Raw genomic sequence first — 57,671 nt, 5'->3', positions numbered from 1 at the left:
GTGTACCGCCGCGCATACCGGCTGATGCGCCTGCGTCTGGACGAAGCGTGGGTCGCGCGCGCGGCGGACCTGCCGTACAAGACGCCGTACGACGCGCTGATCATGGCCTCGATCATCGAAAAGGAAACCGGCAGGAAGTCCGACCGCCCGATGGTGGCGGCCGTGTTCGCGAACCGGCTGCGCGTGGGCATGCCGCTGCAAACCGATCCGACCGTGATTTACGGCATGGGCGAAAACTACGCCGGCCGCATCAGGAAGAAAGACCTGCAGACTGACACTCCCTACAATACCTACACCCGGATGGGTTTGCCGCCTACGCCCATCTCGTTGCCCGGTGTCGCGTCGCTGCAAGCGGCGATGAACCCGGCGCAAACCACCGCGCTGTACTTCGTGTCGCGCGGCGACGGCAGCAGCATCTTTTCTGACACCCTCGGCGATCACAACAAGGCCGTGGACAAATACATTCGAGGGCAATGATGGCGCGGGGCAAATTCATCACATTCGAGGGCATCGACGGGGCCGGCAAGACCACCCATCTCGGCTGGTTCCGCGAGCGCCTCGAAACGAAGGTCGCGAGCACCGGCCGTTCGGTCGTCATGACGCGCGAGCCGGGCGGCACGCCCCTCGGCGAGCAGATCCGCGAGATCGTGCTGCATCAGAAAATGGACCTCGAAACCGAGGCCTTGCTGATGTTCGCGCTGCGCCGCCAGCATCTGGCCGAGGTCATCGAGCCGGCGCTCGCGCGCGGCGACTGGGTGCTGTCGGACCGTTTCACCGACGCGACTTTCGCCTATCAGGGCGGCGGGCGCGGACTGCCGCGCGACAAGCTGGAAACGCTGGAACGCTGGGTGCAGGGCGGGTTTCAGCCGGACCTGACGGTGCTGTTCGACCTCGCGCCCGAAGTCGCCAGCGAACGGCGCAGCGCGGTGCGCGACCCGGACCGCTTCGAGAGCGAGTCGGTGGCGTTTTTCAACCGCACGCGCGCCGAGTATTTGCGCCGCGCGGAAGAAGCGCCGTACCGGTTCGCTATCATCGATTCGTCGCAAAGCATCACGCGAATTCAGAAGCAACTCGAAGAATTGATTACAAGCCTTTGATTTTTAAAAAATATAAGCCGCCATTATAGCGAGCTACGAAGTTCTTGTGACCTCTCGTGAAACGCCGTCAACTGATTGAATTCAAAGAGAAACGATGATTTATCCGTGGCAAGCCGATGACTGGAACCGCCTGCAGCAGTTGCGCGGCCACTGGCCGCATGCGTTGCTGCTTCATGGGCAGGCCGGCATCGGCAAACTGCGCTTTGCGCAGCATCTCGCGCAGGGCTTGCTATGTGAGGCGCAGCAGGCCAACGGCGAGCCGTGCGGCGCGTGCGTCGCCTGCAACTGGTTCGCGCAAGGCAATCATCCCGACTACCGGATCGTCGTGCCCGAGGCGCTGGCCGCTGAAGCCGGCGCCGGCAACGCCGCCGAGGAAAAAGCCGACAAGGCCGACGCCGACGAGGGCAAGAAGACTCGCGCGCCCAGCAAGGAAATCAAGATCGAGCAGGTTCGCGGTCTGCTGGACTTCGTCGGCGTCGGCTCGCATCGCGGCGGCGCGCGCGTGGTCGTGCTGTATCCGGCCGAGGCGCTGAATATCGCGGCGGCCAACGCGCTCCTGAAAACGCTCGAGGAGCCGCCCGCGGGCGTCGTGTTCCTGATGGTGTCGGCGCGCGTCGACCGGCTGCTTCCCACCATCATCAGCCGTTGCCGCCAATGGCCGATGAGCCTGCCGGCGCAGCAAGCGGCAACGCAGTGGCTGACCGCGCAAGGCATCGCCGAGGCACCCGCGCTGCTGGCGGAAGCCGGCGGCGCGCCGCTCACGGCGCTGGCGCTCGCGAGCGACGAAAACCGCGCGCTGCGCGACTGGACCCTGAAGCAATTGGCCGCCGGTTCGGAGTGCGACGCCTTCGCCTGCGGCGAGGCGTTGCAGAAGCTGCCGGTGCCGCTGGTGCTCGGCTGGCTGCAACGCTGGATGTACGATTTGCTGGCGCAGCGCACCGCCGGCGCGCCGCGTTATTTTCCGCAAGCCTCGGCGGCGCTGACGCGCTGCGCATCGCAGGCCGACGCTGGAGCGTTCGCGCGCTTCATGCGCACGGTGACGCGCCAGCGCGCCGTCGAGAACCATCCGTTGAATGCGCGGCTGGTGTTCGAGGAATTGTTCCTCGGTTATCGCGAGTTGTTCGCTTAGGTTGCTGACTTAGGTTGGTTACTTAGGTTGGTTACTTAGGTTGGTTACTTAGGTTGGTTACTTAGGTTGGTTACTTAGGTTGCTCACTTAGGTTGGTCACTGCGGCGCTCTTTGGCCGGCAGCTCGCACGGCGTTTCCACGCTGTTTCCAATTCGATCTCACTCAAAACACCATGAGCCTTGTCTACCGCGATGCGACGCTCGACGATCTGCCCGCGATCGTTGCCATTTACAACTCGACCGTGCCGTCGCGGCAAGTCACCGCCGACCTCGAACCGGTCAGCGTGGCAAGCCGGCATGCGTGGTTCCACGCGCACGGTCCGCAAAAGCGTCCGCTGTGGGTCGTCGACGATCCGCGGCAGCCGGGCCGCGTGATCGGGTGGCTGAGCTTTTCGGACTTTTATGGCCGTCCGGCATACCAGCGCACGGCCGAGGTCAGCATCTATCTCGACGAGCGCGCGCGCGGCAAGGGCCTCGGCAAGCAACTGCTGGCGGCCTCGCTCGCGGTGGCGCCGGCGCTCGGCATCGATACGGTGCTGGGTTTTATCTTCGGCCACAATGAAGCGAGCCTGCGCCTGTTTCGCGGCTTCGGTTTCGACACCTGGGGCTCGCTGCCGCGCGTCGCGGTGCTCGACGGCGTGGAGCGCGATCTGGTGATTCTCGGCAAGCGCCTCGACACCGGATTTGCCACCTGATTTGCCGCCTGATTCGCCACCCGATTCGCGCCGGCGCATTTTTGATCATTAGCTAGCAGGACATCATCCTCATGTTTGTCGACTCGCACTGCCATATCAACTTCGAAGGACTCGCCGACCGCCTGCCGCAGGTGCTCGAGAACATGCGCAGCCATTCGGTCACGCACGCGCTGTGCGTGTCGGTCGATCTGGAAACGCTGCCGTCCGTGCTGGACATCGCCAGCCGGTATGAGAACGTCTACGCGTCGGTCGGCGTGCATCCCGATCACGAGGACATGCGCGAGCCGAGCCTCGCCGAACTGGTCGAGCTGGCCGACCATCCGAAGGTGGTGGCGATCGGCGAGACCGGCCTCGACTACTACCGTCTGGAAGGCCGCACCATCGCCGACATGGAATGGCAGCGCGAGCGTTTTCGCACGCATATCCGCGCGGCGCATGCCACGCAAAAGCCGCTGATCATCCACACGCGTTCGTCGGCGGAAGACACGCTGCGCATCATGGCCGAGGAGCGCGCGGGCGAGCCGGGCGGCGTGATGCATTGCTTCACCGAACCGTGGGCGGTCGCGGAGCAGGCGCTGGCGCAGAATTTTTATATCTCGCTGTCGGGCATCGTCACGTTCAAGAGCGCGACCGACGTGCAGGACGTCGCGCGCCGCGTGCCGCTCGAGCGCTTGCTGATCGAAACCGATTCGCCGTACCTCGCGCCGGTGCCGTATCGCGGCAAGCCGAATGAACCTGCGTACGTCAGTCATGTCGGACGCTTCATCGCGCAACAGCGCGAGATGCCGGATACCGCGCTTGCCGTCGCGACCACGCAGAATTTCTTCCGGCTCTTCAAGATCCCGGCATCCGCCGGGGTTTGAGTCTAAAAATCATAAATATCAAGTGGATAGGGAAGTTTCCTAAAGCAAAATATGAGAACTAATCCGATGTCGAACGCAGCGTTTCCCCTGATTCCAGTCACGCGAACCGCTCCCGCCTTGGCGCGGCGCGATGTGGCCCGCATGGCGCTCGCGGCCACGCTGGCCTGCGCGGCGCTCACAGCGCTCTTTGCCGCGCCGGTTCAGGCCGCGCCGATCGACTCGCTGATCAAGTCGGTCAAATTCGACGACGTCGACGGCGTGAACAAGCTGCTCGCCAAGGGCATGGACCCGAACAGCGTCGACAACCAGGGCTATCCGCTGCTGGTGTTGGCCGCGCGCGAGAAGTCGGACAAGGTGGGCGCCGCCTTGCTCGCGAATCCTAAAACCGATGTCGAGATCCAGGACAAGGCCGGCGAAAACGCAATGATGATGGCCGCGCTGAACGGCGACATCGAGTTCGTCAAACAGTTGATCGCGAAGGATGCCGAAGTCAACAAGAAGGGCTGGGCGCCGCTGCACTACGCAGCCGCGAACGGCCACGACGACGTCGTCAAGCTGCTGCTCGACCACTCGGCCTACGTGGACGCTGGTTCGCCCAACGGCACGACGCCGCTGATGATGGCCGCGCGCGGCGGTCATGTGTCGACGGTGAAACTGCTGCTCGACAATGGCGCGGACCTCACGGTGAAGAACCAGATCGGCCTGAGCGCGCTCGATTTCGCGAAGACCTATAAAGAGCCGGACGTCGTCGAGGGACTGACGGCGCGCCTGCAGCAAATGCAACAGAAGTGAAGGACGCGGCGAGGCGGTGTCCGCGCCGCCGCGCTCCGGCGCGCCGGATTGCATGCCAGCAAGCCGCGAACACCGCGCACGTAAAAGCGCCTGAGCTAGCCGCTGTTGCCTGCTGCCGCTTCGCAAAACAGTGCAGAATGACGACTTTGGCGCGCCGCGTGGCGCGCCCTCGGGACGCGGCAGCAGACCGCGTGATAAACGACTGGAAAGGAACACCATGCTGCGGGCTTTGATTTTCGCCAGCGCGCTTGCCGCACCGCTATCGGCATTCGCGTTTACGGGAGGCGACCTCAACAAGCTGTGCACCAAGACGGACGTGGCGTCGCGTAGCGCGTGCGCCGCTTATATCGAAGGCGCCGCCGACGGCATCTTCAATACCATCGACGCGATCGGCGGCACCACTGGGCCGCGCGTCGGCCAGTACTTCTGCCTGCCGCAAGACGCGCGCTCGGCCCAATTGACCGACGCGGTGCGCAAGTACATCGCGGAAAATCCGATCGTCGCGGGCTACAACGCCAGCACGGCGATTTCGTTGGGACTCGGCAAGGCGTTTCCTTGCAAGAGCGGAAGCTGATCCGAACGACGGCTGACGCCTCCCACGCCGGGGTTAACGGGCCGCCAGGCGCGGCCCGGGCAATCGAAACATAGACGGCGCGCCGCGTTTATTTCAGGCGTGTCAGTATCATCAGCGGGACGGGGCTTTCGGGCTCGCGCCCGCGTCGCGGGCGCCTTGCCGCCTCTTTCGCCGTGCGCAGGGTGCCGCACGCGCCGCGTTCTCGCGTCGCGGTCCGGCGATTCCGTGGTCCGATATTCCAAGTCAGGAGGAACATGCGCTACCTGCCTACTCTCGACGAACTCAGCCGTATCGCCGAAGCGCCGCTGCATACGTGGCTCGGCGCGTTGATCGTCTCGGGCGTCGCGGTGCTGCTGGGCATCGGCATTCATCGGGTCGGCGCGCGCATCGTGACGCGCATCGCGCGGCCTTATCCGCTCACCAGCGTGGTGCTGCGCTACATCGACAAGCCGTCGCTGTTCGTCCTCGTGATCCTCGCGCTGGAGGCGGTGTGGTGGGAAGCGCCCGATACGCTGCGCTTCATCGCACCGTTGCGCGACGCCGCCGCGATGGCGCTGATCGGCGCGCTCACGTGGCTGTCCGTGCGCTCGGCGGCGGCCATCGGCGAGGCGATCATTCAGGCGCATCCGCTCGACACCGCCGACAATCTGCACGCGCGCCGCATCCATACGCAGGCGAGGGTGCTGGCGCGCACGGTGATGCTGGTGATCGTGATCGTCGGGGTGGGCGGCGCGCTGATGACGTTTCCGAATGTCCGGCAGATCGGCGCGAGCCTGCTGGCGTCGGCGGGCGTGGCCGGTCTGGTTGCCGGTATTGCCGCCCGGCCGGTGCTCGGCAATCTGATCGCCGGTTTGCAGATCGCCTTGTCGCAGCCGATTCGTCTGGACGACGTCGTCGTGATCGAGGGCGAGTGGGGGCGCATCGAGGAAATCACCGGTACGTATGTGTCGGTGCGTCTGTGGGATCAGCGGCGGTTGATCGTGCCGCTGCAATGGTTCATCGAAAATCCGTTTTCGAACTGGACGCGCAGCAGTTCGCAGATCATCGGCACCGTGTTTCTTTACGTCGATTACCGGATGCCGCTCGCGCCGCTGCGCGAGGAACTCGCGCGCATCGTCGAGAGCGCGCCCGAGTGGGACCGCCGCGTGCAGGTGCTGCAAGTCACCGACGGCACGGAGCGCTCGATGCAATTGCGCGCGCTCGTCAGCTCGCTCGATTCCGGCCTGAACTGGGACCTGCGCTGCCGGGTTCGCGAGGGGCTCCTCGACTTCATTCAGAAGCACTATCCGCAGTACCTGCCGCGCGCGCGTGCCGAAGTGTCGGCGGAGCTCGAAAACGGCAAGGGCGAGCCGCTCGACTGGGTGCCGCGCGGTGCGCGCACGCCGGCCGGCAGCACCGCCGCGCACACCGAAGCCGATCCGGTCGCAAGTCGTGGCAGCCGTCCGGCGGTGCCCGAGCCGTCGCGCAAGGTGAAGGAGAACGCCTAGCGCGGCCGGGCGGCGCGTGCGTGAAACTGCGTGCAACCGATCGGGCACCACGTGGTCGAACCGCCCACTGATTGACGAACCTGACGCGGCATGGCGCGCCACGCTTCACTCGCTTCGCTTCCTGCCGTCGAAGCGAGGCCGCGCTCAAAGCCGTGCGAACCAAGGAGGGCAACGAACATGGGCCGACTGATCGTCGTGTCGAATCGCGTCGCAACGCCGACGGAAACCAAGGGGTCGGCGGGCGGCCTCGCGGTCGGCGTATTCGGCGCGCTAAAGGACGCGGGAGGCGTGTGGTTCGGCTGGAGCGGCGACGTGGTCAGCGAAACCGTCGCCAACGCCGGTCCCACGCTCGAACAGGACGGCGCGGTGACGTTCGCGACCGTCGGCCTCACGCGCAAGGACTACGACCAGTACTACCGCGGCTTTTCGAACGCGACGTTGTGGCCGGTGTTCCACTACCGCAACGACCTCGCGCGCTACGAGCGCGAGGAATACGCGGGCTACCGGCGCGTCAACGCATGGCTCGCGCACAAGCTGATCAAGCTGCTCGAACCGGACGACATCATCTGGGTTCACGACTATCATCTGATCCCGTTCGCCGAAGCGCTGCGTTCCGAAGGCATCACGAACCGCATCGGTTTCTTCCTGCATATTCCGTTTCCCGCGCCGCAGATCCTGCTCAACATTCCGCCGCACGAAGAACTGGTGAAGTCGCTGTCGTGCTACGACCTGCTCGGCTTTCAGACCGCGACCGATGAACTCGCCTTTCACGATTACGTGACGCGTCATGCGCGCGGCACGGTCAGCGCGGACGGCCTCGTCGAAGCATTCGGCCGCAAGCTGCGCACGGGCGTCTACCGGATCGGCGTGTTTCCCGACGAAATCGCCGAACAGGCCAAGCGCTACGAAAGCCGCCAGCACGTGCTCGATCTGAAGCAGAGTCTGGAGGGCCGCAAGCTGATCATGAGCGTGGACCGGCTCGATTATTCGAAGGGACTGGTCGAGCGGTTCCGCGCGTTCGAGCATCTGCTGGAACGCTCGCCCGAGTGGCGCGGCAACGTCACGCTGGTGCAGATCGCGCCGCCCACGCGCTCGGACGTCGCCACCTATCAGAAGATCCGCCAGGACCTGGAGTACGAGGCAGGGCGCATCAACGGGCGCTATTCGGGCCTCGACTACACGCCGATCCGCTATCTGAACCAGCAGTACGACCGCTGGAAACTGATGTCGCTGTTTCGCGAGTCGCAGATCGGCTTCGTCACGCCCTTGCATGACGGCATGAACCTCGTCGCCAAGGAGTATGTGGCCGCGCAGAATCCCGACGACCCCGGCGTCCTGGTGCTGTCGATTTTCGCGGGCGCGGCGGCCGAGTTGAGCGGCGCGCTGCTCGTCAATCCGCACGATGCGATCGGCATGTGCGAAGCCTTGCAGCGCGCGCTGCAAATGCCGCTCGACGCGCGTCAGCGGCGTCACGAGATCAACATGGCGGCGCTGCGCAAGAACGATCTCGGCGTGTGGCGCGATACGTTCCTGCGCGATTTACGCAGTGTGCCGGTGCAGACGCCGGGCAAGGGCGGCGGGCATGGATGATGACGCATGGATACGGGGTGCGTGTCGCGGGCGCGTCGCGGCTCGCGTTTGACCGAAGGCGGCGCGCATGCTGACGACCCTGGCCATCGCCGGTTACCGGTCGCTGCGCGAATTGATCGTGCCGCTCGGCCGGCTGAACGTGATCACGGGCGCGAATGGCAGCGGCAAGTCGAGCGTATATCGCTCGCTGCGTCTGCTCGCCGAGACCGCGCGCGGCGGAGTGATCACGTCGCTCGCGCGTGAGGGCGGTTTGCAGTCCACCTTGTGGGCTGGGCCCGAGCGTTTTTCGCGTGCGGTGCTGGATGGGGAATTTGCGGTTGAAGGCACGCGCCGCAAAGAGCCGGTGAGTCTGCGGCTCGGCTTTTCCGGCGACAGTTTCGGTTATGCGATCGACCTGGGGCTGCCGCAGCCCGGAAACAGCCGCTTCCAGCTCGACCCGATCATCAAACGCGAATGCATCTGGAGCGGTCCGGTGCTGCGCCCGGCCGCAATGCTGGTCGATCGGCGCGGCCCCGCGATCCACACGCGCGACGGTCGCGACTGGCAAGCCGTTCCGCAACCCGTCGCCAGCTTCGACAGCATGATGACGGAGTTCTCCGACCCGCGCACCGCGCCGGAGATGATCACGGTTCGCGAACAGATCCGCTCGTGGCGCTTCTACGACCACTTCCGCACCGACGCCGAAGCCGCCGCGCGCCTGCCGCAAATCGGCACGCATACGCCGGTGCTTTCCAACGACGGCGCCGACCTCGCCGCCGCGTTGCAAACCATCCGTGAAATCGGCGACCCGGTCGCGCTCGATGCGGCAATCGACGACGCCTTTCCCGGCTCGCGCCTCGACATCGCGACGCAGGACGGCCGCTTCGAAGTGACGATGCAGCAACACGGCCTGCTGCGACCGTTAAAGGGCGCGGAGCTATCGGACGGCACCTTGCGCTATCTGCTGCTGGTGGCCGCGTTATTGACGCCGCGTCCGCCGGCGCTGCTGGTGTTGAACGAACCGGAGACGAGCTTGCATCCGGATCTGCTGCCGGCGCTCGCGCGCCTGATCGCGCGCGCTTCAACGCATTCGCAGGTGCTGGTGGTGTCGCACGCGGCGCGGCTGATCGCGGCGCTCGAGCGCGAGAACGACAGCCGCTCGATCGTGCTGGAGAAGCACTTCGGCGCGACGCGTATCGCGGACGCGGACGATCGCGATTTACCGGCGTGGAAATGGCCGGCTCGCTAGAGAGCGTCGCCGTTCGGTGCCTGGGCGGATGTAAGCTGAATGTAACAGCACCGAGGAAATGCAAGACGAGCGGCTTTTTGTTGCGCCTTGATGAATAATGCTTCGATGCCGGTGATGCACGCGCTCGCGCGGCGGGCGATCGCACTGGTCGGCATTGATCGGCATTGATCGGGAAGCACCTGGCGCCGGCATCCCGGCGCCGCTGACGCGCACCGCCGCACGCGCAAGCCGTCAGTTCACGGAGACACAATATGAAGATTGCGCAGATCGCCCCCTTGACCGAATCGGTGCCGCCCAAGTTATATGGCGGCACGGAGCGCGTCGTGTCGTACATCACCGAGGCGCTAGTCGATCTCGGCCATGACGTGACGCTGTTCGCGAGCGGCGACTCCGTCACGAACGCAAAACTCGAAGCGGTCTGGCCTCGCGCCTTGCGTCTGGACCCCGGCATCCGCGACCGCGTGGCGCCCCATATGTTGCTGATGGAACTGGTGCGCCGCCAGGCCGAGAACTTCGACGTTCTGCACTTTCACCTCGACTACTACTCGTTTTCGGTGTTCAAGCGCCAGGAGACGCCCTTCGTCACGACGATGCATGGCCGCCTCGACTTGCCCGAGCAGCAGCCGGTGTTCGACACGTTCAACACCGCGCCGGTGATTTCGATTTCGAATGCGCAGCGTCATCCGCTGCCGCAGGCCAGGTGGCTCACGACCGTCTATCACGGTTTGCCCGAGCAGCTCTACACACCACAACCCGTCGAGCAGAAGTACCTCGCGTTTCTCGGCCGCATCTCGCCGGAAAAACGTGTCGACACGGCGATTCGCATTGCCGGCCGCTGCGGCATGCCGATTCGCATCGCCGCGAAAGTGGATGCCGCCGATCGCGAGTACTTCGAACGCGATATCCGGCCGTTGCTGGACTTGCCCTATGTCGAGTTCATCGGCGAGATCGCGGATCACCAGAAGGCCGAGTTCCTTTCCGGCGCGCATGCGCTGCTGTTCCCGATCGACTGGCCGGAGCCGTTCGGCCTCGTCATGATCGAGGCGATGGCGTGCGGCACGCCGGTGATCGCGTTCAATCGCGGCTCGGTGCCCGAAGTGCTGGAAGACGGCGTGACCGGCTTTATCGTCGAGGACGAGATCGGCGCGGTCGCGGCGGTCAATCGCCTCCATAAGATGCCGCGCGCGGGCGTGCGGCAACGCTTCGAGGAGCGCTTCACGTCGCACCGGATGGCGCAGCAGTATGTGGATGCGTATCAGTCGGTGATTCGCGCGCAGAAGCGTTCGCGCTTCAAGGTGATCGATACGTCGGGAAGTTGAGGCGAGCGGACATGGCGCAGGAGTGGGCCGGGTTGATAAAGCGGCCACCGCCTTGCGCGGCACGATAAAAAGAACGGCGATGTGCAAGGCGCATCGCCGTTTTTATTGCCGCTTCGCTGGGGATAGTCGCATCGCCGGCATGAGGGCTCGCATCGGGAGCCGAACACAAAGCTCCATGACCCGCAGGCACCGCGTGCGCGGGATGCAACGTGCAATGGTCGCGTCCGCGGGCTGCGTCTGAACCGCTGCCGCCGCTAACGGAACCGGCGGATCCGCCGCAGCCCGCGGACCGGCAAACTCACCGCGCGCTCAGATCTTCAGGCGCGACACCTTGGTGCCCTGGAGCGACAGGTCGGCCATCAGGCCGGCATTGGTCATCACGAATACCTCGACCGGCGCCGTGGCCGTGTTCGTGTCGATCGCGCCGTTGGCGCCCATCTTCACCAGTGCGACGGAAGCGTCGCCGCCCACGGACCAGCCGTCGGCGTTGCGGAATTTGTCGAGCGCGTCTTGCGTCATGAACAGGAAGACGATGGCCTTCGATTGCGCGCCTGCCTGCAGACCGAACGATCCCGTGGCCGTGCTGTAGTAGCCGACCGTGCTGCCGCCCACGCGCAACGCGCCTTCGCCGTACTGGCCGCCGACGATGAAGCCCGCTTGCAGGACCGACGGGAACACGAGAACGCCGCGCGCCTTGGCGACGAGTTCGCGCGAACCCTTCACCGTCGTATAGAGGCGCGACATGGTGCCGTCGACGCTGGCGTCGATCGACTGGCGTTTGGAGGTATCGGTGGAGGACGTGCCCTGCTTGCCGCCGCCGGTGGTCGTACAGCCGGCGAGTGCAAGGCCTCCGAAAGCGAGCGCAGCGGTAGTCTTCAACATGAAGTTTCGTCTTTGCATCGTTTTTCTCCGTCATGGTTCCGGGGCGCAACCTCGTTGGATGTTGCCGGGGTTGCCCTTTGAGTTATATCACATGCGGACCTGGAAAGACGCCTCGCCGGCAGGCGGAGAGCCTTGTGTGGCGGGGCTTTGCGGCTAATCGCAAGGCATCGTGATGTAAATTTGACCTGCATCGAAAACACCGTTCGAAGCGCTCCGGCAGCGAGTTCGAATGGGCTTTCCGGGGCGGCTGTCGAGACTCGATCCGCGCCACGCTCGAAAGGACCTGACCGAACCGCATGCCCGTTTTTACCGATTTTTCGCGCCGGCGATTCCGGTTGCAATTCAATTGAAAGTGTTGCTTCTGCGCCGCGAACCGGTGTTTCGTGACGCTGATCCGGCGCCCGCGCGAATGCAACGACGCCAGCGCGCAGCGACTATCGACGCAGTCGCCGTCATCCGTGATTCGCCGGGCTTTTCACCGCCGGCGGCCGCCGCAGCGCGCGGCGAATCATGCCGATCAGCACGCCGAGCAGGAACAGTGCGATAGCCGGCACGACCCAGTAGCCGACGAACGCATGCCAGAGATAAGCCATCAGGGTAGTGCGGCGCACGCCGTATTCATTGCGGGCGTCCTGCTGACGCGGCGCATTGGCGGCCAGCACCTCGGCCGGGCAGCCGGCGGCTTGCGCTTCGTCGGGCTTGCCGTGGCAGCGCGCGGCCGCGCCCGCGGCGCGTTGCGCGTCGGTGAGATTCCAGGTGGTGAGCGCGCGATCGAGGTCGACGGCGTTGTACGCCATTTCCTCCCTGATCTCGTTCACCGCAACGATCGCCACGGGCACCGCCCAGAAGATGATGACGACCAGCCACCGCCTTAACCAGCGGTTTTTATGCTTCGATACCATCCTTGCCTCCGATCGATGCCCTGCAGCACCAACGACAAGATGGCGGCCCGTCTGATGTTGTATTGAGGGTGGGCCGTCTCCGCAGCCATCATAGAAGAAAAACGGCACGTTCGTGCGTGCGTTGGTGCGTGCGTTGATGCGCGCGTTGATGCGCACGGAGCGTTGCAAGAAGGGCGCACAAAGCAAAGGGCCGCGCCGGAGAAAGGCGCGGCCCTGTTGGATCGATGAGCGACTCAATGCCGGACGTTCGCGCCGGATTCATTCCGTCGCATTCATTGCGCATCGCTCATTGCACGGCCTGGTTGGCCGGCGCGGACGACAGGCAACTCTTCATGAACGCCTTGCGGTCGTCGCCTTTCTTGCCGGTGGCTTGCGTGTTGCACACTTTCATCTTTTCCTGCTGGGTCATCGGCGCGGCCGCGGGCTTGGCGGACAGGCAATTCTTCATGAAGGCCTTGCGTTCGTCGCCTTTCTTGTCGGCTGCCTGCTTGTTACAGTCGGCCATTTTGGTCTGCTGGCTGTTCTGTGCGAACACCGGCGAAACGAGCACCGCGCCCAGCACCAGCGTAGCGATAGCGGATTGGATCTTCATGTGACACTCCATGGGTGGTGAGACATTTTGTGGTTGTTCAGGCGCGCGGGCGCACACGCAACAGCCCGCAACAGAGCCGCTCGGCACGTTCATTATGGCAAATACTGTCTGCCACAACGGCGGACGGCGCGTTCTGGTTGACACGCGCGCGCCGTGGTATTCCCTTACGCCTGCCATGGCGGAGGCCGCGTGCGTCCCATGATTTGAGCAAGCGCGACAGCGCCGAATCATGTCATGCGACGCAGAGGAATTGTCGCGGCGAATTCGCATGAATTACATCAACGGCATTCACACCGAATGATGAAAGGCGTAAGTATGCATTTCGGATTGCTGCGGGCGCACGTGAATAGTAAATCGGAAGAAAATCCATTGGTGATCATTGGCGTCTATTAGACTCGACATGTGCCCGGTGCGTCACTGATCCATTCTTGCAAGCAAGCCTTGGGAGACTCTCATGCACTACCTCTTGATGTATGACCTCGTGCCCGACTATCTCGAACGGCGTGGCACGTATCGCGACGAACATCTGAAGCTCGCATGGGCGGCAGTCGAACGCGGCGAGCTGCTGTTGGGCGGTGCGTTGACCGAACCCGCGGACACCGCCTTGCTGCTCTTCCAGGGCGACTCGCCCGCTGCCGCGAGAGCCTTTGCCGAGGCCGATCCGTATGTTCGCGCGGGTCTGGTCGCGCAATGGCGCGTGCGCGAATGGACGACCGTGGTGGGCGAGGGCGCCGCCAAGCCAGTGCGCTAGAAACCTGCGCCGGCCCGCGCGGGTGTCGTCGAACGCGAAGCCGGCGCTTTGCGTGGGCGTTGCTCGCGCGCGCGGCGGCGTACAGGCGGCTGTTCGCGCGCTGTCGAAAAGATGCGTCCGAGGTGTTGCGCGCCTCTTCGACATTCACTCAAAATGTATTGAAATCGCGTTCCGTCTGGGCAACAGATTTACCAAGGCAACTCGTTTAGATAGTCGTAACGTTGTGCTGCGCAGCAACCTTTTCCATCGCCCGAATGGACAGTAGTTCTGTTACGGCAATGCGTGGAATGACGCAGCAAAAAGGACAAGTTTGTTTCCATCCGTAACACTTGTCTCAGTCATATTCACGCAAACCCTGGGGATGGTATGCTTCGTGCACAATTCTCCCATGCACGAGTGAGACCACGTTTTGTGCTTCGCAATAGGGACAAACCGCACTAAGACAGGGCGGTATTGACCAGCCAGCAAAACGTCCAAGACATATTTGTGCAACCGAGGGTCGCACATGGATCGTGAAAGTTGAATCCGTGGCTGACCCAAAGCCGCGGCCTGGCCAGGCTGCGTGGAGAAAATCCAAATGTTTTTTGATGAGCTAAGCAATGACGAATGGGCGCTGCTGGCAGCGCTCGTCTCCGATGAGCCGGCCGTCCGTCTAAACCGACGCGGCCGGCCCCGCGCCGAACCACGCATCGTGGCGAATGCCGTCCTGTGGATTTTGACAACCGGTGAGCCCTGGTCGAAACTGCCAGGCCGCTATCCGTCGGGTCCTACCTGCCGGCGCCGTTTTGAAGAATGGCAATTGAACGGCACGCTGCTCGAGATGGTTCGGCTGTTATCCCAAACCGGGCGCACCTTCGCGTACGTCCCCCAACCGGCGCCGCCCGTCGCGGCCAAACCCGCGGCACCGGTCACGGAAACCCCCAGCACGCGTGACGAAAACATGCGTGGCGTGTCCTGGAAGAGTCCCGAGTCGTGGCAAGCGCCGGGCTCGTCCAATGGCACGTCGCATCATGCGGGTAACTGGCGTTCGGCCGATCCGATCGCGGACATCACGCGCCAACTGGCGGGGCTCGATACCGCGCCAGCCGTGGTGCCGCCGGCCGCGCCGTCGCGCATGCAGTCGGCGTCCAACGGCGCGGCGGCAGTGGCGGCACGGCCTGTGTGGCGAGCCGGTCTGCCGCGCATGGACGAAGCGGGCGCGGTGGGCGCGGCCATGAACGGCTTGAATTCGGCCGTTGTGTCGGCACGCCACGCGCATGAACAGGCGGATCAACGCACGCCGCTGTCGATGAGTCTCGCGCCACGCGGCACCGAGATCGCCGACCGGCGCGGCTATCAGATCTACATCGCGGCCGAGCGGGTGCCCAATGAGATGTATCGCGCATGGGCGGAAATCATGAAGGACGGCAAGCGCATCGAGCGCTCCGGTCTCGTGGGTCCACGCTTCGCGCATGCCGAAGAAGCGGAGCAGTACGCGTTTGAATGGGCGCGGCAGTGGATCGACCGTGAATGCGGCACGCTCGCGGCGGCCCAGACACAAGCGACCCAGGCGGCACCGGAGCCGGCATCGACGGTGAATGTGGTGCCCGCGCCTGCGGTGAGTTCAACGGCGCCGGCGCCCGCGCGTCCCTTGCCGCCCATGCGTCATGTGCCGGAGCCTGTCGCGGTGAATCACGGCGCGCCTTTGCACGGTCCGCTCAATGCATTCCGCGGACCCTTGCGCCGCTATCCCGGCGAACCGGCCAGCACGAACGCAAGCAGCGAGAACAGTGCGTCAGATCGTTTTTCGTCGTACCCAGAACTCATCTCGCACGCGGGATGAGCGCAGCACCCCGCGGCCGGTAGGAGCAACCGCCGCAGGTTCCCGTTTCATCCGTTGTGACTCGTCACTGGCATTGATTCATCGACGTCCCTGACCGGCGTCCCTCATTGACGTCCATAAGTGTCGTCAAAGCGCACGATATCGTCTTCGCCGAGATACGAACCGGACTGCACCTCGATCATTTCGAGCGGCATCTTGCCGGGGTTCTCGAGACGATGCGTGACGCCCAGCGGAATATAAGCCGATTCGTTTTCGGAGACGATGAAGCGCTCTTCGCCGCGCGTGACGAGCGCCGTGCCGCGCACGACGATCCAATGTTCGGCGCGGTGATGATGCATTTGCAGCGAAAGCCGCGCACCCGGTTTCACGACGATGCGCTTGACCTGGAAACGCTCGCCCGTGTCGACGGAATCGTAGTTGCCCCACGGGCGATGCACCTTGCGATGGTTGGCCGCTTCGAGCCCGCCGTCCTCGCGAATCCGGCCGACGATTTTCTTGACGTCCTGCACGCGCGATTTATCGGCGACCAGAATCGCGTCGGCCGTTTCGACCACCACCAGATCCTGCGTACCCACGCAGGCAATCAGCCGTCCCTCGGAATGCGCGAACGTGGAGTTCGCGCCTTCGAACATCACGCGCCCGCGGCCTACGTTCTGACTCGCGTCCTTGTCGGAGATGTCCCAGATCGCGTCCCACGAACCCACGTCCGACCAGCCCGCCTGCAACGGCACGACCACGCCCGAGGCGGCGGTCTGATCGTTGCCGAGCTGCTCCATCACCGCGTAGTCGATCGAATTCGACGGCGACGCGCTGAACGCATCGCGTTGCAGACGGAAGAAGTCGCCGTCCGCCTTGCCGCCCGCGAAGGCCGCTTCGCATGCTTCGAAAATCGCCGGCTGGAAGTGGCGGATCGCCTTCAGCCACGTCGACGCGCGCATGATGAAAATGCCGCTGTTCCACCAGTATTCCTGCGATTCGATGTAGCGCTGCGCGAGTTCCAGATGCGGCTTCTCGACGAAGCGATCGAGCTGATGCACCTCGATCTTGCCGGTGCTTTCTTCCTGAGCTTCGTCGGCTGCACCGACAAGCGCCGCGCCGATGCGAATGTAGCCATAGCCGGTTTCCGCGCGGGTCGGCACGATGCCCATCGTCACGATATGACCGGCTGCCGCGTGCTTCACGCCGACGGCCACCGCCGCGTGAAAGCCGTCGAGGTCGGTGACCGCGTGATCGGCGGGCATCACGACCATGATGCCGTCCTCGTCCTGCGCGGCGACCGACAGCGCGGCCACCGTGAGCGCCGGCGCCGTGTCGCGCCCGACGGGTTCGAGAATCAGCCGGGCCGGCTTGCCGCTCGTGCGCAATTGCTCGGCGGTGGTGAAGCGCTGCTCTTCGTTGGCCACCACGACGAGTTGTCCGGTGACGGGATAGCCGGCCTCAAGTCCGTCGAGGCGGCGCGTGGTGGATTGCAGCAATGAATCCTCGCCGAGCAGGCCGATCAACTGCTTCGGATGCTGTTCGCGCGACATCGGCCACAAGCGCGTGCCGGAGCCGCCCGCCAGAATCACGGGATGAACCTTGAGCTTGACGTTCAGGGGCGTAGCTTGCGTGGACCGGGTGTCGGCGGGGATGGCCGTGACCGGAGCTGTCATGATGGACTCCTCGAGGCTGGGGTGAATGCGTCGAGTTTTATCATGAACTCTGGAATCAATAAAAGCGCGTTAAATAGAAACTATATAAATCCGCTAATAAAAATCGTCTGTTTCGTGAAGAAAAAATGTCGGCTCAGGTTCTAAAAAAGAAAAATTACCCGAAAAAAATCATGGGCCATTTTTTTACACCCGACAATGCGGCAGAATAACCACGAAAGGCGCCGCTGTAAGCTTCGTAGGAAACGCTCGGCAGCCACCGCATAGGCCGACGGAAAGGCGCGCAATACGCCGTTCCAACGCTAAATCCGGTAACAATTGCCGAACAAAAGTCGGAAAAAATACCGAAACTTTGACCGATACAATTTGAGATTTTTTGCAGGCTTGCGGCGCGAATTTTAATACCGCTTTATCTATACCTGTACAAGGGTATTCACTCATTCCGACACGCATTTTCCAGCCAGCCGTTCCAGTCATTGTCTGGAAAGGAAAACGGCGGAGCAATTAGCACCGGTTCAATTCATTTCGCGTCGCGCATTTATCTGGCCGGACGCGGATACCGGCGTTGTGCGTCGCGCGGCGGACCGAAGTGCATGACGGAATTAATCAACCACAACGGATGGCACTTGACTGACGAACTGAGGGGCCACGCATGCTGAGCGTTCTATCGAGAATCATCGACATCGCCATGGTCGCGCTGGGCGCCGCCCTCGCGGCGGCCGCGCACAGCGGGAAGTTCGTGTGGCTGGACGATATGCAAAGCGTGTCGCTCGCGTTCGATTGCCTGCTGGTGGTGGTGTTTTTCCCCGCGCTCGGCATCTATCAGTCATGGCGCGGCAAGCCGCTGTACGACCTGCTGTGCCGCGTCGCCGGCGGCTGGGTGCTGGTGGAGGTCACCGGCATTCTGATCAGCTTCAGCCTGCACCGCTCGGACAGCCTGTCGCGGCTGTGGCTCGCGTACTGGGCGCTGGCCACCATCGTGCTGCTGATCGTCACCAAGGTGATCGTGTATTCGATCCTGCGCGGTCTGCGCCGCGAGGGCTTCAATCAGCGCGCGGTGGCGATCGTCGGCGGCGCGCCGTATGGGCGGTTTCTGATCGAGCAGATGCGCAGCCGCCCCGATGCGGGCTTTAGCCCCGTGGTGGTGTTCGACGAGGACGGCACGATCAACCATTACGAAGACCCGGATGCGGGCGACGCGATCGACGGCGTGCCGGTCGAGCGCGACTATCAGCGCATGCTCGAACTGGTGCGCCAGCGCGCGATTCGCGAGTTGTGGCTCGCGCTGCCGATTTCGAAAGAGAAGGCGATTCACCGCTTCGTGATGGACCTGCGCAACGACTTCGTGAATATCCGCTTCATTCCCGACGTGCGCAGCCTCACGCTGTTCAACCAGCCGATGGTCGATCTGCTCGGCGTGCCGGCCATCAACCTGGCCGCCTCGCCGATCACCGATCTGCGCGTGCTGCCCAAGCGCATTTTCGATCGCCTGTTCGCGCTCGCCGCGTTGACCGCGCTGTCGCCGCTGATGATCGTGATCGCGGTGATGGTGAAGCTCAGTTCGCCGGGCCCGGTGTTTTTCCGCCAGAAGAGAAAAGGCATCGACGGCCATCAGTTCGAGATCTACAAGTTCCGCTCGATGCGCATCCATCAGGAAGAGGCCGGCAAGATCACCCAGGCCACGCGCCGCGACCCGCGCATCACCGCGGTCGGCGCGTTCCTGCGGCGCACGAGCCTCGACGAGCTGCCGCAATTCATCAACGTGCTGCGCGGCGAGATGTCGGTGGTCGGCCCGCGTCCGCATGCGCTCGAACACGACGACATCTACAAGGATCTGGTGAAGGGCTACATGCACCGCTACCGGATCAAGCCGGGCATCACCGGGTGGGCGCAGATCAACGGCTATCGCGGCGAAACCGACCGCATCGAAAAGATGATGGGCCGCGTCAAGCTCGATCTGTACTACATGCAGCACTGGACCTTCTGGCTCGACATCAAGATCGTCGTGCTGACGCTGTGGAAGGGCTTCGTGGGCAGCAATGCGTACTGATGTCGGCCCCCAACTGTCGCTGCGCGCCAGCCCCCCGAGGGGGTGCGAGAAAACCTGGGGCGGCCCGGCGTTTTCTTGCCGGCCCGGCGTTTTCTTGCGGTGGCCCCGAACTTTATTTGTGAACCAACCCAACCTCCGAGGTAACACATGAACCTGACGATCATCGGTAGCGGCTACGTAGGCCTCGTGACGGGCGCCTGTCTGGCCGACATCGGCCACGACGTGTTCTGTCTCGACGTCGATCAGCGCAAGATCGACGTGCTCAACAACGGCGGCGTGCCGATCCATGAACCGGGTCTGCAGGAGGTCATCGCACGTAATCGCAAGGCCGGGCGTCTGAAGTTCTCGACCAACGTCGAAGCCGCGGTCGCGCACGGCGACATTCAGTTCATCGCGGTGGGCACGCCGTCGGACGAGGACGGTTCGGCCGACCTGCAATACGTGCTGGCCGCCGCGCGCAACATCGGCCGCCACATGACCGGCTTCAAGGTGATCGTCGACAAATCGACGGTGCCGGTGGGCACCGCCTCGCGCGTGCGCGAAGCGATCGCGGAAGAACTGGCCGCGCGCAATGCGAGCCACATGTTCTCGGTGGTCTCCAATCCCGAGTTCCTGAAGGAAGGCGCGGCGGTGGAGGACTTCACGCGGCCCGATCGCATCGTGCTCGGCTGCGACGAGGACGTGCCCGGCGAAAAAGCACGCGAACTGATGAAGCGCCTCTACGCGCCGTTCAACCGCAATCGCGAACGCACGCTGTACATGGACGTGCGCTCCGCCGAATTCACCAAGTACGCGGCCAACGCGATGCTCGCCACGCGCATTTCGTACATGAACGAACTCGCCAATCTGGCCGACCGCGTCGGCGCCGACATCGAGGCCGTGCGCCGCGGCATCGGCTCCGATCCGCGCATCGGCTACGACTTCCTGTACGCCGGCTGCGGCTACGGCGGCTCGTGCTTCCCGAAGGACGTGCAGGCGCTGATCCGCACGGCCGCCGATCACAAGGCGAACCTGCGCATTCTCGAAGCGGTGGAAGCCGTCAACGACACGCAGAAGAAAGTGCTCGCGCACAAGATCGTCGCGCGTCTGGGCGAGGACCTGTCGGATCGCACGTTCGCGATCTGGGGTCTCGCGTTCAAGCCGAACACCGACGACATGCGCGAAGCGCCGAGCCGTCCGCTGATCGCCGAACTGCTGCGCCGCGGCGCGCGCGTGAAGGCCTACGACCCGGTCGCGATCGACGAGTCGAAGCGCGTGTTCGCGCTCGACCTGAAGGACGTGCCGCAGCAGCACGCGCGCCTCACGTTCACGACGGAAGAGATGGAAGCCGCCGAGGGCGCCGACGCGCTGGTGATCCTCACCGAATGGAAGGTCTTCAAGAGCCCGGATTTCGACGCGCTCAAGCAGATCCTCAAGACGCCGCTGATTTTCGACGGCCGCAATCTGTACGAACCGGACGCGCTGCTGGAACTCGGTATCGAGTATCACGCGATCGGCCGTCAGCATGCGCTGCGCAACGCGCCGGCGAAGGTCGGCGCGAACGGCTTGCCGCTCGTCGCCGAGGCCGCCACGGCCGAGACCGGCCGCTAGGCCGTCGACGCCAACGCGCCGTCACGAAGCGTCTCACCCGAAGGGAGTCCGCTATGTTCGCCAACGTTCTGATCGTCTGCCACGCCAACGTGTGCCGTTCGCCTGCCGCCGAAATGCTGTTCAAGGCCCGGCAGCGATTGACGTCGCGCACGTCATCAGCGCCGATCGCGTTTCATTCGGCGGGCATCCGTGCCGTGAACGGCCACGGCATGGACCCGGTGATGCAGCGCCTGCTCGCGGAGCGGGGCGTCGCCTCCGGGATCCACTACTCGAGACGTCTCGACCGGCAACTCGTGCGCGCCGCCGATCTGGTGCTGGTCAGCGAGCGCGCGCAGGTGAGCGCGGTCGAGGCGCTCGATCCGGCCTCGCGCGGCAAGGTTTATCCGCTCGGCAAGTGGGAGGCCGATTCCGACGTCGCCGATCCGCACGGCGGCGCGGAAACCACTTATAGGGAGAGTCTCGTGCTCATCGAACATCTGGTCATGGGATGGCTGAAGAAAATATGCTGATGAAAAAAACCGCTGCAAGCTCGCTTGCGAACTTCACATCGACGGGCTTCGACTCGACGCGTTTCAAGTCGAGAGTCGCCGCCTCGCTTTTGCTGACGTCCTTTCTGTCGGCCTGCGCCACCGCACCTGGCAATTATCTCGACACCTCCCGTCTGAAAGACGACGGCCAGCACCAGAGCCAGGCCGCGGAAACCTATCCGGTCCATCTGATCGACGGCCCGCTGGTCGCCGCGCAGGCGCAAGCCGCCGCCGCCGCGACCCAGGTGCTGCCGACCTCGCGTTTCAGCGATCCGTCGCAGTACGTGTACCGTCTGTCGCCGCAGGACATTCTCGGCATCACCGTGTGGGATCACCCCGAATTGACCACCCCGCAGGGCAGCACGCTGTCCTCCGGCGGCAACACCACGCAAAGCGTCGCCGGCGCGTTGCAGCAGCCCTATACGGCCGCGCTGCCGGGCCAGGCCGATCCGTACGGCCAGACCATCGCCGCCGACGGCACGATCTTTTTCCCGTTCGTCGGCCGCATCAAGGCCGCCGGCAAGACGCCGGGCGAACTGCGCGATCAGCTCGCATCGGGCCTCGTGCGCTATATCCGCAATCCGCAGGTCGACGTGCGCGTGCTGTCGTACCGCGGCCAGAAAGTGCAGGTCACCGGCGAGGTGAAGACGCCGGGGCCGCTCGCCGTCAGCGACGTGCCGCTCACGCTGGTCGACGCGATCACGCGCTCGGGCGGCTCGACCGGCGACGCGGACATCCAGCGCGTGCGTCTCACGCGCAACAACAAGCTCTATGTGCTCGACGCCAACCGCATGCTCGACAAGGGCGACACCACGCAGAACGTGATGCTGCAAGGCGGCGACGTGATCAACGTGCCGGACCGCAGCGACAGCCGCATCTTCGTGATGGGTGAAGTGAAGACGCCGATCCAGGTGCCGATGCTGAAGGGCCGTCTGACGATCGCCGACGCGCTCACGCAGGCGGGCGGCATTCTCGACACCGACGCCAATCCGCGGCAGATCTTCGTGATGCGCGGCATGCGCGAGAAGCCGACCACGCCGGACGTGTACCGCCTCGACATGACGCAGCCGGACGCGATCATGCTGTCGTCGCAGTTCCAGTTGCAGCCGATGGATGTCGTGTATGTGGGCACCGCCGCCTCGACCACCTTCAACCGTGTGTTGCAGCAGGTCTTGCCGAGCGTGCAGACGTTGTTCTACCTGAAGCAGTTGACGCGCTAAGCCGCGACGGCGTCGACGGGTCCGCGCCGCCTTCACGGGGCGCGGGCCCTCGACACGGAAAGACAGGCAAGCCAGCCGGGAAGCAGGATGAAAGAAGCAAGAAGCCCAGACACACGCCGCAGCAACCGATACGGGATCGAATTGTGAGCAATCAAATCTCTCCATACATGGCCGGTCCGGTTCGGACCGAAGAAGAGGACGTCGTCCTCGGGCAACTGGTGCAGGTGATCCTCGACGACATCTGGTGGCTGATCGCCATTGCCGCGGTGATCGTCGGCATGGCGGGCGCGTACTGCTACCTTGCCAAGCCGGTGTATTCGGCCGACGCGCACGTGCGCGTCGAGCAGTCCGACAACACCTCGCAGGCGCTCACGCAGACGCAGACGGGCGCGGCGATCACCACCGGCTCCACCTCGCTGCCGACCGACGCCGAGATCGAAATCATCAAGAGCCGCGGCGTGGTCGCGCCCGTGGTGCAGCAGTTGAAGCTGAACTTCAGCGTCACGCCGAAGATGTTCCCCTTGCTCGGCAGCATCGCCGCGCGCATGGCGAGCCCCGGCCAGCCGGCGCGGCCGTGGCTCGGTCTGTCGTCGTACGCATGGGGCGGCGAAGTGGCCGACGTCGATTCGATCGACGTGGTGCCCGCGCTGGAAGGCCAGAAGCTCACGATGAAGGCCATCGACGACCAGCACTACGAGCTCTACGCGCCGAACGGCACGCTGCTGCTGCGCGGCCAGGTCGGCCAGCAGGAGCAGGGCGGCGGCGTGACGATGCTCGTGAACAAACTGGTGGCGCGTCCGGGCGAGCAGTTCACCGTGATGCGCGCGAACGATCTCGACGCGATCACCGCGTTCCAGTCGTCCATCAGCGTGCAGGAGCAGGGCAAGCAGACCGGCGTGATCCAGATCTCGCTGGAGGACAAGGACCCGGCGCACGCGGCCGAGGTCGCCAACGCGCTCGCGCAGTCGTATGTGCGCCAGCACGTGCTGAACAAGCAGGCCGACGCGAGCAAGATGCTCGACTTCCTGAAGAGCGAGGAGCCGCGCCTGAAGTCCGATCTCGAACGCGCCGAGGCCGCGCTGACCGCGTATCAGCGTCAATCCGGCTCGATCAACGCGAGCGAGGAAGCCAAGGTCTACCTGGAAGGCAGCGTGCAGTACGAGCAGCAGATCGCCGGCTTGCGTCTGCAGATGGCGCAGCTCACCGAGCGTTACGGCGACGACCATCCGACGCTCAAGGCCGCGCGCGAACAGATGGCCGAATTGCAGGCGCAGCGCGCCAAGTACGCCGACCGCTTCCGCGATCTGCCCGCCACCGAAGTGAAGGCCGTGCAGTTGCAGCGCGACGCGAAGGTCGCCGAGGACATCTACGTGCTGCTGCTCAACCGCGTGCAGGAGCTCTCGGTGCAGAAGGCCGGCACCGGCGGCAACGTGCATATCGTCGACGCCGCGTTGCGCCCCGGCGTGCCGGTCAAGCCGAAGAAGGTGCTGATCCTGTCGGCGGCGGTGATTCTCGGCCTGATCGCGGGCACGGGTTTCGTGTTCCTGCGCCGCAATATGTTCAAGGGCATCGACGACCCCGATCACATCGAGCGCGCTTTCCATCTGCCGGTGTTCGGCCTCGTGCCGTTGAGCCCCGAGCAGGCGCTGCTCGAAAGCAGTTTCGAGCGCGGCGGCGAACGCCTGCGCTCGGTGCTGGCGAACGCGCGGCCGAAGGACGTCACGATCGAAAGCCTGCGCAGCCTGCGGACCTCCATGCAGTTCACGATGCTCGACGCGAAGAATCGCATCGTCATGCTGACGGGCCCGATGGCCGGCGTCGGCAAGAGCTTCCTGACGGTCAATCTCGCGGTGCTGCTGGCGAATTCGGGCAAGCGCGTGCTGCTGATCGACGGCGACATGCGCCGCGGCGTGCTCGAACGCTATCTGGGCGGCGCCCAGGACAACGGCCTGTCCGAATTGCTGAGCGGCCAGATCTCGCTGGAGGAAGCGATCCGCAACGCACCCGTGGAAGGCTTGAGCTTCATTTCGTGCGGCCGCCGTCCGCCGAATCCGTCGGAGCTGCTGATGTCGCCGCGCCTGCCGCAATACCTCGACGGCCTCGCCAAGCGCTACGACGTGATCCTGATCGACACGCCGCCGGTGCTGGCGGTGACCGATGCGTCGATCATCGGCGCGTATGCCGGCTCGACCTTCTTCGTGATGCGCTCGGGCGTGCACAGCGAGGGCGAGATCGCCGACGCGCTCAAGCGTTTGCGGGCCGCCGGCGTGCACGTGCAGGGCGGCATCTTCAACGGCATGCCGGCGCGCGCGCGCGGCGGCTACGACCGCAGCTATGCGGCGGTTCAGGAATATCTGAGCACCTGAGATGAGGCGCGTTGACGAGCCCCTGAACTTCGCGCGCATTCGAAGGCTGTCGCAATGACGATAACAAAGGACATCACGATGAAAGTGACGGTACTGGTTCCGACTTACCGCCGCCCGGCCGATCTGGCGCGCTGCCTCGCGGCGCTGCAACGGCAATCGCGCGCGCCGGACGAAGTGGTGGTGGTGGCGCGCGCCGACGACGAAGCGACCCATGCCTGTCTGCGCGATCCGGCGGTGCCGGGCAAGCTGCCGCTCGCCGTGGCGCTGGTCGACGTGCCGGGCCAGGTCGCGGCGCTCAATCGCGGACTGGACGCCGCCACGGGCGACGTGATCGCGATCACCGACGACGACGCCGCGCCGCACGCCGACTGGGTCGAACGTATCGCGGCCGCGTTCGAAAACGATGCGCGCCTCGGCGCGCTCGGCGGACGCGACTGGGTGCATGAAAAAGGCCGCGTGCTCGACGGCCAGCGCCCGCTGGTGGGCAAGGTCACCGCGCACGGCAAGATCATCGGCAATCATCATCTCGGCGTGGGCGGCGCGCGCGAAGTCGACATCCTGAAGGGCGCCAACATGAGCTACCGGCGCGATGCGGTGCGCGCCATCCGCTTCGACGCGCGTTTGCGCGGCGCCGGCGCGCAGGTCCACAACGACATGGCCTTCAGCCTCGCCGTGAAGAACGCCGGCTGGAAGCTGATGTACGACCCGCGCGTGGCGGTCGATCACTTCCCCGCCGAACGTTTCGACGACGACCGGCGCGACGCGCAGACCATGACCGCGTTGCGCAACGCCGCCTTCAACTTCCATCTGATCCTGCGCGACCAGTTGCCGCCGCTGCGCCGCGAAACCGCGTGGTGGTGGTGGACGCTGGTCGGCACGCGGGTCTATCCGGGACTCACGCACGCGGCGCTCGCACTCGTGTCGAGGCAGGCGGCCCTGAAGCTGTCGCGCTGGCGGGCGGTGCGCACCGGCGCGCACGAGGCGCGCCGCGCGCTGTCACGCGCCGCGTGAGCGAAACCAGCGACATGTCCGGCACGTTCGTGCATCGGCTGGCGCGCGGGCACGCGCGCGGCGATGCCCCTTTCCACCGGCAGACCGGAGTGACTGCATGAGTACGAAAGTTCACGTTCACCTGTTTTATGGCGCCGACCCGCGTTTTTATCGACCGGGCGACAACATCGGCTGCCTGTATGGCTATCACCACGCGGAATCCGACGCGTTCGCGCTGACCTATTCGCAGGACGCGCGCGAAGGCAAGGCCGCGCGCCTCTTGCGCCGCGCGCTGAAGGCGGCGCTCGGCTTCGACTTCATCCACACGTGGCGCAACCGCGCCGACATGCTGCGCGCCGACGTGATCTGGACGCACACCGAACAGGAATGGCTCTCCGCCGCGCTGATGTTGCTGCTCTCCGGCCGCAAGGCGGGCGCCGAGTCCTCGCCCTTGCTGCTCGCGCAAAGCGTGTGGCTGCTCGACAAGTGGCCTTCGTACGGGATGCTGCGTAGCTGGCTGTATCGCAAGCTGATGACGCGCGCCGATCAGTTGACCACGCTCGCCAGCGAAAACGCCGAGCTGTGCCGGCGCTATTTCGACCGCGATGCGAAGCCGCTGCTCTACGGCCTGAATACCCAGGACTTTCCGGTGCGCGCGCCGAGCGAGTGGAAGCCGCACACGCCGCTGCGCATCGCCGCGATCGGCAACGACCGCGACCGCGATTGGGAGACGCTCATCAAGGCGCTCGGCAACGACGACCGCTACACGGTGAAACTCGCGACGCGCCGCCGGATTCCCGCCTCGCTGCGCGCGCCGAACGTCGAGATCGCGCTGTTCTCGGGCATCAAAAAGCAACACGAACTGTACGACTGGGCCGACGTGATCGTCGTGCCGCTGCGGCCCAATACGCACGCTTCGGGCATCACCGTGATGCTGGAGGCGGCCGCCGTCGGCAAGCCGATGGTGGTCACCAACGTCGGCGCGTTGCAGGATTATTTCCCGGCGGGCGAGGCCGCGTATATCCCGCCGTTCAATCCGCAGGCGCTGCGCGAAGCGGTGGACCGGTTCGTCGCGTCGCCGGCTGAAGCGTTGCAGCAGGCCCAGGCGGCGGCGGCCGGTTTGCTCTCGCGCGATCTGACCACTCAAAGCTACGCGATGCAGCACGTGCGGATCACGCAGGACATGCTGCGGGCGCGCGCGGCGTTGCGCGGGCGCGCGGCCGGTGCGGGCGCGGGTGCGGGCGCAAGCGGTTCCGCCGGACAGCGCGCGCGCGAATCGCGCGGAGGCTTCTAAACGATGTCGACGATCACGCGAGCCGGCGCCGACGGCGCACCGCGAGCCGTCTCCAACGGCCGCAAGGAGTGGATGCCGGAGGCGCTGCTGTGGCTGATCACGGCGCTCATGATCGGCGCGCGTCAGGGCACGGTGCTCACGCTCGCGTTTCCGCTGCTCGCGATCCTCACGGGCCTGTGGCTGTATTTCAGGAATCCGGCGCGCTACATCGGCTTCATGTGGTGGCTGTGGTTCCTGAGCCCGGAAGTGCGGCGTCTCGCCGACTGGTCCAAGGGCTCGTTCACGCCCACCAGCCTGATCCAGGTCGCGCCGCTCGCGGTGACGATGATCAGCGCGTTCTCGTTGCTGCGCTACTACCGGCTGCTGTCGCAGCGGCGCGGCTTGCCGGTGCTGCTGGTGCTGCTCGGGCTCGCCTACGCGTTCATGATCGGCGTGATGTCGAGCGGGCCGCTCGCCGCCACCTACGACCTCGCGAACTGGCTCTATCCGATCCTGATCGGCTTTCACATCATGGCGCACACGCGCCAGTATCCGCAGTACCGCGACACCATCGTCAACACCTTCATCTGGGGCATGCTGGTGATGGGCGGCTACGGGCTGATCCAGTTCTTCATCATGCCGCAGTGGGACGCGCTGTGGATGCTCGGCTCGCAGATGAACTCGCAAGGCGACGCCGTGCCGATGGGCGTGCGCGTGTTCAGCACGATGAATTCGTCGGGCCCGTTCGCGTTCGCGATGATGGGCGCGATGGTCTTCGTGATGGCGGCCACGCACCGCGTGCGCTGGATCGCCGCGGCGCTCGGCTTCTTCTCGTTCGCGCTGAGCCTCGTGCGTTCGACGTGGGGCGGCTGGATCGTCGCGCTGCTGATTCAACTGGTCAAATCGAACAACAAGGTGCGCGTGCGCATCATCGCGAGCGCGGTGCTGCTCGCGGGCCTGTGCGTGCCGTTGCTCGCGGTCGGCCCGGTGGCCGAGCGGATGCAGGCGCGGCTCTCCACCATCGTCAACCTGAACGACGACCAGAGCTACGCCGCGCGTAACGAGTTCTACGCGACCTTCGCGAAAACCGCCTTTACCGACGTGGCCGGCGAGGGCATGGGCGCGACCGGCACCTCCACCAAGCTCTCGAACGACGGCGGCCAGCTCGGCCAGTACGGCAACTTCGACAGCGGCGTGATGAACATTCCGTTCGTGCTCGGCTGGCCCGGCACGCTGCTGTACATGTCCGGCATCGTCTGGCTGGTGGTGCGCGCGGTGCTCGCGTCGTTCAGGATGCGCAACGACAAGTTCGTGTCCGCCTGCCTGAGCCTGAGTCTCGCGACCTTCGCGATGCTGGTGTTCACCAATTCGCTGGTCGGCACAGGCGGACTGCTGCTTTTCATGAGTGTTTTTTCGATCCTTTCTGCGGTGCACTACGAAAAAATGAACCGCAGACGCACGCTATTTGTCCACGGAGGCACTGAGTGAGAGTCGCCATTGTCACGCACGTCGTGCGCCATAACGACGGCCAGGGGCGCGTCAACCACGAGATCGCGCGCGCCGCGCTCGACGAGAACATCGGCGTCACGCTGGTCGCCTCGCACGTCGCGCCCGATCTGCTCGCCCACCCCAACGTCCGCTGGGTGCCGATGAAAATCGGCCGCTGGTGGCCCACCAATCTGTTGCGCCAGCAGGTGTTCGCGTTCAAGAGCGCGATGTGGCTGCGCGCGCATCGCAGCGAATACGACGTGCTGCACGTGAACGGCTTCATCACGTGGATGCCCGCCGACGTCAACACCTCGCACTTCGTGCATAGCGGCTGGTTCGGCAGCAAGTACTATCCGTTCGGGCTCACCAAGGGCGTGTGGTCCGCGTATCAGTCGATCTATACGCGCTGCAACGCGCTGCTCGAACGCTGGGCCTACCGCCGCTCGAAGGTCATCACGGCGGTGTCGCAGAAGGTCGCCGACGAGATTCGCGCGATCGGCCTCACGCCGGATAACCGCGTCGATGTGATCTACAACGGCGTCGACACGCAAGGCTTCGCCGCGGCCACCGGCGACCGCGAGAAATTCGGCTTGCCGAAGGACGCGTTCCTGCTGCTGTTCGTCGGCGACTTGCGCACGCCGCGCAAGAACCTCGGCACGGTGCTCGCCGCGCTCAAGCATCTGCCCGGGCACGTGCAGATGGCGGTGGCCGGTTTTCTGCCGGGCAGTCCCTATCCTGAAGAAGCGAAGGCGCTCGGCATCGCGCATCGCGTGCATTTTCTGGGGCTCGTGAAGGAGATGCCGGTGCTGATGCATTCGGTCGACGCCTTCGTGTTTCCCTCGCGCTATGAAGCGATGAGCCTGTCGCTGCTCGAGGCGATGGCGGCGGGTCTGCCGGTCGTCACCGCGCGCACGGCGGGCGGCGCCGAGATCATCACGCCGGAATGCGGCATCGTGCTCGACGACCCGGACGATCCCAAGGCGCTGGCCGGCGCGGTCGCGCGTCTCGCCGACAACGACGGCGCGCGGCGCGCGATGGGTGTCGCCGCCAACGAACTCGCCACCGGCTTCGGCTGGGCCCGGATGGCCGCGCAATACATCGCGCTGTACCGGCAACTGGAAGGGCAGCAGAAAAACCGCCGGCGCAGCGACGCGGAAGCGGCGGTGGTCGCCAAGACCGACGCGTTGACGCTGAACACGCTGGCCGGACAGAAGAGCGCCGAATGATCGCGCGGACCTCGCTTGCACGATCGCGCGCCGCATCGCTTGACTCACACAACTCACAGAACGCACAGGGGCAACAACCATGACGACGAGCTCAATCAAATCGCTGCAGATCGGGATGCACTGGTTCCCCGAGCGCGCGGGCGGCCTCGACCGCATGTACTACTCGCTGGTCGGCGCGCTGCCGGGCGCGGGCGTCGCGGTGCGCGGCGTGGTGGCCGGCTCGCCCAAGGTGGCCGCGGACACCGGCGGCGCGATCAACGGCTTCGGCTCCGCCGCGCAATCGCTGCCGTTGCGGCTGATGGCGGCGCGCCGCGCGCTGCGTCAGGAAATCAGCCGGTCGCGCCCCGACGTGATCTCGTCGCACTTCGCGCTGTACACGTTTCCGGGGCTCGACGTGACGCGCGGCATTCCGCAGGTCTCGCATTTTCAGGGACCGTGGGCCGACGAGAGTCATGTGGAAGGCGCCGATTCGCTCGGCCAGCGCGCGAAGCGCTATCTGGAGCAATCGGTGTATGCGCGCTCGTCACGGCTGATCGTGCTGTCCGAGGCGTTCGGCAAGATTTTGACTTCGCGCTATCGCATCGCGCCGGATCGGGTGCGCGTGGTGCCCGGCTGCGTCGACGTCGAGCAGTTCAATCTGCCGATCACGCCGGCCGAGGCGCGCCTCAAACTGCAATTGCCGCAAGACCGGCCGATCGTGCTGGCGGTGCGGCGTCTGGTGCGCCGCATGGGTCTGGAGGATCTGATCGACGCGGTGAAGCTGCTCAAGCGCAGCGAGCCCGACGTGCTGCTGTTGATCGCGGGCAAGGGGCGGCTCGAAGGCGAGTTGCAGGCGCGCATCACCGAGGCCGGGCTGGAGAACAACGTCAAGCTGCTGGGCTTCGTGCCCGATCAGCATCTGGCGGCGTTGTACCGCGCGGCGAATATCAGCGTGGTGCCGACGGTGGCGCTGGAAGGCTTTGGGCTGATCACCGTCGAATCGCTGGCGTCGGGCACGCCGGTATTGGTGACCCCGGTGGGCGGTTTGCCGGAAGCGGTGGCGGGTCTGTCGCCGAACCTGGTGCTGCCGGAGACGGGCGCGAAGGCAATCGCCGAAGGCCTGGCGGGCGCGTTGAACGGCTCGCTGAAGATGCCGGATTCGGATGCGTGCCGCCGCTACGCGCGTGAGAACTTCGATAACTCGGTGATCGCGAAGCGGGTCGCCGCGGTGTATGGCGAGGCGATCGCGGCGGGCGGGGTGCATTGAAGCAAGGCCACGCGCTGCTCCGCGCGGAGGGTGCATGGATGGGGCGGCTTCGGCCGCTCATTATCGTGGCCGTTGAAGCGTGGTCGTTGAAGCGTTGTGGTTAAAGCGCTGTCGCTAAAGCGCTAAGTTAGCGGTCGGCAAGCGCTGCGTTTGTCGTTTTCCAGCTAAGCAATAGACCGGTTTGTCGCTATCCAGCTTTTCCCCGGAAAGCAATCCCACTCCGCGAAATCATTCACGGCCTCCGGACACTACGGTATAGACCGTCGAGTCCGGAGGCCGTGACGCGGCAAACGCGCTCAGATCAAAACGTCTCGTGATGCTCGTTGCGCCCGATATCCGCATGAACCATCATGTGGCATAGCTGTTCGAGCGTGGTTTCCGGCTTCCAGCCGAGCTTCTCATGCGCCTTGTCGGCGCAGCCGATCAGCAGATCCACTTCGGCCGGACGGTAGAACTTCGGATTCACGCGCACCAGGGTCTTGCCGGTGGCGACGTCGATACCGATCTCGCGTTCCTCCTTGCCCGACCACTCGATCTGATAACCAGCCGCGGCAAACGCCATGAGCACGAAGTCGCGGACCGTTTCGGTGCGGCCGGTGGCGAGCACGAAGGTATCCGGTTCATCGGCTTGCAGCATGCGCCACATGCCTTCCACGTATTCGAGCGCGAAACCCCAGTCGCGCTTCGCGCTCAGGTTGCCGAGTTCCAGCACGTCCTGCTTGCCGAGCTTGATCTTGGCGACGGTGTCGGTGATCTTGCGCGTGACGAATTCGCGGCCACGTAGCGGCGATTCGTGATTGAACAGAATCCCGCTGCTCGCGAAGAGGCCATACGACTCGCGGTAGTTGATGGTCGACCAGTGCGCGAACAGCTTGGCCACGCCATACGGGCTGCGCGGATAGAAGGGCGTGTCCTCGCGTTGCGGCACCGCTTGCACGAGGCCGAACATTTCCGAGGTCGACGCCTGGTAGTAACGGGTCTTCGGATTCAGAATGCGGATGCCTTCGAGCAGATTCAGCGCGCCGATGCCGGTCACTTCCGCGGTGGTCACAGGCTGGTCGAACGAGACGCCCACGAAGCTTTGCGCGGCGAGGTTATAGAGTTCGTCGGCCTGCGCGCCTTCGAGCAGGCGCAGCGTGGAGCCGAGGTCGGTCAGATCGTGTTCGACCAGACGCAGATTCGGATGATCGAGCACGCCGAGCTCACGCATGCGCCAGAAGTTGACGGAACTGGTGCGCCGGTACGTGCCGGTCACGTGATAGCCCTTGTCGAGCAGCAGTTTGGTCAGATAGGCGCCGTCCTGCCCGGATACGCCGGTGATGATCGCTTTGCGTGGTTGGCTCATAGCTTGCCTTCGATATTGGTAAAAGAGAAAGAGAAGAAGCAGTCGCGCCGGCTACGGCGCATGTCATTGGCACACTTTTGTCGACGAACACAGCGGCACGGTCATTGGCACATCAAGCGGCACACCCCGCGGCAACACTCGAAAAGCGCCTGTCGGAAGCACGCTTCTTCGCGAGCCACTCACAAGGCGCACCCCAGGCGCACCCGAGAAAAGCTTCAGAGCGCGCCGTCCAGCAGTCGCCGCACCAGCGGATCGACGATTTGAAAATCTTCCTCGGCCTTGAGCCGGTACAAGCCCGGCTTCGGATGCGCGCCGTCGGACATCAGCGTCTTCCAGTCGGGCAAATTGCTGATGTAGGCAAACTGGTCGACGAGCGGCACCTGCTGTTCGGCGGCCACGCGGCGCGTCATCGCCACCATCGCGGCGAGCCGCGCGTTGAGCCGGCCGTCGGGCATCGGATTCGAGGTCTGTAGAACCGGCTCCTTGCCGAGCGCGCGGGCGGTTTTCACGAGCGCCGTTTCGGCCGCGTAGAACGCCTCGGGCGTCTGGTTCTGCATGACTTCGTTGATGCCGTAATTGATCAGCACGATCTGCGCGGGCGACGCGGCGAGCCGCTCCTGCCACGGCAGCCCGGCGCTCGGGCCGGCGCGGCGGTTGCCGGTGCCGTCGCGCAGTTGCGTCGCCATCGTGCCGCCCACGCCGTAGTTCGTGACGCGCACGCGTTCGCCGTGCCGCGCCTGCAATTCATCCTGCAAAAAAGCCACGGCGTTTTGCGCCTGCGGGCCGCAATGACCGTCGCTGCATGTGATGCCGAGCGTGGTCGAATCGCCATAGGCGTCGATCAGCACCTGGGCCGGTTTTGCACGCGCCTGCGTTTGCGTCAAATTCGTCGGCTTCGCCTGGCTTGTGTCCACGCTGGCCGCATGCGCGCCGGCCGGCAACGAAAGCAGCGCAAACGACAGCAGCGCAAACGACAGCAGCGCGAGCGAAGCGAGCGCCGCGGTAGTCCTCAAGCTCGCTCTGCGCCATCCGCGGCGCCTCATGCACGGCTGCGCGGCGCTTGCGACGCGGCCCCGCCACGGCCCGTGGCCGGCGCCTGCGGCGCCGCCCACGTGACGCCCGCGCCCGGCACCGGCGCTTGCGCCGCTTTGCCGCCCGCGCCGAAAATCAGCCGCTTCTCGAACGCGAACCACGTGATGCTCGCGTAGGCGAGCGTGATCGCGAGCGCGAGCGCCGCGGTCATGTAGCGGTTCAGATGCAGCGGCCACAGCGCGTACAGCACGCTCAGGTGAATCAGATAAACCGTGTAGCTGATGGTGCCGATATAGACCAGCACCGGATTGCACAGCAGCCGCTTGACGATGCCCTTGCTTTGCAGGGCGATGACCACGACGGACGTGCAAAGCACCAACGAAACGCTGTAGAGCCCCGCGTTGGAGAGCGGCGTATTGGCCGCGCGAAAACGCGGGTAATGCAGATGCAGCCACGCCAGCACGGCGAGCGCGGCGAATACGCCGAGCACCGCGACGCCCTTGAACGGTTCGAGCGCGTCGCGATCGCGCCGCACGGCGACCGCGAGCAGCGCGCCGGCCGCGAGCAGGTCCATGCGAAACGGCGTCAGGTAATAGATCGGCCAGAACGAATCGAACCAGGGCGTGGCGACCGCGCGCAGCACCGGCACGAGCAGGATCAACGCGGCCGCGACGTAGCCGAGCACGCGCTCGGGCACGAGCAGGATCACGAACGGCCAGAAAATATAAAACTGCTCCTCGACGGCCAGCGACCACAGCACGTTCAGGCTGTCGTGGCCGCTCTGGTTGAGCGCGTCGCCGATATTCGTCGCGAAGAACGCGTACCACTGCCAGTGTTGCGCCCAGCCGAGACCGAACAGCAGCGACGACACCACCATCAGCAGCAGATACGGCGGCAGGATGCGCCGCGCGCGGCGCGCGTAGAAGTAAGCGAAATACGACTGCTCGCGCGACTTGCGTTCGAGCAGGATGCCGGTAATCAGAAAGCCGCTCAGCACGAAGAACAGATCGACGCCCATCCACAGCGGCGCCTTCAGCGCGTGCTGCGCGAACACCGCGAGCACGGCGATCGCGCGCAAGCCGTCGAGCTGCACGATGCGGCGGGAGTGGGAAGGCGCTAAGGGCAGGGCGCTGGCAGTCATGAACCGTCCATGGTGTGAAGCGGATGGGCCGGGCGAAGCAACGCGCGTTCGGCAACCACAGGCGCGCTCGCTTCGCGTCGCAACGGAAGTGCAATCGATTCTAGGCAAAAGAAAATCGTGAAAAAACGGGAATGAATTGGATAAATGAATCAGATTGCAACAGGGTGTTTCGTTATTCATTTCCAATGAGTTTTCATGCTTGTGCCGAAGGCGTGACGCGACGCGTAAGAACTGCGCCGTGAGCCTGGCCGCGTCGGTAAGCTTGGCTGCAACGGCCTCGCGCCGGCCAGCCCGGCGTCCATTCCGTTTTAATCGATTTTTAAATCAGTTTCTTTCATTGCGCTTAAAGCGGCGAATATTTTTGAATTATTTTCGATTTTCGTCGCGGTGTTTTTTCCGCGTAATGTGAGCCGTGTGAATTGGGTGGCCAAGGACGGCGCGTGGGCCGCACCCGGTTGTCCCGCTCGCGAGCCCGCGGCGCTGCCGCTTCCCGTTGCCTGCATGCCGCCTCGCCGTCGTTACCCGACCTCGTGTCCTGCGCGAACCGGTCTGATGTTCTTGTGTTGCTTCTGGCTTTTTTGTACCCGTTCGTATTCGTTCGCAAGCGTTCTTACCGTGACCTCACCGGATTTTTTTATCCGCGCGGGTCGTTTGCCTGAGCGCGGCGCGCCGCTGATTGGAGAAAATACTTTGCCCCGTTTCGCGTTCAAAAGCTGGTGTGCCGTGCTGGCATGTGCGGCGGGACTGGTCGCGGGATCGGTCGGCGTCACGGCTCGCGCGGAAACCGCGTTGAACGCGAAAACCTCATGGATCGGCAACACGTTCGGTTTCGGCGACGGCGCGTGGGCGCAAATCAATATCACCGCGATCGCGGTCGCGCCCGATGGCAAGGTCTATACGAACGCGCCGTGGGACGAGAGCGGCGCGGAAGCCAGCGTCTACCAGGACGGCAAGATGCTCGGCTTCGCGGGCGGCACGCACGGCTGGGGCAATAGCGGCGGCAACGCGATCGCGCTGAATCGCCAATACGCGTTCGTGGCGATCGCGGTCGGCAACGAGAAGGGGCGGCTCGTCGAGCAGGGCGTATGGCCGCAGAAGGGCAAGCAATGGTTCGGCATCTCGCGCCGGCTGATCGCCGATCCGAAGCGCGCCGCGCCGTTTCAGCCGGCCGCCAAAAGCGGCGACCCGCATGCGCAGCTCGCCGCGGGCTTCCTGATGATGAACGAAGTGCCCACCGGCACGAGCGCCGAAATCGGCGGCCTCGCGGCGAACGACACCACGCTGTTCGCGGCCAACACGGCGCGCGATCGCATCGAGGTCTACGACGCCGAATCGATGCAACAGAAAACCACCTGGACCGTGCACGAGCCGGGCCGTCTCGCGCTGGCGCCCGACGGCACGCTGTGGGTGCTGGCCGGCACGCGCAACGACCCGGCGCCGCACGTCGAGCACTACACGATCGCGGGCAAGCGCATCGACGAAAACTTCACGCTGCCCGCGGACACGCTCGCCGTCGATATCGCGGTGGACGCACAAGGGCGCATCCTGATCGCCGACAACGGTCCGCGTCAGCAGGTGCTGTTCTTCAGCAGGAGCAATGGCCGCTATGCGGAGTCGGGCTCGCTCGGCGAGCGCGGCGGTATTTTCAGCGGCGTGGCGGGCAGGCCGGGACCCCGGCGTTTCAACGGGCTGACCGGCGTGGGCGTGGATGCGCGCGGCAACGTGTATGTGTCGACCAACGGCATCGGTCCGCGCTACGAGCCGATCGGCGCGGGCCTCGGCGCCACGCTCGAAAGCTATGCGCCGGACGGCCGGCAGAACTGGCAGGTGCAAGGGCTGCTGTTCGTCGACGGCGCATGGATCGATCCGGCTCGGCCCGACAGCGTCTACACCGGCAACAAGCGCTTCGAACTCGATCTGTCGAAGCCCGCGGGGCAGGACTGGAAATACGTGGGCTTCCTGTCGAACCGCTTCAAGTATCCCGACGACCCCGTGTTTCACACCGACCAATATCCGGGGCTGCCGATCGCCCGCAAGCTCAAGGGCAAGACCTTCCTGTATCTCACCGACATGTACGCGGATCACCTGAAGATCTACCGCTTCGATCCGCAGCGCGACGGCGAGGTGGCCGCGCCCTCGGGCTTCATCGCCGGGCGCGAGCGCGCGGTGGCGAAGGTGCCGAACGCGCCGCCGGGCGGCGACTGGATCTGGCGCGACGCGAACGGCGACGGCAAATTCAATACCGACGAATTCACGCCGAACACGAGTGGCACCAAGCTCGCGGGCGGCTGGGGCTGGTGGGTCGATAGCGCGGGCGACATCTGGCGCACGCGCGACACCAAGGGCATCTATCGCTTCCGCTTCGGCGGGCTCGATGCGAAGGGCAACCCCGTCTACTCGTATTCGGACCTGACGCAATACCCGGTGCCCAAGCCCTTCACCGAACTGCATCGCGCGATTTACGAACCCGACACCGACACGATGTACGTGGCCGGCTATACGGCCGACACGCCGACCGATCGCGGCTTCTGGAAGGAAGTGGGCCGCGTGCTGGTGCGCTACGACAAATGGTCGAGCGGCAACCCCGTGCAGCGCTATTCGATCACGCTGCCGTGGACCACGCAAAGCAAGCCGATCGCCACGATCATCGGGCTCACCGTCGAGGGGCAATACGTGTTCGGCGTGGAGCCGGTCGGCGCGGTGCACGTGTGGGACAAGGACAGCGGCAAGGAACTCGGCGTGATCCGGCCGGGCCCGGAAGTGGGCCGCGCGTCGGGCTGGGTCGACGTGCCCAACGGCATCAGCGCCGCGAAGCGAAGCAACGGCGAGTACCTCGTCTTCGTCGAGGAAGACGCGCGCGGCAAAGTGATGATGTACCGCTGGAAACCTTGATGAAGCGCACAGAACAACAGGCAGTCAACCGTATTCAACCCCAGGGCATCCGATGGACAAAGGCATTCTCAAGAACGTAGCGATCAATTTTTTCGGGTTGGTGCTGCCCACCTTCGTCTCGCTCGTGACCGTGCCGTCGTATATCAGGCTGCTCGGCGTCGAACGCTACGGCGTGATCAGTCTCGTGTGGACCCTGATCGGCTACTTCGGGATTCTGGATCTCGGCATGAGCATGGCCGCGCAGAACCACATCTCGAAGGCGCGCGCGTCCGGCGACAAGACCGAGAGCGCGCGCGTGTTCTGGAGCGCGACGTGGCTCAATCTCGCGACCGGCGTGATCGGCGGGCTGATGATTTACTTCGGCGCGTTTCTGTACACCGCGTATTTCACCAAGGTGTCGCCGGAGTTGCAGCACGAGGTGTACATGGCGCTGCCGTGGCTCGCGGTGGCGATTCCGATCGCCAACGTGTCATGGGTGTTCGCGGGCGCGATCAACGGCGCCGAGCGTTTCGGCGTCTACAACACCAATCAGACCATCGGCACGTTTCTGTTCCAGTTGCTGCCGCTCGGCGCCGCGCTGTGGCTGGGCGCGACCTTGCAGAACGTGCTGGCCGCCGCGGTGTTCGCGCGCATTCTCGCGGCGCTCCTGCTGGGCCGCTCCGCGCTGAAGGTGCTGGAAATCCGCAGCATCCTGCCGCCGCAACTGGGCGTCGCGAAGGGGCTCTTCAACTTCGGCGGCTGGATGCTGATCGCGAGCGTCACCAACATGATCGCCGAATCGCTCGACCGCGTGATGCTCGGCACGAGTCTCGGCGCGCGCTTCGTCACGTACTACACGGTGCCGCAAAACCTCGTCACGCGTCTGAACATCGTGCCGACGGCGATGGTGCGCACGCTGTTTCCGCGCCTTTCGGCGGTGAGCCGCGCCGACGCCGACACCATCACACGGCAGTCGCTCGAATTTCTCAACGGCGTGTTCACGCCGGTCGCGCTGGTCGCGATGCTGGTGCTCGAACCGTTCCTGCATCTATGGGTCGGCAATGAAATCGCCACCGTCGCCGCGCCGGTGGGCCGCGTGATGATCGTCGCGGTGTGGCTCGTCGGCCAGGCGAACGTCACGCGCATTCTGATCCAGTCGCAGGTCCATCCGGCCACCGCCGCGCGCGTCGGCTTGTTCGAATTGCCCTTGTTTGCAGGGGCATTGTGGTTCGGCATCACGCATTTCGGTTTGACCGGCGCGGCGTTCGCCGTGGCCGGCCGGGCGCTGTTCGACTATGCGGTGCTGCTGCGTCTGTCCGCGATTCACGCGCGGCAGATCGCGCTCGACATGCTCGCCCACCTCGCTTTCCTGCTGGCGAGCCTCTGGCTTGCCGGCTTCCTGCCGGGTCTCGCAATGGCGATCGTCGCCGGTGCATTGATGGTGGCGGCCAACGTCGCCTGGTCGATCACGATGACACCCGCCTTGCGCGATCTTGCGCGTTCACTGCTGTTGCGACTGAATTTGAGGAAAAGCGCATGAACCAGGACATCCTTGAAGAAGCCGTGCTGCAACCCGCGACGCGCAGCGCACTGGCCGAACTCACCACCGTTCCCGGCGCTGAGACGCAGTCGCGCCGCGCCGCGTTGCGCGGCGACAAGACGGTGCGCGTCGCGATCGTACATGACTGGCTCGTCACGTATGCGGGCGCGGAGAAGGTGCTGGAGCAGATCGTCGCGTGCTTTCCCGACGCGGACCTGTTCAGCCTCGTCGATTTTCTCGACGACCGCAGCTTTCTGCGCGGCAAGCCGGTGACGACTTCGTTCATCCAGACGCTGCCGCTCGCGCGCACCAAGTACCGCACGTATTTGCCGCTGATGCCGCTCGCGATCGAACAGCTCGACGTGTCGGCCTACGACGTGGTGATTTCGAGCAGCCACGCGGTCGCCAAGGGCATTCTCACCGGCCCCGACCAGGTGCATATCAGCTATGTGCATTCGCCGATCCGCTACGCGTGGGATTTGCAGCACCAGTACCTGCAGCAGTCGAAGCTCACCAACGGCCCCAAGTCGGCGATGGCGCGGCTGATTCTGCACTACATCCGCAACTGGGATATCCGCACCTCGAATTCGGTGGATGGATTCGTGGCGAACTCGGAATTCATCGCGCGGCGCATCAAGAAGGTCTATCAGCGCGAGGCGCAGGTGATCTTTCCGCCGGTCGACGTCGAGGCGTTTTCGCTGTGCACCGACAAGGACGATTTTTATCTCACGGCCTCGCGGATGGTGCCGTACAAGAAGATCGATCTGATCGTCGAGGCGTTCGCGCGGATGCCCGAGCGCAAGCTCGTGGTGATCGGCGACGGCCCCGACATGCAGAAGATCCGCGCGAAGGCGGGGCCGAACGTCGAGATCCTGGGCTATCAGCCGTTCAAGGTGTTGAAGGAGAAGATGAGCCGCGCGAAGGCTTTCGTCTTCGCCGCCGAGGAGGACTTCGGCATTTCGGTGGTCGAGGCGCAGGCATGCGGCACGCCGGTGATCGCCTACGGCAAGGGCGGCGCGCTCGAAACCGTGCGCGATCTGTCCGAGCCGCGGCCGACCGGCATGTTCTTCGACGACCAGAACGCCGAGTCGATCATCGCCGCGGTCGAGCGTTTCGACGAGCACGTGAAGCGTTTTTCGCCGGTGGATTGCCGCGCGAACGCGGAGCAGTTTTCCGCCGCGAATTTTCGCGAGCGCTTCTTCGCGCATGTGCGCGCTTCGGTGCCGGCGTTGCGTTCGGCCACGCTGCCGCCTTACGTGCCCTACAAGGCCGAAGCAGGCGCCGACGCGCCGCGCATTCTCGCCGTCGATCAGAGCGGCGTGCTCGGCGGCGCCGAGCTGTCGCTGCTGGAAATCGTCAAGGCGCTGCGCTCGCGCATCGAGGTCGTGCTGTTCGACGACGGCCCGTTTCACACCGCATTGGCCCGGGCCGGCGTGAGCGTCGACGTGCTGGATGCCGGCGCCTTGCGCCACGTTCGCAAGCAAGGCGGCTCGCTGCCGAAGGGCCAGGCGCTCAAGGGCTTGCTCTCGCTCGTGCGCGCCACCGCGAAACGCGCGCGCAATGCCGACGTGATCTACGCGAACACGCAGCGCGCGATGGTGATCGGCGCGATTGCCGGCAAGCTGGCGAGGCGGCCGGTGGTCTGGCATCTGCGCGATATCGTGAGCCCCGAGCATTTCGGCGGCAAGCAGTTGGCGATCATCAAGTGGTGCGCGCGCCTCGGTCTCACGCACGTGATCGCCAATTCCGCCGCTTCGGCGCGAGCGTTCACCGAACTCACGCGGTTCGACGAAAAACGTGTCGACGTGGTGTTCAACGGTATTTCCGCCGCGCCGTTCGACGCGTTGCGCACGGTGCCGCAGGCGGCGCTGCGCGAGCGCCTGAACCTGCCGCGCGACGCCTTCCTGGTGGGCTCGTTCAGCCGCCTCGCGCGCTGGAAAGGCCAGCACGTGCTGCTCGAGGCGATGGTCCTCAATCCGCGCATGCATGCGGTGCTGGTGGGCGCGCCGCTGTTCGGCGAGGACCAGTACGAGATCGAACTGCACGCGTTCGTCGCCGCGCACAAGCTGGGCGACCGCGTGCATTTCCTCGGCTTCCAGCACGACATTCCGGCGTGCATGTGCGCGGTCGACGCGGTCGTTCACACGTCGATCACGCCGGAGCCGTTCGGCCGCGTGATCGTCGAAGGCATGCTGGCGCAGCGGCCGGTGGTGGCGGCTCGCGCGGGCGGCGTGCTGGAGATCATCGACGACCACGAGAACGGCGTGCTGTGCACGCCGGGCGATGCGCAAGGACTCGCCGACGCGCTGAGCGAATTGCAATCGAACGACGCGTTGCGCAACAAGCTCGTCAGCAACGGCTATCAAACGGCGCTGCGCCGGTTCGGCACCGCCACTTATGTCGAGGGCGTCGAGCGGATTCTGAAGCGCGTGGTGGCGCGCTGAGCGCGTTGCGAGTGAATGGATTTGTGCGGGGTAGGGACGGGGACTTGGCCAGTCCCCGCCGTTAGCGCAACGGAGCGAAAGTCCCAGGGACTTCGCTCCGTTTTTTTATCGCGTGGATTTCAAGCCTGGATTTGACGCCTGGGTTTCAAGCCTGGATTTCAACCTTGTTTCAGCGCGGCTTTCGGTTTGAAACTGGCGGACCACTTCATGGCCGGCAGTTCGACCAGCCGGTAGAACACATAAGCGACCGGCACGGCCACCAGCATGTAGCCGAACGACGGCCAGATCGACATCTGCAGCGACGAGCGGAACAGCAGCGACGACAGCAGCACGAAGATCGGCAGATGGATCAGATACAGCGAGAAGCTGAAGTCGCCGAAGCGCGACAACACACGCAGACCCGGCGTGTCGGCGTTGCGGCGTTCCAGCGCCTTGTACAGATAGAACGCGAAGCCGATCGCCCACAACTGGAAGGCGCCGTACTGGCCGAAACGGAACGCCGCGCAGCCGAGCGCGATGAACCCCGCGGCCAGCACATAGAGCCAGATCGACGAGCGCGCCTGCGGCGCGGTGCGGGCCTTGGCGTCCGCGATCCACGCGCCGAGCGTCCACGAAAACCAGTACGACGTGAAAAACTGCAGGTCGTTACGCTCCAGCAGATAGGCGGACGCCACGTTGACCACCGCGACGATCGCCAGCACGGAGGTCATGCCGATGCGCCGGCGCAGCGCGAACAGCAGCGGATAGACCGCATAGAACTGCACTTCGAGCGAGAGCGTCCAGAGCGCGCCGTTCGAGCCGAACGTCTTGCCGGCCACGCCTTGCAGCGAAAACAGATTGACGAGGAAAGCCTGCAGGCCGATCTCGCGGATCTTGTGGCTGACGGGCGGCAGTTGCAGGCTGAACCAGTCGAGCGCGAAGGTCAGCACGAGCGCCGCCAGCAGCACCGGATAGATACGCGCGAAGCGGCGCACCCAGAAATTGCCGGTATCGAGCCGGTAAGCGGGATTTTTCGCGAGCCGCAGTGCGGCGCTGCGATGAATGCAGTATCCGCTGATGACGAAGAAAATCGGCACGCCCGCCGAGCCCCATGCAATCGGGAAGGTCAAATACGCGGCAATCGCATTCAGATTGAATGAATGACCGGCGCTTTGATGAAACGCCTGCATGCCGACCCATTCGATCTGCCGGCAATGGAAATAGGCGACCAGCAGCGCGGCGAAGCCCCGCAGCGCGTCGATGACATGCTCCTTGCCGGCGCTGTCGGCGCGCGCCTCGCTCTGCGCGCGCGGCGCGGCGCCGGAGCGGGCGGGGGAAAGGGGCAGGGATGAGCCGGCGGCATCCAGTGCTGAGTCGCTCATGCGCGGTCCTTATTCTGGAGAAGGGAAAAGCTGATTCCTGGGCGCATGCGCGCCCGCGATGCATGACATCCTAGTGCAACGAGGCGGGCAAAAAATCGGATAAAAAATGACATGACGAATCGCATGACGAATGCCATAAGCGCGCAATTTTGTGACGAATTGTAATTAAGTCTTATCAAATGCGGCGGCGAATTATTCACCGCTTTTGTCGTGTTAATTTTTGACTTGGGGATTCTACTGACCAGAGGTGAAGTCATGAACCTGCATCTACTCGCCGGCATCGCCGTGCTGCTGATCCTCGTCGCCGCCTCCGCTTACCGGGAGGCGCTGCGCAATGAGCCGATCCGCCGCTTCCGGATGAATTCGGGCAAGCTCCCGCAGATCGACGAGAACGAATAACGCGCGCGGCTAGCCGCAGCAAAAGCAATGACGCGCCCGCGACCTCCGTTCGTCGGGGCGCGTACCGTCCACCGCAACGCCGTTTGGCCGGATACGTAAAATTTTCGGCATTTCCGAAAACAATTCGCTTTCGCCACGTAATTGTTTCCTGTTCCTTGTCACGATGCGATATAGCGAAAGCGAATTGAATTAAATATTCCGGATGGAAAAATTCACGCGTGAACCGAGTTAATTTTTTTGTTAGTCTTTTCGACGACATCGATTGGCCGAAAGGTCCGCGAACACACTAATCTCTAACCGATGTGGGAATGCCTACCATGCTGAAAGTCACCAAAGCCGTGTTTCCCGTAGCGGGCCTCGGGACACGGTTCCTGCCGGCTACCAAAGCAAGTCCCAAGGAAATGCTGCCGATCGTCGACAAGCCGCTGATTCAATACGCGGTCGAGGAAGCGATCGCCGCCGGCATCACCGAAATGATCTTCGTGACGGGCCGCAGCAAGCGCGCCATCGAAGACCACTTCGATAAATCGTATGAAATCGAGGCCGAGCTCGAAGCGCGCAACAAGCAGAAGCTGCTCGACCTCGTGCGCAGCATCAAACCGGCCAACGTCGACTGCTTTTACGTGCGCCAGGCCGAGGCGCTCGGTCTGGGCCATGCGGTGCTGTGCGCCGAGAAACTGGTGGGCGACAGCCCGTTCGCCGTGATCCTCGCCGACGACTTGCTGCATAGCTCGAAGCCGGTGATGAGCCAACTGGTGGACACCTTCAATCACTATCACAGCTCGGTGATCGGCGTCGAAACCATCGACCGTGAAGACAGCCGCTCGTATGGCGTGGTGGACGGCCGCGAGTGGGAAGACAACGTGATCAAGCTGTCGGGCATCGTCGAAAAGCCGGCCCCGGACAAGGCGCCGTCGAATCTCGGCGTGGTCGGCCGCTATGTGCTGATGCCGACCATCTTCAAGCATATTCGCTCGATCAAGCCCGGCGCGGGCGGCGAACTGCAATTGACCGACGCGGTGCAGTCGCTGCTGACCGAAGAGCAGGTGCTCGCGTATCGCTACTTCGGCACGCGCTTCGATTGCGGCAGCAAGCTCGGCTATCTGAAGGCGACGGTGGAATTCGCGCTGCGCCATCCGGAAGTGAAGGCGGAATTCGAGGCGTATCTGCAAACGTTCATGCAGGCCAACATGCCGGCGCAATACACGGCTGAAGCGGCTTAAAGTTCAAGGGCCGTCCCTAACGTCCCTAACGTCCATAACGCCGTCCTTTAGGGCCGAGCCCGCAACGCATCACGCAGAAGCAACGCGCAGCAGCACCGCGCACATTAAAACGGGCGCCGCATCACGCGGCGCCCGTCCTTTTTTTCTGCCGCGCTCAAAGCGTATTCGAGCCTCGGCGTATCTCCCTCAGCCTTGCTTCATTTCAAGCCGGAACTTGTGCAGCAGCGGTTCGGTGTAGCCGCTCGTCTGCTCGCGCCCTTCGAACACCAGCGCCTGCGCGGCCTTGAACGCCACCGTGTCGAAGCCCGGCGCCATCGGCTTGTAGAACGGGTCGCCCGCGTTCTGCTCGTCCACCACCTTCGCCATGCGCTTGAACGTCTCTTCGACCAGCTCGCGCGTCACCACGCCGTGACGCAGCCAGTTGGCGATGTGCTGGCTGGAAATGCGCAGCGTCGCGCGGTCTTCCATGAGGCCGACGTTATGAATGTCGGGCACCTTCGAGCAGCCGACGCCCTGGTCGATCCAGCGCACCACGTAGCCGAGAATGCCCTGCACGTTGTTGTCGATTTCGCTGCGAATCTCGTCCGCGCTCCACTGCGCCGATTCGACGACCGGAATCGTCAAGAGGCCGTCGAGCAGTTCGTCACGCACCTTCGCCAAGTCGGTGCGCTCCAGTTCCTGCTGAACCGCTTGCACGTCGATCTGGTGATAGTGCAGCGCGTGCAGCGTCGCGGCGGTGGGCGAGGGCACCCAGGCGGTGTTCGCGCCGGCCTTCGGATGCGCGATCTTCTGTTCGAGCATCGCGTGCATCAGATCGGGCATCGCCCACATGCCCTTGCCGATCTGCGAGCGGCCGCGCAGGCCCGCGCTCAGACCGACCAGCACGTTGCTGCGCTCGTAGGCGGCAATCCACGTGCTCGACTTCATGTCGCCCTTGCGCATCATCGGGCCGGCTTCCATCGCCGTGTGCATTTCGTCGCCGGTGCGGTCGAGAAAGCCCGTGTTGATGAACGCGACGCGCTCGGACGCCTCGCCGATGCAGGCGAGCAGGTTGACGCTGGTGCGGCGCTCCTCGTCCATGATGCCCATCTTGATCGTGTTGCGCGGCAGCTTCAGCAAGACTTCGACGCGCGCGAACAGTTCGCTCGCGAACGCGACTTCGGCCGGGCCGTGCATTTTCGGCTTCACGATATAGATCGAGCCGGTGCGCGAATTCAGCTTGTGCTTGCGGTCGTGCAGCGCGCAGAGCGAGGTGATCACCGCGTCGAGAATGCCTTCGGGAATCTCGTGGCCGTCTTGAGTCAGCACCGCCGGGTTGGTCATCAAATGGCCGACGTTGCGGATGAAAAGCAGCGAGCGGCCGTGCAGCTTCACCGGCGTCTTGCCGTCCGCGCCGGTGTAGTCGCGATCGGCATTCAGACGGCGCGTGAAGGTCTTGCCGCCCTTCGTGACCTGTTCGGTCAGATCGCCGTTCATCAGGCCGAGCCAGTTGCGATAGAGCTGGACCTTGTCGTCGGCGTCGACGGCGGCCACCGAGTCCTCGCAGTCGATGATCGTGCTCACCGCCGCCTCGACCACCACGTCCTTCACGTGAGCCGCGTCGGTCTTGCCGATCGGATCGTTCGCGTCGATCTGGATTTCGAGGTGCAGGCCGTTGTGCTTAAGCAGCACCGCCGACGGCGCACCCGCTTCGCCCTGATAGCCGATGAACTGCGCGGGCGTCTTGAGTTCGCTCGCGCCGCTCTTCAGCGTGACGAGCAGCTTGCCGCCTTCCACCTTATAAGCCGTCGCGTCCGCGTGCGAGCCGTTCGCGAGCGGCGCGGCCTGATCGAGAAACTTGCGCGCATACGCGATCACCGCCGCCCCGCGCACCGGGTTGAAGGTCTTCCGCCGGTCGGCGCCGTTGCTCTCGGGAATCGCGTCGGTGCCGTACAGCGCGTCGTACAGGCTGCCCCAGCGCGCGTTCGCCGCGTTCAGCGCATAGCGCTGATTCGACAGCGGCACGACCAGTTGCGGGCCGGCCTGCTCGGCGATTTCGGTGTCCACGTGGTCGGTCGTGGCCTTGACGGCGGCTGGCGCCGGCACGATGTAGCCGATGCCTTCGAGAAACGCGCGAAAGGCGCGCGGATCGCGCACCGGGCCCGGATTGGCGCGATGCCAGTTGTCCAGTTCGGTTTGCAGACGGTCGCGCTCGGCGAGCAGCGCGCGGTTTTTGGGCGCCAGCTCGTGCACGAGGGCGTCGAAGCCGGACCAGAACGCGGCGCTGTCGATTCCGGTGCCGGGCAGGGCTTCGGTTTCGACGAACTGGTCGAGATTGGCGGCGACTTGCAGTCCGCCGCGCGGGTTCATCTGAGTCATCGACTGCTCCATCTATCTGAATGAATGGGGCCGATGTGGGGGCATCGGCCCGCGTTGTGCCGCGTTCTTCCGCTTGCCGCGACTCAGGCGGCGATCGCCGCAATGCCCGCGCGGGCGATCTGCGCGTCCTGGTCCGACTTCACGCCCGACACGCCGACCGCGCCGACCACCTGGCCCTCGACGATCACCGGCACGCCGCCTTCCAGCGTGCCTTGCAGCGGCGCGCTCAGGAATGCGGTGCGGCCGTTGTTGATCATGTCTTCGTATACCTTGGTTTCACGGCGGCCGATCGCCGAAGTACGGGCCTTTTCCGTCGCGATGTACGCGCTGGACGGCGCGCTGCCGTCCAGACGCAGCATTCCGAGCGGGTGGCCGCCGTCGTCGACCACCACGATCGCGACGGCCCACTTGTTCTTCTCGGCTTCCGCGCGCGCGGCTTCGAGGATCTGGGTCGTTTCGGCGACGGTCAACACGGGTTTGCTCAGCATGATCGATGTCCTGTTTCGTTTAAGGTAAGGAGGCTTCTACAAGTTCTATCCAATGACGCACCGGCGTGCGCCCCGCGCCGTCCAGATGCGCCTGGCAGCCGATGTTGGCCGTGACGATCAGCGCCGGCCGGCCGCTTTCCAGCGCGTCGAGCCGGTTGTCGCGCAAGCGCTCGGCCAGCTCGGGCTGGGTGATCGAATACGTGCCCGCCGAACCGCAGCACAGATGCGCGTCGGGCACCGCGGCGAGATCGAAGCCGAGCCGTTGCAGGACCGACTCCACCGCGCCGCCCAGCTTTTGCGCATGCTGCAACGTGCAGGGGCAGTGAAACGCGATCTTCCGCTGCGCGTGCCCGGGCGACGTTGCCGGCAACGCCGCTTGCAGCGTCGCCTGCGAGGGTTCCGCCTGCAAGCGCTCGAGCGGTTCCTCCGCCAGGATCTCGACGAGGTCCCGCGCCAGTTCGCTGACCCGCTGCGCTTTTGACGCATAGCGCGGGTCGTCGCGCAGCAGCTTCCCGTATTCCTTGACGAACGCGCCGCAGCCGCTCGCGGTTTGCACGATCGCCTCGGCGCCGGCTTCGATGGCGGGCCACCACGCGTCGATATTGCGCCGCGCCCGCGCAAGCCCGGCCTCTTGCGCATTCAGATGATAATCGGTCGCCCCGCAGCAGCCGGCCCGCCCGGCATTCACGATGCCGATGCCGAGCCGGTCGAGCACGCGGGCGGCGGCCGCGTTGGTGTTCGGTGACAGCGCGGGTTGCACGCAGCCTTCCAGCATCAGCATGTTGCGCGGATGCCGCGGCGCGGGCCTCGTCTTGGCCCGCGCGCCACGCCTGGGGATTTTACGTCCAAGCGCAGCGGGAAGAAATGGCCGCAGCGTGCGGCCGGTCCGGAGCAGCGCGTCGAACACCGCCGGATGCGGGATCACGCGGCGCAAACCCTCGCGCAGCAGGCGTTCGGACGCGGGCCGGCGAATCCGCCGTTCCAGTTCCGCGCGGCCGATATCGAGCAGCGCGTGATACGTGACGCCCGACGGGCAGGTGGTTTCGCAGTTGCGGCAAGTCAGGCAGCGGTCGAGGTGCAACTGCGTTTTGCGCGTGACCGGCTCGCCTTCGAGCATCTGTTTGATCAGATAGATGCGTCCGCGCGGGCCGTGGAGTTCGTTGCCGAGTAGCTGATAGGTCGGGCAGGTCGCGTTGCAGAAGCCGCAATGCACGCAGGAGCGCAGAATCTGTTCGGCTTCGTCCGCGCGCGCCAGGGTTTGGGCGGCGTCGCTGAGATTGGTTTGCATGGTGTGGATTCGCCTTCGGTATTCACAGAGCCGCGCTCATCGAGCGGCGCGCATGGTCACAGGCCGGCATACAGACGGCCCGGATTGAACAGGCCGCGCGGGTCGAGTTGCTGTTTGAGTTGCCGATGAAAACGCAGCAGCGCCGCGGGCAGCGGCGCGAACGGTTCGGCGTGCGCGTGCGGTGTGAAGCAGGTGGCATGACCGCCGGCGGCATGCGCGATCTGGCGGATCGTCGCGGCCGGCGCATCGCTTTTCAGCCAGCGTTGCGCGCCGGCCCAGTCGAGCAATGTGTCGCCCGGCAGCGGCACGAGCGGCGAAGCGTTCGGCAACGACAGGCGCCACAGCGCACGCGGATCGTCGAAAAAACCCAGACGGTGCTCGCGCAATGCGTCCCAGAAGCGTGGATCGAGTTCGTCGCCGCCGATGCGATCTCTTGCCGACGCCACCGACCCCGCACCGCCTTCGAGCCGCACATGCAAGCGGCCGTCGACGTGACATGCGCCGCTCATCGGCAACGCCGCGCGGCGCCATGCCGACAGCTCGCGCAGCGCTTCGCCCGCGTCGAGATCGAGCGTGAGGCTGCCGGATGCGCGCGGTTTCGGCAGCACCTTCAGCGAGACTTCGGTGATGAGGCCAAGACAGCCGAAGCTGCCGGCCAGCAGCCGCGACACGTCATAGCCCGCCACGTTCTTCATGACTTCGCCGCCGAAGCGCAGATGCTTCGCGTGACCGGTGATCACGCGGCAGCCCAGCACGAAATCGCGCACCGAGCCCGACCACGGACGGCGCGGCCCGGCAAGACCCGCGGCCACCATCCCGCCGACGGTGGCCGCGCCGAACGCGGGCGGCTCGCACGGCAGCATCTGGCCGGCGGCGTCGAGCGCGGCGTTCAACTCCGCGAGCGGCGTGCCGGCGCGCGCGGTGATGACGAGTTCGGTCGGGTCGTAGCCGACCACGCCGCGATGCGAGCGCGTGTCGATCGGCATGCCTTCGACGGGCCGGCCGAGCAACGCCTTGCTGTTGCCGCCGCGGATCGCCAGCGGCGTGCCGCGTTCGAACGCGTGCGCGACTTCGGCGACGAGCCGTTCGCTATCGTCCATCGAGACTGCTTCGATCAGTATCAGAAACGCTCCAGTTCGGGAAAGGGCAGTGCGCCGTGATGGACATGCATCGAGCCGAATTCGGCGCAGCGGTGCAGCGTCGGTACGTTCTTGCCGGGGTTCAGCAGGCCGCTCGGGTCGAACGCGGCTTTCAGCGCGTGGAAGAACGACAGTTCGTCGCTGTTGAACTGCGCGCACATCTGGTTGATTTTTTCGCGGCCCACGCCATGCTCGCCGGTGATGCTGCCGCCCACCGCCACGCACAGTTCGAGGATCCTGGCGCCGAGCGCTTCGGCGCGTTCGGTTTCGCCGGGCGCGTTCGCATCGAACAGGATCAGCGGATGCATGTTGCCGTCGCCGGCATGGAACACGTTGGCGACGCGCGGACCGTATTGCGTCGACAGATCCTCGATGCCCTTGAGCACGCGCGGCAATTCGCGGCGCGGGATCGTGCCGTCCATGCAGTAGTAGTCGGGCGAGATGCGGCCCACGGCGGGGAACGCATTCTTGCGGCCCGCCCAGAAACGCTGGCGCTCGGCTTCGTCTTTGGCGACGCGGATATCCGTCGCGCCCGCCGCGCGCAGCAGCGCTTCCACGCATGCCACGTCTTCCTGCACGTCGCTTTCCACGCCGTCGACTTCGCACAGCAGGATCGCTTCGGCATCGACTGGATAGCCCGCGTGGATGAAATCTTCCGCCGCGCGGATCGCGAGGTTGTCCATCATTTCGAGGCCGCCCGGAATCACGCCCGCGCCGATGATCCGCGCGACCGCCGCGCCGGCCTTTTCCACGTCGTCGAAACTCGCGAGCAGCACTTTCGCGCTTTGCGGTTTGGTGAGCAGCTTCACGGTCACTTCCGTGACGATGCCGAGCATGCCTTCCGAGCCGGTGAAGAGCGCGAGGTAGTCGAAGCCGGGGGCGTCGAGCGCTTCGGAGCCGAGCGTGATGCGCTCGCCGTCGATGGTGAGAATCTCCAGCTTGAGGATGTTGTTCACCGTCAGCCCGTACTTCAGGCAGTGCACGCCGCCCGCGTTCTCCGCGACATTGCCGCCGATCGAACAGGCGATCTGCGACGACGGGTCCGGCGCGTAGTAGAGGCCATGCGGCGCGGCGGCCTGCGAGATCGCGAGATTGCGCACGCCGGGTTGCACGCGGGCCACGCATGCGTCGGGATCGACTTCGAGAATGCGGTTAAAGCGCGCCATCACCAGCAGAATGCCTTTGTCCAGCGGCAATGCGCCGCCCGACAAGCCGGTGCCGGCGCCGCGCGCGACCACCGGAATCTCGTGCTCGCTGGCGAATTTCAGCAGCGCCTCGACGTGTTCCACCTTGTCGGGCAACGCGACCAGCATCGGCGTCGCGCGATAGGCGGCGAGGCCGTCGCATTCGAATGGCCGCAGGTCTTCCTGCTCGTGCAGCAGTTCCATGCCGGGAATCAGCGCGTGCAGCCGCGCGACGACGGTGGCTTTGTCGTGCGTCGCGAGCGGGCCGTCGACGCGCTCGTCGTAGTGATAGCTCATGTGGGGGTCTCCTGGCGCGGCGCTTCAAGCTGGCGGAATGCCCGTGGGCAACGGCGCGCGAACGTGTCTCCGACGGGATTGTTGCGGCTATGACGGCCTGTGTCGATGGGGCGGCGAGGTGGTCGTACCAGTTTTTGATTGAGCGTTTGGCGGGCATTTCTCCTTAAAGTGCCTGAATTGAGGCGCTTTCGAGAGGATATGCACACATCGCGTGCTAGCATTTGAAATTGGTCGTACCAGTGAGATTGAACCATGCAGACAGCGGATCTTGAGAGCGCAAGGCAAGTGGCGGACGTGGTGGCCGAGCGTATCGAACGCCTGATCGTCGACGGCGTGCTGAAAACCGGGCAGGCGCTGCCCTCCGAACGGCGTTTGACCGACAAGCTGGGCGTCTCGCGAACGGCGCTGCGCGAAGGGCTCAAGCTGCTGCGGGCGCGCGGGATCATCGAGACTTCGCACGGCAGGGGTTCGTTCGTCGCGAGTCTCACCGCGCAGCCCGCGCTCACGCCGATGATGCATCTGCTCGGCTCGCAGCCGCGCACGCTCTACGATCTGTTCGAGGTGCGCGGCATGCTCGAGGCGGAGTCCGCGCGGCTCGCGGCGCTGCGCGGCACGCCCGCCGACTTCGTGCTGATCACGCGCCGCTATGAGGAAATGCTGGCGGCGCACGGCAAGGAGACGAGCGCCTCCACGCACGCGCGGCTCGATCACGCGTTTCATCTCGCGATCTGCGAGGCCTCGCACAACCCGGTGCTGGTGCATACCTTGAGTTCGCTGACCGACTTGCTGCTGAGTTCGGTGTTCGCGTCGGTGAACAATCTCTATCATCGCGAGCCGCACAAGCGCGTGATCGACCGGCAGCACGCGCGGCTCTATAACGCCGTGACCGGCAAGCTGCCGGAACAGGCGCGCCGGGCCGCGGCCGATCACATCAAGAGCGTGTGCGCGAATCTGCGTGAAATCGAGCAGGAAGAGCAGCGGCTCGTGCGTGCCACGTTGCGGCTGGAAGGGTGGGAGTGAGCGGCGCGAGCGCGGCGCAAGCGCGGCGCGAAGATGGCGCGCTAGCGGCAGGGGGGCGGCACAGGCGCGGCGCGAAGATGGCACGTTCGCGGCACGAGGGCAGCACAAGCGCGGCGCAAGCACGGCACGAAGATGGCACGTTCGCGGCACAAGGGCAGCGCAAGCGCGGCGCAAGCACGGCATAAGCGCGGCACGAATGCGGCGCAAGCATGGCACGAAGAGCACGTTCGCGGCACCTGGGCAGCGCAAGCGCGGCGCGAATGCAGCGCAAGCGCCGCACGACGAGGCACGAATGTGGCACAGGCGCGGCAGGATCGAAGCGCAAGCGGCGTCACCTTCGCTTCGACTCGAATGCGGGCGGCCCCGTCCATACACCTCCGCGAGACGCTACGACAAAGCGCGTAGGCACTTTACAATCGAGCCTCGACAAAAAAATCGCGTGTCCCGCACGCCCCCCACATCATGCCGACCATCAGCGAGCTTTTCGTCTATCCGATCAAATCCTGCGCGGGCATTGCGTTGAATGAAGCGCGCCTTCACGGCACCGGCCTCGAATACGACCGCGGCTGGATGGTGGTCGACGCGAGCGGCGCAATGCTCACGCAGCGCGCCTATCCGCGCATGGCGCTGATCAAGGTGGAATTCGGCGAACGGGAACTGGTGATCCGCGCGCCCGGCATGAGCGAACTGCGCACGCCGCTCGACGCCGCGCAATTGCACGCGCCGCAAAAAGTGCAAACCGTGGTGTGGCGCGACGCGGCCTACGGACTCGACACAGGCGCCGCGAGCGCCGCGTGGTTCTCGAACTTTCTCGACTTGCCGGCGCGGCTGTTGCGCTTCGATCCCGAGCGCGAACGCACCATCGATCCCGAGTACACCGGCAGCACCGGCGGCGCGACCACGCATTTCGCCGACGGCTTTCCGCTGCTGGTGATCGGTCAGGCTTCGCTCGACGATCTGAACGTGCGTCTGAACAGCAAGGGCGCGCCGTCGATTCCGATGAGCCGGTTCCGTCCCAACATCGTGCTGACCGGACTGGATGCGTACGAGGAGGATTACGTCGAAAGCCTGAGCATCGAGCATGCCGAAGGGCAGCAGGAGCAGGATGTGCAATTGCAACTGGTCAAGCTGTGCGCGCGCTGTCCGATGCCGACCATCGACCAGGCGAAGGGCGCGCCCGATCCCGATTGGCCGAACGAGCCGACCGACACGCTGAGCGTCTACCGGGCGAACCCGCAGCGCGGCGGCAAGGTGACGTTCGGCAACAATGCGCTCGTCGCGCGCGGCGCCGGCGCGTGGCTGCGGGTCGGCCAGGCGGTGGAAGCGGAAATCGGTTTCGGCGATTAGCCGATCAGGCGACAGATCGGGCGCGGGGACCGGAAGTCGAAGCAGGCACCGGATCAGCCGGCGGCGTCATGCGCCAATCATGTGCCGCTCATGCACCCGTCAGCGCGGCGAGAATGACCGGCATCGGCGTCGGCTTGACGAAATGGTGATCGAAGCCCGAGCGCAGCGAGTCGTTCCTGTCGTCGGGACAAGCGAGGCCGGTCACGGCCACCAGCGTCGGCGGGGGCGTGTCGCCCACGTTGCGGATGCACCGCGCCACCGAGCGTCCGTCGAGGCGCGGCATCTCGACGTCGAGCAGGGCGGCGGCCGGGTGCCACGCGCAATACTGCGCGAGCGCGTCGAGCCCGTTCTCCGCGGTCCGAACGTCGAAACCATGAGCGACGAAGAAAAGGGCGTAGGCGGCCAGCAGGTTCGCATCGTCGTCCGCGATCAGCAGCCGCGCAGCCAGGGGACTCGAAGCTAAGTGACTCGACATCGGGCTTCCTCGGATTGCATTCCCTGTGTAGAACAACAGAGCGAGCAATTTGAAGTCCCGATTCAGGCGTCGCCGGGGCCGCGCATTGACGCGGCTTTCGCGAGGCAGCGGCCACCGGCCGGTGAAGAAATTGCCATCGGCGATGAAAGACGGCCATATGGTTGCGCCGTGCGGCTCTCGTGCCTCATGCGGCTTGTGCGCCTCATGTGGCTCATGCGGCTCGTGCGCCTCATGTGGCTCATGTGGCTCATGTGGCTCATGTGGCTCATGCGGCTGGTGCGCCTCGTGCCGCTCGTGCGCCTGGCGGGGTTCGTCCCGCTTCAGGCGGCCCTGGCGGTCGCCTCCCGCCCACGCGACTCGCCCGCATCCGCGGCGGTGACGCCATCGCGCGACGCGTCGGCGTCCTGCGCCCTCGGTTCGACGCTCTCGCCGATCGCATCCCCCACCAGAATCACCGCCGGACTGCCGAAGCCCGCGCTCGCGGCGTCGGCGGCCAGCCGGTCGAGGCGCGTGAGCAGACGCCGCTCGTCGGCCCCGCCCGCCCACTGCACGACGGCGGCCGGCGTGTCGGCCGGCAGGCTCGCGAGCAGCGCGCCGGCGAGGCTCTCGATGCGCCGCATTCCCATGTAGATGGCCAGCGTGGTGCGGGTCGCGGCGAGCGCGGCCCAGTCCGGCTCGCCGTGGTCCTCGGTGTGGGCGGTGACGAAGCTCACGCCGTGGCAATGGCGCCGGTGCGTCAGCGAGACGCCGAGGCCTGCCGCGGCAGCGAAGCCCGACGAGATGCCGTTGACGATCTCCACCGTGATGCCCGCGCCGCGCAACGCCGCGAGTTCCTCGCCGGCGCGTCCGAACAGCAGCGCCTCGCCGCCTTTCACGCGGACCACGTGCAAGCCCTTGAGCGCATAACGCTGCATCAGCCGTTCGATGAACGCTTGCGGCGTGGAGCGGCAGCCGCCGCGCTTGCCGACGCGAATCACGCGCGCTTGCGGCGCGAGCGTCACGATGTCGGGATTGGCGAGGTCGTCGAGCAGCACGACGTCGGCGGCCGCCAGCGCTTTCGCGGCCTTGAGGGTGAGAAGGTCGAGATCGCCTGGGCCGGCGCTCAATAACGTGACCTTGCCGGGTTGGGTGTTCATCGCGGTGTCCTTAGCCTGTGTGTCTGTCCTTGCCGACGGCAGCCGTCGCGTCGGCGTCGAATAAAAAACGGCGTCCGCCCGTGACTGGTCACGAGGGGACGCCGTTGTCCGTGTTCCTGCTGCTTGCGGTATTCCTGTGGAGCGGGGCGAGGCACTGCGCTGTGTCTCGCCTGTCGACCGCGTGGGCCGCGTTCGCTGCGTCATCGGCTGCGTTGCCGATGACGCCGGCATTCGCTCATGCAAATACCACGCCACCCGCGGCCTGGCTTGCCGCGCCGTTCGGCGAGCGCTTGCCGGGCGCTTGCCGCGCCGCGGCCGCAGGGCCAGCAAACACGCCGTCCACCCAACCGCCGCGCGCCCCATGCATGCCCGCTTCCCGCACGCGCCGGGTGCTGCGTCGCACCAAGCGTGTGCTTGCCTGCCTCAAAACCAATCGTCAGACCGCTGCGCCGCACGTCTGTGCGATTCGCCGCCAAGTCCCGCCGCACAGCGCTCGCGCGGCCTTTCCGCCCAATTGGCACAGCCTTTGCATTAAGCCCTGCCATCGGACCAACGAGGGTCCGGCGCGAGCGCAACAACAAGGCGCTCGCCGCAGTACAGGTCAGGACAACGGCGTCCCCCGAATTCAGTCATCGACTGGGTTCGCGGGACGCTTTTTTATTTTCCGAATCACTTTCGCCATCTGCCACGCGGCGGCGAACCCAGCCCAGCACATTCAGGAAAGCGCGGTCATGAAAATCATCGTTATCGGTCACGGGATGGTCGGTCACAAACTGGTCGAATGCCTCGCGCAGGACGCGGCGCACGGCCTCGACATCACGGTGCTGTGCGAGGAGCCGCGTCCCGCCTACGACCGCGTGCATCTGTCCGAATTTTTCTCGGGCAAGAGCGCGGACGACCTGTCGCTGGTCGAGCCCGGTTTCTTCGAGCGCCAGAACGTGCTGCTGAAGCTGAACGCGAAGGCCGTCTCGATCGACCGCGCCGCGCGCACCGTGACGGTATCGACCGGCGAGACGCTGCCGTACGACAGGCTGGTGTTCGCCACCGGTTCGTATCCGTTCGTGCCGCCCGTGCCGGGCCGCGAGCGCGCCGACTGCTTCGTCTACCGCACCATCGACGATCTCGAAGCGATGCAGGAATGCGGCGCGCGCTCGAAGACCGGCACGGTGGTCGGCGGCGGGCTGCTCGGTCTCGAATGCGCGAAGGCGTTGCGCGACATGGGCCTGCAGACGCACGTGGTGGAATTCGCGCCGCGTCTGATGGCCGTGCAGGTCGACGAAGGCGGCGGCCGCGTGCTGCGCACCAGGATCGAGGAACTGGGCGTGACGGTGCACACGCAGAAGAACACCACGGCGATCGTCGATGGCGAAAACGGCACGCACCGCATGCAGTTCGCCGACGGCACGCATCTCGACACGGACATGATCGTGTTCTCCGCGGGCATCCGTCCGCGCGACGACCTCGCGCGCGACAGCGGCCTGACGCTCGGCGCGCGTGGCGGCATCGTGATCGACAACGCCTGCCGCACGAGCGACCCGCACATCTATGCGATCGGCGAATGCGCGCTGTGGAACGGTCAACTGTTCGGCCTCGTCGCGCCGGGTTACGACATGGCGCGCACGGTGGCCAGGCAGTTGCTCGGCGAGCCGGCCGAATTCGCCGGCGCCGACATGAGCACGAAGCTCAAGCTGATGGGCGTGGACGTCGCGAGCATCGGCGACGCGCACGGCACGACGCCAGGCAGCCGCGCCTACCAGTTCAGCGACGAGCGCAAGCAGGTCTACAAGAAGCTGGTGGTGTCGGAATGCGGCAAGTATCTGCTGGGCGGCGTGATGGTCGGCGACGCCAGCGAATACGGCACGCTGCTGCAGATGATGCTGAACCGCATCGAACTGCCGGAAGCGCCCGAATTCCTGATCCTGCCGCAGAGCGACGGCAAGGCGAAGCCGGGACTCGGCGTCGACGCGCTGCCCGCGGCCGCGCAGATCTGCTCGTGCAACAACGTCTCGAAGGGCGATCTGTGCGCGGCCGTCTGCGCGGGCGCGACCGACATCGGCGCGCTCAAATGCGCGACCAGCGCCGGCACCTCGTGCGGCGGCTGCGTGCCGCTCGTCACCCAGGTGATGAAGGCCGAGATGAAGAAGCAGGGCCTCGCGGTCAACAACCACGTCTGCGAGCACTTCCCGTTCTCGCGCCAGGAGCTGTATCACATCGTGCGCGTCGAGGGCGTGCGCAG

At 65.1% G+C, this 57,671-nt stretch carries 46 protein-coding genes (1 of these 46 running past the window's edge); 31 read left to right on the top strand and 15 right to left on the bottom strand.

What is annotated here, in order from left to right; genetic code table 11:
- From mltG to ACTJLC_RS00180, 11 genes are all read left to right on the top strand, one after another.
- A protein-coding gene (mltG, locus tag ACTJLC_RS00230; protein ID WP_073426931.1) for an endolytic transglycosylase MltG crosses the window boundary here: on the top strand, nt 1-477 show its 3' end. It extends 534 nt beyond the left edge of the window; 477 of the gene's 1,011 nt are visible here — the last part of the coding sequence; its start codon lies off the left edge, out of view; the stop codon is at nt 475-477.
- Complete coding sequence (gene tmk / locus ACTJLC_RS00225) at nt 477-1,097, top strand: dTMP kinase (RefSeq protein WP_310128794.1); 621 nt, start codon at nt 477-479, stop codon at nt 1,095-1,097. Before mltG ends, tmk begins: the two co-directional genes overlap by 1 nt.
- Before the next feature lie 94 nt (nt 1,098-1,191).
- The gene (locus ACTJLC_RS00220; RefSeq protein WP_310128792.1) at nt 1,192-2,226 is read left to right on the top strand and encodes a DNA polymerase III subunit delta'; all 1,035 of its coding nucleotides are present in this window, start codon (nt 1,192-1,194) and stop codon (nt 2,224-2,226) included.
- Between the two features lie 172 nt (nt 2,227-2,398).
- Nucleotides 2,399-2,920 (top strand): GNAT family N-acetyltransferase, encoded by a 522-nt coding sequence (locus tag ACTJLC_RS00215; protein WP_073426657.1) that lies wholly within the window; start codon nt 2,399-2,401, stop codon nt 2,918-2,920.
- A 71-nt stretch (nt 2,921-2,991) separates the two neighbouring features.
- A complete protein-coding gene (locus ACTJLC_RS00210; protein ID WP_310128789.1) occupies nt 2,992-3,783 on the top strand; it encodes a TatD family hydrolase in 792 nt (263 codons plus the stop codon).
- A gap of 66 nt (nt 3,784-3,849) precedes the next feature.
- Nucleotides 3,850-4,575 carry an ankyrin repeat domain-containing protein gene (locus tag ACTJLC_RS00205; RefSeq protein ID WP_440843129.1) on the top strand — a complete coding sequence of 242 codons (726 nt, stop codon included), beginning with the start codon at nt 3,850-3,852 and terminating at the stop codon, nt 4,573-4,575.
- Nucleotides 4,576-4,792: 217 nt separating this feature from the next.
- Nucleotides 4,793-5,149: a Rap1a/Tai family immunity protein gene (locus ACTJLC_RS00200; protein ID WP_073426654.1), complete on the top strand. Its 357-nt coding sequence runs from the start codon at nt 4,793-4,795 to the stop codon at nt 5,147-5,149.
- Nucleotides 5,150-5,403: 254 nt separating this feature from the next.
- Nucleotides 5,404-6,636, top strand: coding sequence for a mechanosensitive ion channel family protein (locus ACTJLC_RS00195; RefSeq protein WP_176035733.1), 1,233 nt, complete (start codon nt 5,404-5,406; stop codon nt 6,634-6,636).
- 177 nt (nt 6,637-6,813) lie between these two features.
- Nucleotides 6,814-8,226, top strand: a complete 1,413-nt coding sequence (gene otsA, locus ACTJLC_RS00190; protein WP_073426653.1) for an alpha,alpha-trehalose-phosphate synthase (UDP-forming) — start codon at nt 6,814-6,816, stop codon at nt 8,224-8,226.
- A 67-nt stretch (nt 8,227-8,293) separates the two neighbouring features.
- Nucleotides 8,294-9,454 carry an AAA family ATPase gene (locus ACTJLC_RS00185; RefSeq protein ID WP_310128783.1) on the top strand — a complete coding sequence of 387 codons (1,161 nt, stop codon included), beginning with the start codon at nt 8,294-8,296 and terminating at the stop codon, nt 9,452-9,454.
- Between the two features lie 251 nt (nt 9,455-9,705).
- The gene (locus ACTJLC_RS00180) at nt 9,706-10,773 is read left to right on the top strand and encodes a glycosyltransferase family 4 protein (protein ID WP_073426651.1); all 1,068 of its coding nucleotides are present in this window, start codon (nt 9,706-9,708) and stop codon (nt 10,771-10,773) included.
- Between the two features lie 309 nt (nt 10,774-11,082).
- On the opposite strand, the gene ACTJLC_RS00175 is transcribed toward ACTJLC_RS00180, so the two are convergent.
- From ACTJLC_RS00175 to ACTJLC_RS00165, 3 genes are all read right to left on the bottom strand, one after another.
- Nucleotides 11,083-11,673 carry a BPSL1445 family SYLF domain-containing lipoprotein gene (locus ACTJLC_RS00175; protein WP_073426650.1) on the bottom strand — a complete coding sequence of 197 codons (591 nt, stop codon included), beginning with the start codon at nt 11,671-11,673 and terminating at the stop codon, nt 11,083-11,085.
- A gap of 434 nt (nt 11,674-12,107) precedes the next feature.
- A complete protein-coding gene (locus tag ACTJLC_RS00170) occupies nt 12,108-12,557 on the bottom strand; it encodes a hypothetical protein (RefSeq protein WP_440843126.1) in 450 nt (149 codons plus the stop codon).
- Between the two features lie 286 nt (nt 12,558-12,843).
- Complete coding sequence (locus ACTJLC_RS00165) at nt 12,844-13,149, bottom strand: PsiF family protein (RefSeq protein ID WP_083083713.1); 306 nt, start codon at nt 13,147-13,149, stop codon at nt 12,844-12,846.
- 454 nt (nt 13,150-13,603) lie between these two features.
- Between ACTJLC_RS00165 and ACTJLC_RS00160 the strand changes: the two genes are divergently transcribed.
- Both ACTJLC_RS00160 and ACTJLC_RS00155 read left to right on the top strand, forming a co-directional pair.
- A complete protein-coding gene (locus ACTJLC_RS00160; protein ID WP_073426647.1) occupies nt 13,604-13,900 on the top strand; it encodes a YciI-like protein in 297 nt (98 codons plus the stop codon).
- 577 nt (nt 13,901-14,477) lie between these two features.
- Nucleotides 14,478-15,722 carry a DUF6566 family protein gene (locus ACTJLC_RS00155; RefSeq protein ID WP_440843124.1) on the top strand — a complete coding sequence of 415 codons (1,245 nt, stop codon included), beginning with the start codon at nt 14,478-14,480 and terminating at the stop codon, nt 15,720-15,722.
- Between the two features lie 104 nt (nt 15,723-15,826).
- Here ACTJLC_RS00155 and ACTJLC_RS00150 read toward each other — a convergent pair whose 3' ends face one another.
- On the bottom strand, nt 15,827-17,374 hold the full coding sequence (locus tag ACTJLC_RS00150) for a mannose-1-phosphate guanylyltransferase/mannose-6-phosphate isomerase (RefSeq protein ID WP_347143467.1): 1,548 nt from the start codon (nt 17,372-17,374) through the stop codon (nt 15,827-15,829).
- 649 nt (nt 17,375-18,023) lie between these two features.
- On the opposite strand from ACTJLC_RS00150, the gene ACTJLC_RS00145 reads away from it, so the two are divergent.
- From ACTJLC_RS00145 to ACTJLC_RS00100, 10 genes are all read left to right on the top strand, one after another.
- Entirely contained in the window at nt 18,024-19,421 is a 1,398-nt protein-coding gene (locus tag ACTJLC_RS00145; protein ID WP_083083716.1) for an undecaprenyl-phosphate glucose phosphotransferase, read from the top strand.
- A gap of 147 nt (nt 19,422-19,568) precedes the next feature.
- Nucleotides 19,569-21,011 (top strand): UDP-glucose dehydrogenase family protein, encoded by a 1,443-nt coding sequence (locus ACTJLC_RS00140; RefSeq protein WP_073426643.1) that lies wholly within the window; start codon nt 19,569-19,571, stop codon nt 21,009-21,011.
- 53 nt (nt 21,012-21,064) lie between these two features.
- Nucleotides 21,065-21,520 carry an arsenate reductase/protein-tyrosine-phosphatase family protein gene (locus ACTJLC_RS00135; RefSeq protein ID WP_073426642.1) on the top strand — a complete coding sequence of 152 codons (456 nt, stop codon included), beginning with the start codon at nt 21,065-21,067 and terminating at the stop codon, nt 21,518-21,520.
- Complete coding sequence (locus ACTJLC_RS00130; protein ID WP_374710259.1) at nt 21,514-22,758, top strand: polysaccharide biosynthesis/export family protein; 1,245 nt, start codon at nt 21,514-21,516, stop codon at nt 22,756-22,758. Before ACTJLC_RS00135 ends, ACTJLC_RS00130 begins: the two co-directional genes overlap by 7 nt.
- 167 nt (nt 22,759-22,925) lie before the next feature.
- Nucleotides 22,926-25,124, top strand: a complete 2,199-nt coding sequence (locus ACTJLC_RS00125) for a polysaccharide biosynthesis tyrosine autokinase (RefSeq protein ID WP_310159202.1) — start codon at nt 22,926-22,928, stop codon at nt 25,122-25,124.
- A gap of 78 nt (nt 25,125-25,202) precedes the next feature.
- The gene (locus ACTJLC_RS00120) at nt 25,203-26,135 is read left to right on the top strand and encodes a glycosyltransferase family 2 protein (RefSeq protein ID WP_083084286.1); all 933 of its coding nucleotides are present in this window, start codon (nt 25,203-25,205) and stop codon (nt 26,133-26,135) included.
- Nucleotides 26,136-26,232: 97 nt separating this feature from the next.
- Entirely contained in the window at nt 26,233-27,408 is a 1,176-nt protein-coding gene (locus ACTJLC_RS00115; protein ID WP_310128771.1) for a glycosyltransferase, read from the top strand.
- 3 nt (nt 27,409-27,411) lie between these two features.
- Nucleotides 27,412-28,875, top strand: a complete 1,464-nt coding sequence (locus tag ACTJLC_RS00110) for a glucose-6-phosphate isomerase (protein ID WP_073426639.1) — start codon at nt 27,412-27,414, stop codon at nt 28,873-28,875.
- Nucleotides 28,872-30,101 (top strand): glycosyltransferase family 4 protein, encoded by a 1,230-nt coding sequence (locus ACTJLC_RS00105; protein ID WP_073426638.1) that lies wholly within the window; start codon nt 28,872-28,874, stop codon nt 30,099-30,101. Before ACTJLC_RS00110 ends, ACTJLC_RS00105 begins: the two co-directional genes overlap by 4 nt.
- A gap of 79 nt (nt 30,102-30,180) precedes the next feature.
- The gene (locus ACTJLC_RS00100) at nt 30,181-31,347 is read left to right on the top strand and encodes a glycosyltransferase family 4 protein (RefSeq protein WP_310317910.1); all 1,167 of its coding nucleotides are present in this window, start codon (nt 30,181-30,183) and stop codon (nt 31,345-31,347) included.
- Nucleotides 31,348-31,648: 301 nt separating this feature from the next.
- Here ACTJLC_RS00100 and gmd read toward each other — a convergent pair whose 3' ends face one another.
- The 3 genes from gmd to ACTJLC_RS00085 form a co-directional block, all read right to left on the bottom strand.
- Nucleotides 31,649-32,692 (bottom strand): GDP-mannose 4,6-dehydratase, encoded by a 1,044-nt coding sequence (gene gmd / locus ACTJLC_RS00095; RefSeq protein ID WP_073426636.1) that lies wholly within the window; start codon nt 32,690-32,692, stop codon nt 31,649-31,651.
- 215 nt (nt 32,693-32,907) lie between these two features.
- Nucleotides 32,908-33,705 carry an SGNH/GDSL hydrolase family protein gene (locus ACTJLC_RS00090; RefSeq protein WP_440843120.1) on the bottom strand — a complete coding sequence of 266 codons (798 nt, stop codon included), beginning with the start codon at nt 33,703-33,705 and terminating at the stop codon, nt 32,908-32,910.
- A 26-nt stretch (nt 33,706-33,731) separates the two neighbouring features.
- Complete coding sequence (locus ACTJLC_RS00085; RefSeq protein WP_073426635.1) at nt 33,732-34,865, bottom strand: acyltransferase family protein; 1,134 nt, start codon at nt 34,863-34,865, stop codon at nt 33,732-33,734.
- Between the two features lie 690 nt (nt 34,866-35,555).
- Here ACTJLC_RS00085 and ACTJLC_RS00080 point away from each other — a divergent pair.
- The 3 genes from ACTJLC_RS00080 to ACTJLC_RS00070 are packed head-to-tail and all read left to right on the top strand — an operon-like array spanning nt 35,556 to nt 41,720.
- Complete coding sequence (locus ACTJLC_RS00080) at nt 35,556-37,757, top strand: hypothetical protein (protein WP_114162425.1); 2,202 nt, start codon at nt 35,556-35,558, stop codon at nt 37,755-37,757.
- A gap of 52 nt (nt 37,758-37,809) precedes the next feature.
- A complete protein-coding gene (locus tag ACTJLC_RS00075; protein ID WP_073426633.1) occupies nt 37,810-39,276 on the top strand; it encodes a flippase in 1,467 nt (488 codons plus the stop codon).
- Nucleotides 39,273-41,720 carry a glycosyltransferase family 4 protein gene (locus ACTJLC_RS00070; RefSeq protein ID WP_440843117.1) on the top strand — a complete coding sequence of 816 codons (2,448 nt, stop codon included), beginning with the start codon at nt 39,273-39,275 and terminating at the stop codon, nt 41,718-41,720. Before ACTJLC_RS00075 ends, ACTJLC_RS00070 begins: the two co-directional genes overlap by 4 nt.
- A 158-nt stretch (nt 41,721-41,878) precedes the next feature.
- Here ACTJLC_RS00070 and ACTJLC_RS00065 read toward each other — a convergent pair whose 3' ends face one another.
- Nucleotides 41,879-43,081, bottom strand: a complete 1,203-nt coding sequence (locus tag ACTJLC_RS00065; protein ID WP_347143473.1) for an acyltransferase family protein — start codon at nt 43,079-43,081, stop codon at nt 41,879-41,881.
- Between the two features lie 255 nt (nt 43,082-43,336).
- Here ACTJLC_RS00065 and ACTJLC_RS00060 point away from each other — a divergent pair, with 255 nt between their 5' ends.
- Complete coding sequence (locus tag ACTJLC_RS00060) at nt 43,337-43,480, top strand: hypothetical protein (RefSeq protein WP_167363261.1); 144 nt, start codon at nt 43,337-43,339, stop codon at nt 43,478-43,480.
- Between the two features lie 317 nt (nt 43,481-43,797).
- Nucleotides 43,798-44,703 (top strand): UTP--glucose-1-phosphate uridylyltransferase GalU, encoded by a 906-nt coding sequence (gene galU / locus ACTJLC_RS00055; protein WP_073426630.1) that lies wholly within the window; start codon nt 43,798-43,800, stop codon nt 44,701-44,703.
- Nucleotides 44,704-44,889: 186 nt separating this feature from the next.
- Here the strand turns inward: galU and ACTJLC_RS00050 are convergent, their stop codons facing one another.
- From ACTJLC_RS00050 to glcD, 5 genes are all read right to left on the bottom strand, one after another.
- Entirely contained in the window at nt 44,890-47,061 is a 2,172-nt protein-coding gene (locus ACTJLC_RS00050; RefSeq protein ID WP_440843115.1) for a malate synthase G, read from the bottom strand.
- An 83-nt stretch (nt 47,062-47,144) separates the two neighbouring features.
- The gene (locus ACTJLC_RS00045; protein WP_083083725.1) at nt 47,145-47,549 is read right to left on the bottom strand and encodes a heme-binding protein; all 405 of its coding nucleotides are present in this window, start codon (nt 47,547-47,549) and stop codon (nt 47,145-47,147) included.
- 19 nt (nt 47,550-47,568) lie between these two features.
- Entirely contained in the window at nt 47,569-48,837 is a 1,269-nt protein-coding gene (gene glcF, locus ACTJLC_RS00040) for a glycolate oxidase subunit GlcF (protein WP_440843112.1), read from the bottom strand.
- Between the two features lie 56 nt (nt 48,838-48,893).
- On the bottom strand, nt 48,894-49,937 hold the full coding sequence (gene glcE / locus ACTJLC_RS00035) for a glycolate oxidase subunit GlcE (RefSeq protein ID WP_440843110.1): 1,044 nt from the start codon (nt 49,935-49,937) through the stop codon (nt 48,894-48,896).
- Nucleotides 49,938-49,957: 20 nt separating this feature from the next.
- Nucleotides 49,958-51,457 carry a glycolate oxidase subunit GlcD gene (glcD, locus tag ACTJLC_RS00030; RefSeq protein WP_440843109.1) on the bottom strand — a complete coding sequence of 500 codons (1,500 nt, stop codon included), beginning with the start codon at nt 51,455-51,457 and terminating at the stop codon, nt 49,958-49,960.
- Nucleotides 51,458-51,709: 252 nt separating this feature from the next.
- Between glcD and glcC the strand changes: the two genes are divergently transcribed.
- Both glcC and ACTJLC_RS00020 read left to right on the top strand, forming a co-directional pair.
- A complete protein-coding gene (gene glcC, locus ACTJLC_RS00025; protein WP_073426624.1) occupies nt 51,710-52,477 on the top strand; it encodes a transcriptional regulator GlcC in 768 nt (255 codons plus the stop codon).
- 462 nt (nt 52,478-52,939) lie between these two features.
- On the top strand, nt 52,940-53,824 hold the full coding sequence (locus ACTJLC_RS00020) for an MOSC domain-containing protein (RefSeq protein WP_440843107.1): 885 nt from the start codon (nt 52,940-52,942) through the stop codon (nt 53,822-53,824).
- Nucleotides 53,825-53,912: 88 nt separating this feature from the next.
- Here ACTJLC_RS00020 and ACTJLC_RS00015 read toward each other — a convergent pair whose 3' ends face one another.
- Together ACTJLC_RS00015 and cobA are read right to left on the bottom strand one after the other, a co-directional pair.
- Nucleotides 53,913-54,299: a response regulator gene (locus tag ACTJLC_RS00015; RefSeq protein ID WP_440843105.1), complete on the bottom strand. Its 387-nt coding sequence runs from the start codon at nt 54,297-54,299 to the stop codon at nt 53,913-53,915.
- A gap of 320 nt (nt 54,300-54,619) precedes the next feature.
- Nucleotides 54,620-55,435 carry a uroporphyrinogen-III C-methyltransferase gene (gene cobA / locus ACTJLC_RS00010; protein WP_347143479.1) on the bottom strand — a complete coding sequence of 272 codons (816 nt, stop codon included), beginning with the start codon at nt 55,433-55,435 and terminating at the stop codon, nt 54,620-54,622.
- Nucleotides 55,436-56,166: 731 nt separating this feature from the next.
- Here cobA and nirB point away from each other — a divergent pair.
- Nucleotides 56,167-57,671 (top strand): nitrite reductase large subunit NirB (gene nirB / locus ACTJLC_RS00005; RefSeq protein ID WP_440843103.1); only part of this gene is annotated, 1,505 nt, incomplete at its 3' end.

Source organism: Paraburkholderia sp. 22099 (genome assembly GCF_052045835.1).
GTDB lineage: Bacteria > Pseudomonadota > Gammaproteobacteria > Burkholderiales > Burkholderiaceae > Paraburkholderia > Paraburkholderia terricola.
Note: the sequence above shows the minus strand (reverse complement) of the source record. Positions and strands in the feature narration are given on the sequence as shown.

Bases quoted from the DNA above. Each gene is read 5' to 3' on its own strand.
- ACTJLC_RS00180 (WP_073426651.1), top strand. From the start codon at position 9,706: ATGAAGATTGCGCAGATCGCCCCCTTGACCGAATCGGTGCCGCCCAAG.
- glcD (WP_440843109.1), bottom strand. From the start codon at position 51,457: ATGAGCTATCACTACGACGAGCGCGTCGACGGCCCGCTCGCGACGCAC.
- ACTJLC_RS00205 (WP_440843129.1), top strand. From the start codon at position 3,850: ATGTCGAACGCAGCGTTTCCCCTGATTCCAGTCACGCGAACCGCTCCC.
- ACTJLC_RS00045 (WP_083083725.1), bottom strand. From the start codon at position 47,549: ATGCTGAGCAAACCCGTGTTGACCGTCGCCGAAACGACCCAGATCCTC.
- ACTJLC_RS00120 (WP_083084286.1), top strand. From the start codon at position 25,203: ATGAAAGTGACGGTACTGGTTCCGACTTACCGCCGCCCGGCCGATCTG.
- ACTJLC_RS00210 (WP_310128789.1), top strand. From the start codon at position 2,992: ATGTTTGTCGACTCGCACTGCCATATCAACTTCGAAGGACTCGCCGAC.
- ACTJLC_RS00215 (WP_073426657.1), top strand. From the start codon at position 2,399: ATGAGCCTTGTCTACCGCGATGCGACGCTCGACGATCTGCCCGCGATC.
- ACTJLC_RS00150 (WP_347143467.1), bottom strand. From the start codon at position 17,374: ATGACAGCTCCGGTCACGGCCATCCCCGCCGACACCCGGTCCACGCAA.
- ACTJLC_RS00050 (WP_440843115.1), bottom strand. From the start codon at position 47,061: ATGACTCAGATGAACCCGCGCGGCGGACTGCAAGTCGCCGCCAATCTC.
- ACTJLC_RS00175 (WP_073426650.1), bottom strand. From the start codon at position 11,673: ATGCAAAGACGAAACTTCATGTTGAAGACTACCGCTGCGCTCGCTTTC.
- cobA (WP_347143479.1), bottom strand. From the start codon at position 55,435: ATGAACACCCAACCCGGCAAGGTCACGTTATTGAGCGCCGGCCCAGGC.
- otsA (WP_073426653.1), top strand. From the start codon at position 6,814: ATGGGCCGACTGATCGTCGTGTCGAATCGCGTCGCAACGCCGACGGAA.
- ACTJLC_RS00155 (WP_440843124.1), top strand. From the start codon at position 14,478: ATGTTTTTTGATGAGCTAAGCAATGACGAATGGGCGCTGCTGGCAGCG.
- ACTJLC_RS00160 (WP_073426647.1), top strand. From the start codon at position 13,604: ATGCACTACCTCTTGATGTATGACCTCGTGCCCGACTATCTCGAACGG.
- ACTJLC_RS00135 (WP_073426642.1), top strand. From the start codon at position 21,065: ATGTTCGCCAACGTTCTGATCGTCTGCCACGCCAACGTGTGCCGTTCG.
- ACTJLC_RS00130 (WP_374710259.1), top strand. From the start codon at position 21,514: ATGCTGATGAAAAAAACCGCTGCAAGCTCGCTTGCGAACTTCACATCG.
- ACTJLC_RS00110 (WP_073426639.1), top strand. From the start codon at position 27,412: ATGTCGACGATCACGCGAGCCGGCGCCGACGGCGCACCGCGAGCCGTC.
- ACTJLC_RS00170 (WP_440843126.1), bottom strand. From the start codon at position 12,557: ATGGTATCGAAGCATAAAAACCGCTGGTTAAGGCGGTGGCTGGTCGTC.
- ACTJLC_RS00020 (WP_440843107.1), top strand. From the start codon at position 52,940: ATGCCGACCATCAGCGAGCTTTTCGTCTATCCGATCAAATCCTGCGCG.
- ACTJLC_RS00185 (WP_310128783.1), top strand. From the start codon at position 8,294: ATGCTGACGACCCTGGCCATCGCCGGTTACCGGTCGCTGCGCGAATTG.
- ACTJLC_RS00085 (WP_073426635.1), bottom strand. From the start codon at position 34,865: ATGACTGCCAGCGCCCTGCCCTTAGCGCCTTCCCACTCCCGCCGCATC.
- ACTJLC_RS00015 (WP_440843105.1), bottom strand. From the start codon at position 54,299: ATGTCGAGTCACTTAGCTTCGAGTCCCCTGGCTGCGCGGCTGCTGATC.
- galU (WP_073426630.1), top strand. From the start codon at position 43,798: ATGCTGAAAGTCACCAAAGCCGTGTTTCCCGTAGCGGGCCTCGGGACA.
- ACTJLC_RS00070 (WP_440843117.1), top strand. From the start codon at position 39,273: ATGAACCAGGACATCCTTGAAGAAGCCGTGCTGCAACCCGCGACGCGC.
- ACTJLC_RS00200 (WP_073426654.1), top strand. From the start codon at position 4,793: ATGCTGCGGGCTTTGATTTTCGCCAGCGCGCTTGCCGCACCGCTATCG.
- ACTJLC_RS00220 (WP_310128792.1), top strand. From the start codon at position 1,192: ATGATTTATCCGTGGCAAGCCGATGACTGGAACCGCCTGCAGCAGTTG.
- ACTJLC_RS00165 (WP_083083713.1), bottom strand. From the start codon at position 13,149: ATGAAGATCCAATCCGCTATCGCTACGCTGGTGCTGGGCGCGGTGCTC.
- glcE (WP_440843110.1), bottom strand. From the start codon at position 49,937: ATGGACGATAGCGAACGGCTCGTCGCCGAAGTCGCGCACGCGTTCGAA.
- gmd (WP_073426636.1), bottom strand. From the start codon at position 32,692: ATGAGCCAACCACGCAAAGCGATCATCACCGGCGTATCCGGGCAGGAC.
- ACTJLC_RS00065 (WP_347143473.1), bottom strand. From the start codon at position 43,081: ATGAGCGACTCAGCACTGGATGCCGCCGGCTCATCCCTGCCCCTTTCC.
- ACTJLC_RS00195 (WP_176035733.1), top strand. From the start codon at position 5,404: ATGCGCTACCTGCCTACTCTCGACGAACTCAGCCGTATCGCCGAAGCG.
- ACTJLC_RS00075 (WP_073426633.1), top strand. From the start codon at position 37,810: ATGGACAAAGGCATTCTCAAGAACGTAGCGATCAATTTTTTCGGGTTG.
- ACTJLC_RS00125 (WP_310159202.1), top strand. From the start codon at position 22,926: ATGGCCGGTCCGGTTCGGACCGAAGAAGAGGACGTCGTCCTCGGGCAA.
- tmk (WP_310128794.1), top strand. From the start codon at position 477: ATGGCGCGGGGCAAATTCATCACATTCGAGGGCATCGACGGGGCCGGC.
- glcF (WP_440843112.1), bottom strand. From the start codon at position 48,837: ATGCAAACCAATCTCAGCGACGCCGCCCAAACCCTGGCGCGCGCGGAC.
- ACTJLC_RS00145 (WP_083083716.1), top strand. From the start codon at position 18,024: ATGCTGAGCGTTCTATCGAGAATCATCGACATCGCCATGGTCGCGCTG.
- ACTJLC_RS00115 (WP_310128771.1), top strand. From the start codon at position 26,233: ATGAGTACGAAAGTTCACGTTCACCTGTTTTATGGCGCCGACCCGCGT.
- glcC (WP_073426624.1), top strand. From the start codon at position 51,710: ATGCAGACAGCGGATCTTGAGAGCGCAAGGCAAGTGGCGGACGTGGTG.
- ACTJLC_RS00140 (WP_073426643.1), top strand. From the start codon at position 19,569: ATGAACCTGACGATCATCGGTAGCGGCTACGTAGGCCTCGTGACGGGC.
- ACTJLC_RS00060 (WP_167363261.1), top strand. From the start codon at position 43,337: ATGAACCTGCATCTACTCGCCGGCATCGCCGTGCTGCTGATCCTCGTC.
- ACTJLC_RS00100 (WP_310317910.1), top strand. From the start codon at position 30,181: ATGACGACGAGCTCAATCAAATCGCTGCAGATCGGGATGCACTGGTTC.